Source organism: Billgrantia hypersalina (assembly GCF_052584175.1).
In genome coordinates this window covers 1-53704 of the sequence record NZ_JBMIQI010000008.1, presented here as the reverse complement: position 1 = coordinate 53704, position 53704 = coordinate 1, and the positions used below count along the sequence as shown (strand labels likewise).

The 53704-nt window shown below is 65.6% G+C and carries 55 protein-coding genes, 3 tRNA genes and 1 pseudogene (1 of these 59 cut by a window edge); 26 read left to right on the top strand and 33 right to left on the bottom strand.

Annotated elements, in window-relative coordinates; genetic code table 11:
- The 5 genes from glnE to trmB all read right to left on the bottom strand — a co-directional run.
- Positions 1 to 913, bottom strand: the 5' end (the start) of a protein-coding gene (gene glnE / locus ACOJCM_RS05605; protein ID WP_445211080.1) for a bifunctional [glutamate--ammonia ligase]-adenylyl-L-tyrosine phosphorylase/[glutamate--ammonia-ligase] adenylyltransferase. 2069 nt of this gene lie to the left of the window's left edge; only the first 913 of its 2982 coding nucleotides appear in the window; its start codon is at positions 911 to 913; its stop codon lies beyond the left edge, outside the window.
- 77 nt (positions 914 to 990) lie between these two features.
- Positions 991 to 1362 carry a diacylglycerol kinase gene (locus ACOJCM_RS05600; RefSeq protein ID WP_445211079.1) on the bottom strand — a complete coding sequence of 124 codons (372 nt, stop codon included), beginning with the start codon at positions 1360 to 1362 and terminating at the stop codon, positions 991 to 993.
- 52 nt (positions 1363 to 1414) lie between these two features.
- Positions 1415 to 2878, bottom strand: coding sequence for a D-alanyl-D-alanine carboxypeptidase/D-alanyl-D-alanine endopeptidase (gene dacB, locus ACOJCM_RS05595; protein ID WP_445211078.1), 1464 nt, complete (start codon positions 2876 to 2878; stop codon positions 1415 to 1417).
- Positions 2879 to 2914: 36 nt separating this feature from the next.
- Complete coding sequence (locus tag ACOJCM_RS05590; protein WP_445211077.1) at positions 2915 to 3244, bottom strand: DMT family transporter; 330 nt, start codon at positions 3242 to 3244, stop codon at positions 2915 to 2917.
- Complete coding sequence (trmB, locus tag ACOJCM_RS05585; RefSeq protein WP_445211076.1) at positions 3245 to 3958, bottom strand: tRNA (guanine(46)-N(7))-methyltransferase TrmB; 714 nt, start codon at positions 3956 to 3958, stop codon at positions 3245 to 3247.
- Between the two features lie 299 nt (positions 3959 to 4257).
- On the opposite strand from trmB, the gene ACOJCM_RS05580 reads away from it, so the two are divergent.
- From ACOJCM_RS05580 to ACOJCM_RS05570, 3 genes are all read left to right on the top strand, one after another.
- Positions 4258 to 6135: a beta-ketoacyl synthase gene (locus ACOJCM_RS05580; protein ID WP_445211211.1), complete on the top strand. Its 1878-nt coding sequence runs from the start codon at positions 4258 to 4260 to the stop codon at positions 6133 to 6135.
- 76 nt (positions 6136 to 6211) lie between these two features.
- Complete coding sequence (coaD, locus tag ACOJCM_RS05575) at positions 6212 to 6691, top strand: pantetheine-phosphate adenylyltransferase (protein ID WP_445211075.1); 480 nt, start codon at positions 6212 to 6214, stop codon at positions 6689 to 6691.
- Between the two features lie 81 nt (positions 6692 to 6772).
- Positions 6773 to 7021 (top strand): YfhL family 4Fe-4S dicluster ferredoxin, encoded by a 249-nt coding sequence (locus ACOJCM_RS05570; protein WP_445211074.1) that lies wholly within the window; start codon positions 6773 to 6775, stop codon positions 7019 to 7021.
- Between the two features lie 86 nt (positions 7022 to 7107).
- Here the strand turns inward: ACOJCM_RS05570 and ACOJCM_RS05565 are convergent, their stop codons facing one another.
- Entirely contained in the window at positions 7108 to 7428 is a 321-nt protein-coding gene (locus tag ACOJCM_RS05565; RefSeq protein ID WP_445211073.1) for a hypothetical protein, read from the bottom strand.
- Positions 7429 to 7567: 139 nt separating this feature from the next.
- On the opposite strand from ACOJCM_RS05565, the pseudogene ACOJCM_RS05560 reads away from it, so the two are divergent.
- From ACOJCM_RS05560 to ACOJCM_RS05545, 4 genes and pseudogenes are all read left to right on the top strand, one after another.
- Positions 7568 to 8909: pseudogene (locus tag ACOJCM_RS05560) on the top strand (MATE family efflux transporter).
- 93 nt (positions 8910 to 9002) lie between these two features.
- The gene (locus ACOJCM_RS05555) at positions 9003 to 10313 is read left to right on the top strand and encodes a short-chain fatty acid transporter (protein WP_445211072.1); all 1311 of its coding nucleotides are present in this window, start codon (positions 9003 to 9005) and stop codon (positions 10311 to 10313) included.
- An 80-nt stretch (positions 10314 to 10393) separates the two neighbouring features.
- Complete coding sequence (locus ACOJCM_RS05550) at positions 10394 to 10777, top strand: DUF1622 domain-containing protein (protein ID WP_445211071.1); 384 nt, start codon at positions 10394 to 10396, stop codon at positions 10775 to 10777.
- 13 nt (positions 10778 to 10790) lie between these two features.
- Positions 10791 to 11309: an acyl-CoA thioesterase gene (locus ACOJCM_RS05545; protein ID WP_445211070.1), complete on the top strand. Its 519-nt coding sequence runs from the start codon at positions 10791 to 10793 to the stop codon at positions 11307 to 11309.
- Positions 11310 to 11314: 5 nt separating this feature from the next.
- On the opposite strand, the gene ACOJCM_RS05540 is transcribed toward ACOJCM_RS05545, so the two are convergent.
- The 3 genes from ACOJCM_RS05540 to ACOJCM_RS05530 form a co-directional block, all read right to left on the bottom strand.
- Positions 11315 to 11581: an I78 family peptidase inhibitor gene (locus ACOJCM_RS05540; protein ID WP_445211069.1), complete on the bottom strand. Its 267-nt coding sequence runs from the start codon at positions 11579 to 11581 to the stop codon at positions 11315 to 11317.
- Between the two features lie 171 nt (positions 11582 to 11752).
- Complete coding sequence (locus ACOJCM_RS05535; protein ID WP_445211068.1) at positions 11753 to 11884, bottom strand: entericidin A/B family lipoprotein; 132 nt, start codon at positions 11882 to 11884, stop codon at positions 11753 to 11755.
- Positions 11885 to 11987: 103 nt separating this feature from the next.
- The gene (locus ACOJCM_RS05530; RefSeq protein WP_445211067.1) at positions 11988 to 12119 is read right to left on the bottom strand and encodes an entericidin A/B family lipoprotein; all 132 of its coding nucleotides are present in this window, start codon (positions 12117 to 12119) and stop codon (positions 11988 to 11990) included.
- A 127-nt stretch (positions 12120 to 12246) separates the two neighbouring features.
- Between ACOJCM_RS05530 and ACOJCM_RS05525 the strand changes: the two genes are divergently transcribed.
- Positions 12247 to 12669 (top strand): HIT domain-containing protein, encoded by a 423-nt coding sequence (locus tag ACOJCM_RS05525; protein WP_445211066.1) that lies wholly within the window; start codon positions 12247 to 12249, stop codon positions 12667 to 12669.
- A 7-nt stretch (positions 12670 to 12676) separates the two neighbouring features.
- On the opposite strand, the gene ACOJCM_RS05520 is transcribed toward ACOJCM_RS05525, so the two are convergent.
- From ACOJCM_RS05520 to ACOJCM_RS05505, 4 genes are read right to left on the bottom strand one after another with little or no spacing between them, the layout of a single operon-like run.
- A complete protein-coding gene (locus tag ACOJCM_RS05520) occupies positions 12677 to 13708 on the bottom strand; it encodes a nickel/cobalt transporter (RefSeq protein ID WP_445211065.1) in 1032 nt (343 codons plus the stop codon).
- Between the two features lie 11 nt (positions 13709 to 13719).
- Complete coding sequence (locus tag ACOJCM_RS05515) at positions 13720 to 14391, bottom strand: DUF1007 family protein (RefSeq protein WP_445211064.1); 672 nt, start codon at positions 14389 to 14391, stop codon at positions 13720 to 13722.
- 33 nt (positions 14392 to 14424) lie between these two features.
- On the bottom strand, positions 14425 to 14784 hold the full coding sequence (locus ACOJCM_RS05510) for a hypothetical protein (RefSeq protein WP_445211063.1): 360 nt from the start codon (positions 14782 to 14784) through the stop codon (positions 14425 to 14427).
- Entirely contained in the window at positions 14784 to 15335 is a 552-nt protein-coding gene (locus ACOJCM_RS05505; protein WP_445211062.1) for a hypothetical protein, read from the bottom strand. Before ACOJCM_RS05505 ends, ACOJCM_RS05510 begins: the two co-directional genes overlap by 1 nt.
- 272 nt (positions 15336 to 15607) lie before the next feature.
- Here ACOJCM_RS05505 and ACOJCM_RS05500 point away from each other — a divergent pair, with 272 nt between their 5' ends.
- Positions 15608 to 16081 (top strand): Dps family protein, encoded by a 474-nt coding sequence (locus ACOJCM_RS05500; RefSeq protein WP_445211061.1) that lies wholly within the window; start codon positions 15608 to 15610, stop codon positions 16079 to 16081.
- A 187-nt stretch (positions 16082 to 16268) separates the two neighbouring features.
- A complete protein-coding gene (locus ACOJCM_RS05495) occupies positions 16269 to 16832 on the top strand; it encodes a type 1 glutamine amidotransferase domain-containing protein (protein WP_445211060.1) in 564 nt (187 codons plus the stop codon).
- Between the two features lie 78 nt (positions 16833 to 16910).
- On the opposite strand, the gene ACOJCM_RS05490 is transcribed toward ACOJCM_RS05495, so the two are convergent.
- Together ACOJCM_RS05490 and ACOJCM_RS05485 are read right to left on the bottom strand one after the other, a co-directional pair.
- Positions 16911 to 18389 (bottom strand): aminoacyl-histidine dipeptidase, encoded by a 1479-nt coding sequence (locus ACOJCM_RS05490; RefSeq protein ID WP_445211059.1) that lies wholly within the window; start codon positions 18387 to 18389, stop codon positions 16911 to 16913.
- 63 nt (positions 18390 to 18452) lie between these two features.
- Entirely contained in the window at positions 18453 to 20558 is a 2106-nt protein-coding gene (locus ACOJCM_RS05485; protein WP_445211058.1) for a tRNA(Met) cytidine acetyltransferase TmcA, read from the bottom strand.
- Positions 20559 to 21045: 487 nt separating this feature from the next.
- On the opposite strand from ACOJCM_RS05485, the gene dctP reads away from it, so the two are divergent.
- From dctP to ACOJCM_RS05465, 4 genes are all read left to right on the top strand, one after another.
- Complete coding sequence (gene dctP / locus ACOJCM_RS05480) at positions 21046 to 22149, top strand: TRAP transporter substrate-binding protein DctP (protein WP_445211057.1); 1104 nt, start codon at positions 21046 to 21048, stop codon at positions 22147 to 22149.
- A 98-nt stretch (positions 22150 to 22247) separates the two neighbouring features.
- The gene (locus ACOJCM_RS05475; RefSeq protein ID WP_445211056.1) at positions 22248 to 22751 is read left to right on the top strand and encodes a TRAP transporter small permease subunit; all 504 of its coding nucleotides are present in this window, start codon (positions 22248 to 22250) and stop codon (positions 22749 to 22751) included.
- Positions 22748 to 24076, top strand: coding sequence for a TRAP transporter large permease (locus ACOJCM_RS05470; RefSeq protein WP_445211055.1), 1329 nt, complete (start codon positions 22748 to 22750; stop codon positions 24074 to 24076). The genes ACOJCM_RS05475 and ACOJCM_RS05470 overlap by 4 nt, the downstream gene beginning before the upstream one ends.
- A 190-nt stretch (positions 24077 to 24266) precedes the next feature.
- The gene (locus ACOJCM_RS05465; protein WP_445211210.1) at positions 24267 to 25910 is read left to right on the top strand and encodes an ABC transporter permease; all 1644 of its coding nucleotides are present in this window, start codon (positions 24267 to 24269) and stop codon (positions 25908 to 25910) included.
- Here ACOJCM_RS05465 and ACOJCM_RS05460 read toward each other — a convergent pair.
- Positions 25896 to 26993, bottom strand: a complete 1098-nt coding sequence (locus ACOJCM_RS05460) for an ABC transporter ATP-binding protein (RefSeq protein WP_445211054.1) — start codon at positions 26991 to 26993, stop codon at positions 25896 to 25898. The two genes, ACOJCM_RS05465 and ACOJCM_RS05460, sit on opposite strands and share 15 nt — an antisense overlap.
- Before the next feature lie 283 nt (positions 26994 to 27276).
- Between ACOJCM_RS05460 and ACOJCM_RS05455 the strand changes: the two genes are divergently transcribed.
- Positions 27277 to 28305, top strand: a complete 1029-nt coding sequence (locus ACOJCM_RS05455; protein ID WP_445211053.1) for a Fe(3+) ABC transporter substrate-binding protein — start codon at positions 27277 to 27279, stop codon at positions 28303 to 28305.
- Between the two features lie 105 nt (positions 28306 to 28410).
- On the opposite strand, the gene polA is transcribed toward ACOJCM_RS05455, so the two are convergent.
- On the bottom strand, positions 28411 to 31194 hold the full coding sequence (gene polA / locus ACOJCM_RS05450) for a DNA polymerase I (protein WP_445211052.1): 2784 nt from the start codon (positions 31192 to 31194) through the stop codon (positions 28411 to 28413).
- 166 nt (positions 31195 to 31360) lie between these two features.
- Here polA and ACOJCM_RS05445 point away from each other — a divergent pair, with 166 nt between their 5' ends.
- From ACOJCM_RS05445 to speA, 3 genes are all read left to right on the top strand, one after another.
- A complete protein-coding gene (locus ACOJCM_RS05445) occupies positions 31361 to 31648 on the top strand; it encodes a DUF2782 domain-containing protein (RefSeq protein WP_445211051.1) in 288 nt (95 codons plus the stop codon).
- 103 nt (positions 31649 to 31751) lie between these two features.
- Entirely contained in the window at positions 31752 to 32714 is a 963-nt protein-coding gene (locus ACOJCM_RS05440) for a homoserine kinase (protein ID WP_445211050.1), read from the top strand.
- A gap of 8 nt (positions 32715 to 32722) precedes the next feature.
- Positions 32723 to 34633, top strand: coding sequence for a biosynthetic arginine decarboxylase (speA, locus tag ACOJCM_RS05435; protein ID WP_445211049.1), 1911 nt, complete (start codon positions 32723 to 32725; stop codon positions 34631 to 34633).
- An 89-nt stretch (positions 34634 to 34722) separates the two neighbouring features.
- Here speA and ACOJCM_RS05430 read toward each other — a convergent pair whose 3' ends face one another.
- Complete coding sequence (locus tag ACOJCM_RS05430) at positions 34723 to 35388, bottom strand: fumarylacetoacetate hydrolase family protein (RefSeq protein ID WP_445211048.1); 666 nt, start codon at positions 35386 to 35388, stop codon at positions 34723 to 34725.
- Positions 35389 to 35500: 112 nt separating this feature from the next.
- Positions 35501 to 36493: an ectoine hydroxylase gene (gene thpD / locus ACOJCM_RS05425; RefSeq protein WP_445211047.1), complete on the bottom strand. Its 993-nt coding sequence runs from the start codon at positions 36491 to 36493 to the stop codon at positions 35501 to 35503.
- 235 nt (positions 36494 to 36728) lie between these two features.
- Here thpD and ACOJCM_RS05420 point away from each other — a divergent pair, with 235 nt between their 5' ends.
- Positions 36729 to 37274, top strand: a complete 546-nt coding sequence (locus ACOJCM_RS05420) for a YqhA family protein (protein WP_445211046.1) — start codon at positions 36729 to 36731, stop codon at positions 37272 to 37274.
- 183 nt (positions 37275 to 37457) lie between these two features.
- Here ACOJCM_RS05420 and ACOJCM_RS05415 read toward each other — a convergent pair.
- The 7 genes from ACOJCM_RS05415 to ACOJCM_RS05385 all read right to left on the bottom strand — a co-directional run bounded on the left by ACOJCM_RS05415 (position 37458) and on the right by ACOJCM_RS05385 (position 42096).
- A tRNA-Thr gene (locus tag ACOJCM_RS05415) sits at positions 37458 to 37533 on the bottom strand.
- A 45-nt stretch (positions 37534 to 37578) separates the two neighbouring features.
- Positions 37579 to 37653 (bottom strand) — tRNA-Gln (locus ACOJCM_RS05410).
- Between the two features lie 6 nt (positions 37654 to 37659).
- Positions 37660 to 37735: transfer RNA gene (locus tag ACOJCM_RS05405), tRNA-Phe, on the bottom strand.
- A 92-nt stretch (positions 37736 to 37827) separates the two neighbouring features.
- Complete coding sequence (locus tag ACOJCM_RS05400) at positions 37828 to 38100, bottom strand: oxidative damage protection protein (RefSeq protein WP_445211045.1); 273 nt, start codon at positions 38098 to 38100, stop codon at positions 37828 to 37830.
- Positions 38101 to 38131: 31 nt separating this feature from the next.
- Positions 38132 to 39223, bottom strand: coding sequence for an A/G-specific adenine glycosylase (gene mutY, locus ACOJCM_RS05395; RefSeq protein WP_445211044.1), 1092 nt, complete (start codon positions 39221 to 39223; stop codon positions 38132 to 38134).
- Positions 39224 to 39295: 72 nt separating this feature from the next.
- Positions 39296 to 41644: an AsmA family protein gene (locus tag ACOJCM_RS05390; RefSeq protein ID WP_445211043.1), complete on the bottom strand. Its 2349-nt coding sequence runs from the start codon at positions 41642 to 41644 to the stop codon at positions 39296 to 39298.
- Positions 41641 to 42096 (bottom strand): acetyl-CoA sensor PanZ family protein, encoded by a 456-nt coding sequence (locus ACOJCM_RS05385; protein WP_445211042.1) that lies wholly within the window; start codon positions 42094 to 42096, stop codon positions 41641 to 41643. The genes ACOJCM_RS05390 and ACOJCM_RS05385 overlap by 4 nt, the downstream gene beginning before the upstream one ends.
- A gap of 185 nt (positions 42097 to 42281) precedes the next feature.
- Here ACOJCM_RS05385 and hisB point away from each other — a divergent pair, with 185 nt between their 5' ends.
- The 4 genes from hisB (at position 42282) to hisF (ending at position 45143) form a co-directional block, all read left to right on the top strand.
- A complete protein-coding gene (gene hisB, locus ACOJCM_RS05380; protein WP_445211041.1) occupies positions 42282 to 42875 on the top strand; it encodes an imidazoleglycerol-phosphate dehydratase HisB in 594 nt (197 codons plus the stop codon).
- A 30-nt stretch (positions 42876 to 42905) separates the two neighbouring features.
- Entirely contained in the window at positions 42906 to 43547 is a 642-nt protein-coding gene (gene hisH / locus ACOJCM_RS05375) for an imidazole glycerol phosphate synthase subunit HisH (RefSeq protein ID WP_445211040.1), read from the top strand.
- Positions 43548 to 43615: 68 nt separating this feature from the next.
- A complete protein-coding gene (gene hisA, locus ACOJCM_RS05370; RefSeq protein ID WP_445211039.1) occupies positions 43616 to 44368 on the top strand; it encodes a 1-(5-phosphoribosyl)-5-[(5-phosphoribosylamino)methylideneamino]imidazole-4-carboxamide isomerase in 753 nt (250 codons plus the stop codon).
- 1 nt (position 44369) lies between these two features.
- Positions 44370 to 45143 (top strand): imidazole glycerol phosphate synthase subunit HisF, encoded by a 774-nt coding sequence (gene hisF / locus ACOJCM_RS05365; RefSeq protein ID WP_445211038.1) that lies wholly within the window; start codon positions 44370 to 44372, stop codon positions 45141 to 45143.
- A 10-nt stretch (positions 45144 to 45153) separates the two neighbouring features.
- Here the strand turns inward: hisF and ACOJCM_RS05360 are convergent, their stop codons facing one another.
- Positions 45154 to 45744, bottom strand: coding sequence for a YjaG family protein (locus ACOJCM_RS05360; protein ID WP_445211037.1), 591 nt, complete (start codon positions 45742 to 45744; stop codon positions 45154 to 45156).
- Positions 45745 to 45797: 53 nt separating this feature from the next.
- Complete coding sequence (locus tag ACOJCM_RS05355; protein ID WP_445211036.1) at positions 45798 to 46091, bottom strand: MGMT family protein; 294 nt, start codon at positions 46089 to 46091, stop codon at positions 45798 to 45800.
- Positions 46092 to 46139: 48 nt separating this feature from the next.
- Between ACOJCM_RS05355 and ACOJCM_RS05350 the strand changes: the two genes are divergently transcribed.
- On the top strand, positions 46140 to 46835 hold the full coding sequence (locus ACOJCM_RS05350) for a type 1 glutamine amidotransferase (RefSeq protein WP_445211035.1): 696 nt from the start codon (positions 46140 to 46142) through the stop codon (positions 46833 to 46835).
- Between the two features lie 9 nt (positions 46836 to 46844).
- Here the strand turns inward: ACOJCM_RS05350 and mnmH are convergent, their stop codons facing one another.
- The 5 genes from mnmH to ACOJCM_RS05325 all read right to left on the bottom strand — a co-directional run bounded on the left by mnmH (position 46845) and on the right by ACOJCM_RS05325 (position 51996).
- A complete protein-coding gene (gene mnmH / locus ACOJCM_RS05345; protein ID WP_445211034.1) occupies positions 46845 to 47963 on the bottom strand; it encodes a tRNA 2-selenouridine(34) synthase MnmH in 1119 nt (372 codons plus the stop codon).
- Positions 47960 to 48997, bottom strand: a complete 1038-nt coding sequence (gene selD / locus ACOJCM_RS05340; protein WP_445211033.1) for a selenide, water dikinase SelD — start codon at positions 48995 to 48997, stop codon at positions 47960 to 47962. Before selD ends, mnmH begins: the two co-directional genes overlap by 4 nt.
- A 54-nt stretch (positions 48998 to 49051) precedes the next feature.
- A complete protein-coding gene (gene radA / locus ACOJCM_RS05335; RefSeq protein ID WP_445211032.1) occupies positions 49052 to 50428 on the bottom strand; it encodes a DNA repair protein RadA in 1377 nt (458 codons plus the stop codon).
- Positions 50429 to 50533: 105 nt separating this feature from the next.
- Entirely contained in the window at positions 50534 to 50983 is a 450-nt protein-coding gene (locus ACOJCM_RS05330) for a copper resistance protein NlpE N-terminal domain-containing protein (RefSeq protein ID WP_445211031.1), read from the bottom strand.
- A 116-nt stretch (positions 50984 to 51099) separates the two neighbouring features.
- Positions 51100 to 51996 carry an AEC family transporter gene (locus ACOJCM_RS05325; protein ID WP_445211030.1) on the bottom strand — a complete coding sequence of 299 codons (897 nt, stop codon included), beginning with the start codon at positions 51994 to 51996 and terminating at the stop codon, positions 51100 to 51102.
- A 113-nt stretch (positions 51997 to 52109) separates the two neighbouring features.
- On the opposite strand from ACOJCM_RS05325, the gene hisC reads away from it, so the two are divergent.
- Together hisC and gloA2 are read left to right on the top strand one after the other, a co-directional pair.
- Positions 52110 to 53165, top strand: a complete 1056-nt coding sequence (hisC, locus tag ACOJCM_RS05320; RefSeq protein ID WP_445211029.1) for a histidinol-phosphate transaminase — start codon at positions 52110 to 52112, stop codon at positions 53163 to 53165.
- A gap of 49 nt (positions 53166 to 53214) precedes the next feature.
- Entirely contained in the window at positions 53215 to 53619 is a 405-nt protein-coding gene (gene gloA2, locus ACOJCM_RS05315; RefSeq protein ID WP_445211028.1) for an SMU1112c/YaeR family gloxylase I-like metalloprotein, read from the top strand.
- Positions 53620 to 53704: the final 85 nt, after the last annotated feature.

The window sequence follows — 53704 nt, the reverse complement described above, 5'->3', positions numbered from 1 at the left end:
CCTCCAGGTCGCCGGCCACCGGTCGCGCCTTGAGCATGGCGTAGCGTTCCCACTCCCGGCCCTGGTCCTGATAATAAGCGGCAAGCGATGCGAAGCTGCCGACAAGCGGGCCGCCATCGCCCAGCGGACGCAGGCGCATGTCGACGCGAAAGGCGAAACCGTCGGCGGTGACGGCATCCAGCGCGGCGATCAGCTTCTGCCCCAGCTTGGTGAAGTACTCCTGGTGTTCGAGCGCCTTGCGCCCGCCCTGGGTCTCGCCCTTCTCGGGGTAGGCGAATATCAGGTCGATATCCGAGGAGAGGTTGAGCTCGCCGGCCCCGAGCTTGCCCATGCCCAGCACTACCAGGCGCTGCTCGCTGCCGTCGGTCCGCGGCGCCGGGCGGCCCCAGCGCGGCTCGAAGTGTCGCTCGAGCCAGCCCAGCGCCCCTTCGAGACAGACTTCGGCCAGCCGCGACACCGACGCGGCCGTGGACCACATGTCGACGCCCGGCGGCCGGGTCAGGTCGCGCCACACAATCCCCAGCATGCGCGCCCGGCGGAAGCGACGCAGGGCGGCCTGCAGGCCCGCTTCGTCTTCGGCGCCCTCCAGCCGCTCGGCGAGCCAGGCGCCCTGAATGTCGGCCGTGGGGGCTTCATCCAGCTCGCCGCTCGCGTCGAGATGCTGTAGCCAGTCGGGGTGACGTACCAGCGTGTCGAGGACGAAATCGGAAATGGAAATGACACGGGCCAGCTGGCGCCGGCGCGCGGGAGCGAGCGCCAGCCAGTTCTCGGACGGCGCCTCCTGGTCGGTCATTCCCGCGATATTGTCGGCCTGGGCCAGGCTCTCGCTGAGCCGTTGCCACGCTTTCTCCAGGGCAGGCGCGAGCGCGGGGGAAAGCTCGTCGGCAGGCAGGAAATCATCGGGTAGGGGCATGGCAGCGCGCCTTGTTGCAGCTGGGTTGCCTCCAGCATAACGAAGGCGCTATCGCAGCGGCACCCCGTGCGAGGCGGTCAGCCCAAGAATTTCTGCCAGGCGAGCAGCCCCCAGGTCAGGCCGGCGGCCAGCAGGGCCAGCATCACCGCCGCCGAGCCGATGTCCTTGGCCCGCCCCGACAGCTCATGATGCTCGGTGCCGATGCGATCCACCACGCTCTCGATGGCACTATTGATCAGTTCCACGATGAGTACCAGCAGGCAACTGCCCAGCAGCAGGATCCACTCCACCGGCCCCGAGCCGATCCACCAGGCCAGCGGCAGCAGCACCACGCACAGGGCCAGTTCCTGGCGAAAGGCCGTCTCGTGGCGAAAGGCGAACTTGAGCCCCTTGAGCGAATAACCCGTGGCATCGATGAGATGGCGCCATCCGGTACGTGCTGGTTTCATCGTCTCGCTGTCCTTACCTGGATAGTAGGGGGCTTGCAGTCGGTGGCAGGGCTCAATGCGCCTCGATCATGCGCTCCAGATCCCGGGCGAGAGGATCCAGCACCTGCGCCCAGTTGAGCCAGGGGGTAGATGCCGTGCCGTTGACCATCACCGTGAACACGCCCCAGCGTCCCGAGCGGGTGCGCAGGTAACCGCTGACCGCGCGCACGGCATACGGCTGGTTGAGCGTACCGGTCTTGAGCATGACGTGATCCTGGACCAGCGACGAGCCGCGGCGGATGAAACGGGACACGCCATTCGAGGGCGACTGGAAGCTGGCAACGAAGCTGGGAAACAGTGACGAACGGTGGAACATGCTCTCCAGCAAGACATTGCTCCCCCGGGCCGAGGTGCGATTCTCGGTGGTCAAGCCGCTGCCGCTGAGCATGACCACCGGGCCGTGGTCGGGCAAGCCGATCACGTAATCCTGAATTGCCTCGCCCGCCTGCAGCAGGCTTGCCCGGGGCGTCTCGACCAGGTTGAGCGCCAGCACGTCGGCCATGAAGTTGTTGGAGTAGTTCATGACCTGCAGCAACAGCTCCTGCAGTGGCTTGCCCTCCACTTGCGCCAGGGTGCGGGCAGAGGCAGGCGGCGCCTCGATGCTGGTGGTATAGCCCTGCCCCACGGCGATACCCGCCTGCTCGAGCATGGCCATCAGCGTACGCGCGGTCTGGCGGGCAGGGTCGCCGCTGGCTCGGTAGACGTCGCGGGGTGAGGCATCGTGCGCTACCTGGCCGCGCAGCAGCATCGTGTCGCCCTCTTCGCGAGTGACGCGCTCGGCGCTGAACTCGGTGGCGCTACCGGACGGGCCCGTCTCGATCCGGTTGTCGATGTCCAGGATCAGGGACTGGCTATCACAGCTGGTGACCCGGGCCGGCTCACCGGCAGCGGCCCCCGGCGCCACGTTGACGCACCAGTTGCCGTGGTTGACGCCGGCCGACGAGAGCAGCGCACTGTAGCTATTGGCGGTGCGCGATTGCGCCTCGCAGCGGTCCGTGGTGATGCACTCCACCGGACCGAAGCGCCACTGGCTGACCACCAGGCGCCCTTCCACCGCGCGCACGCCGGCCTGGTGCAGTCGCTGCGCCAGCCGCCACAGGTCCTCGGTGGCCAGCGCCGGATCCCCGCCACCGTCGAGAATCAAATCGCCGCGCAGCATGCCGTCGGCATCCAGTTCGGCAGTGCTGGCCAGCTTCGTGGTGAAGCGATGCTGGGGCCCCCACCGATCGAGCGCCGCCGCCGCCAGATAGGCCTTGGACACCGAGGCCGGGGAGAGCTGGCGTTCCGGCTGGATGGCACCGAGCACCTCGCCGGGTCGACCGCCGTCCCCCAGCAGCCGGGCTTCGGCGCTGACACGAAAGCCTTTCTCGGTTATTTTCGCAAGCTCGGGGAAGCCATCTCCCGAGGCGACCAGCGGCAGCAACACGCCGCAAAAGAGAACCAGGCAGCGCAGCCTGGCAGTAACGCTTACCCTCATTTTGCTCGGATCCATGCAGAACTTGTGAAAGCCCACTCAGTGGGCGGAAATACGTGAGAAGAGTTGGATCACCACCACCCCGGCAACGATCAGGCCGATGCCCACTATCGCCGGCAGATCGGGACGCTGGCCATATACCAGCACGCCGACCAACGCCACCAGCACGATACCCAGTCCGGCCCAGATCGCATAGGCGATGCCGACAGGAATGGTGCGCAGCACCAGCGACAACATGAAGAAGGCGATCACATAGCCGGCCACGACGACCAGGCTGGGACCGAGGCGGGTGAAGCCATCGGTTGCCTTGAGCGCACTGGTGGCCACGACTTCCGCCACGATAGCCAACGCGAGATAGACGAATGCCATTCAGCGTTCCTCTTCCAGGGGGGCTGGGACGAGCCCCGGGGCATGCGGCAGGTCCGCCTGCAGGCGCCAGAGGGACTGACCGCTGGCGTGGTACTTTCGTTCAAAGGGAGTCAGGAACTGGCCATCTGGCTCGAAGGCCTCGACCGGGCTCCGCACGCCGGTGACCCGCTCCAGCGCCTGGGCGAACTCCTCCACGTAGAGGCGCCAGTTGGAGCGCAGCTCGAGCCGGCCGCCCAGGGCCAGGATCACGGGCAGCACCGGATGCCCATGCCAGCGCTGCTTGAGGTGCGCCGACTTGGGATAAGGGTTGGGATAGAGCAGGTAATGCCTCGCCGGCTGCCAGCCGGCTGCCAGCGCCAGGCGCCAGAAATCCACCAGATCGGCGCGCACCAGCAGGGCATTGCCGGCCAGCTCGCCATGCGCCCGCGCCAGCCGGTCGGCGCTGCGATCGACGCCAATGATCAGGTGATCGTCGAAGCGTGCGGCCAAGTGCCGGGTCGAGAGTCCCACGCCACAGCCGGCATCGAGAACCAGCGGCTGCGCCTCCAGGCCGCCATGCTTATCTATCCAGGCGCAGGCCTGCTCGAACGCCAGGCGCGTGTGCTCGGCAATGGGCTTGCGCAGCGGGAAACGCAGGGCGCGCTCGACGCGGTGCACCACGTCCCGGTGGGGACCGTCCTGGTTGGTGGCGATGGTGCGGGAGGTGGCATGCATGTCGGAGTCGGTTCAGTAGCAGACGAACTGGCCATTCTAGCAGCAGGCGAGGAGCGAAAAAAAAGGCGCACCCAATTCGGGAGCGCCCACATACCCACTCGTATGACTCAAACAGCCCCTACAGGATAGCGCTTCCGCGGCTTCAGCTCAAACGTTTGTTTTATCTTTGCTGGCCACAACTTGCGTCCCGTGCCCATGACGGCGTCCCAAGGCCGGTGCTATGATCGCCTTCCTATACTGACTCGCACGAACTGCACAACGAGGAAAGCGGCTTGTCACACTTACCGGTGATCGTCGGCATGGGCGGCGTCAACGCCGCCGGGCGAACCTCTGGCCATCAAGCGTTTCGTCGCACCGTGATCGACGCCCTTCCCGAAGCCGAGCAAGAAGCCCTGCTACTCGGCCTGGCGGCCCTGATGGGACAGGGCAGCTACCGGGATGGAAACTGGTACGACGCCGCCGGAAATCAGACCGACGCCAGCCGACTGGCCGAGAGTTGCCGCGGGCAAGTGCTCGACCATACCCTGATTCGACGCATCGACGACCCCCGCTTCCGCGATGAGGGGCTACCGGCCAATCGGCGCGCCAGCCTCGGCCTGGGGGCGGAACTGACCTTTCGCATTCGTCGGCGCCAGCTGCCCGAGCGGCTGCCCCCGACCTGGCAGGTACGCGAGCTGGACCGCCAGACCCTGGAGGTGACGGTACCTTCCGGCGAACTCGATGTACTGTTGCCGGAAACCCGGCCGGCCCAAGTGAGAGCCGCCGGCCAGCTACCCAGCGGCTTCGACCCCAGCCACTACTATCGCAGCGTGCACCATCCACGCGGCCTGTCGATGGCGATCTTCGCTGCCAGCGACTGCCTGGCCAGCAGCGGCCTGGAGTGGGAAGCAGTGCGCGATCGCCTCGACCCCGACGAAATCGCCGTCTATGCCGGCAACTCCATCGGTCAACTCGACGACGAGGGCTGGGGCGGCCTGCTCAAGAGCTTCGTCTCGGGGAACCGCGCCACCTCCAAGCAGATGCCGCTGGGCTATGGCCAGATGCCGGCCGATTTCCTGAACGCCTATGTGCTGGGTAGCGTCGGGGGTACCGGCGCGGCTCTGGGGGCCTGTGCCAGCTTCCTCTACAACTTGCGCCTGGGCGTCGAGGACATTCGCAGCGGCCAACGCCGGGCGGTGATGGTGGGTACCTCGGATGCCCCCGTGACCCCGGAGATCATCGAGGGCTTCCGGGCCATGGGCGCCCTGGCCGACGACGAGAGCCTCAAGGCGCTGGATGCCCTGGAGCTGCTCACCGACTCCGATTATCAGCGTGCCTGCCGGCCATTCGCCCGCAATTGCGGCTTCACCATCGCCGAATCCAGCCAGTTCATTCTCCTGCTTGACGACACGCTGGCGCTGGAACTCGGCGCCGAGATCCTGGGCAGCGTACCCGGCGTCTACGTCAATGCCGATGGCTGGAAGCGCTCCATTTCCGCCCCGGGTATCGGCAACTACATCACTTTGGGCAAGGCGGCCGCCCTGGTCAGCGACATGTTGGGCGATAGGGCCCTGCGCGAACGCACCTTCCTCCACGCCCATGGCACCAGTACGCCGAAGAACCGCGTCACCGAATCGCATGTCTTCGACTTGGTCGCCCGGGCTCACGGCATCGACAGCTGGCCTGTGGTGGCGGTGAAAGCCTTCGTGGGTCACTCCCAGGGCAGCGCCGCCGGCGATCAGCTGGCCAGCGCCCTGGGCAGCTTCGCCCATTCGTTGCTGCCGGGCATTCCCACCCTCGACGCCGTGGCGGACGACGTCCATGCCGAGCGGCTTCACTTCTCGCGCGAACCGCAGCCGTTCACGGCCGACGCCGCCTTCATCAATGCCAAGGGCTTCGGTGGCAATAACGCCACCGGCGTGGTGCTCTCGCCCAGCGTGACCGAGCGCCTGCTGGCACAGCGCCATGGCGAAGGGGTCCTCGAGGCCTGGCGCCAGCGCCGCGAGGCCGTTCGACAGGCCGGCCAGGCCTACCTGAGCGAGGCCGACCGTGGCTATTTCCGGGTGCGTTATCGCTTCGGCGAAGGCGTGTTGGAAGGACCGGAGCTCGAGGTCAATGCTCATTCCATCAGCATTCCCGGCTACGCTCGCCCGGTGTCGCTGACGGTGGACAACCCCTACGGCAAGCTCGACGATTGATCCGGCGCGGCATTGTCGGTTCGGTCGCGGGCAGTTACGCTGAGCCCTCCTGAGCTGTGCAATTGAGCGGAGCGCCATGAGAATCGCGGTCTACCCCGGTACTTTCGACCCCATTACCCACGGCCACTACGACCTGATCGAGCGCGCATCGCTTCTGTTCGACAAGGTCGTGGTGGCCATCTCGGCCAGCCCCGGCAAGAACCCCGCGCTTGATCTCGACACGCGCATCGCCCTGGCCCGGGAAATTTCGTCCGGGCTCGATAACGTCGAGGTGATCGGCTTTTCCGGGCTGCTTACCGACATGATGACCGAGCAAGGCGCGCGCATCATCCTGCGGGGGCTACGCGCAGTTTCGGATTTCGAGTACGAACTCCAACTCGCCAACATGTATCGTGCCCAGGCACCGGAGCTCGAGAGCGTATTCCTCACGCCGGCGGTAGAAAATTCCTATATCTCATCTACCATCGTGCGGGAGATCGCCAAGCTCGGCGGCGACATATCCCGGCTGGTGCACCCCAGGGTCGCCGAAACGCTGCGCAAGCATTACAATACCTGACCGTATTACTCGGCAATTTCCTTCCGAGTCGCTTTACCCGGGCGAGGCCGTGCGCGGCCTGCCCGATCGCGAGGTAGCCCCATGGCCCTGATGATCACCGACGAATGCATCAACTGCGACGTCTGCGAGCCCGAATGCCCCAATGACGCCATTTCGGCCGGCGAGGAGATCTACGTCATCGACCCCGGTCGCTGCACCGAGTGCGTCGGCCATTACGACGAGCCGCAGTGCCAGCAGGTTTGCCCGGTCGACTGCATTCCGCTCGACCCCGAGCGCCGCGAGACCCGCGACGAGCTAATGGCCAAGTACCAGTTGATCACCGCGGCCTAATGCCGAGGCGGCGCCGAAAAGACGTACTCGCTTCCCAAGCCCTGCTGCTGCGGGGCTTGGCGCACATCGAACCGGAGCAGACCCGCTCAGCGCTGCCCCTGCGACGGGCGTGGATTGATCGAGGTGCACCCCAGGCAGCGCCGGAACGTCGCCTCGGCCGGGGTCTTGACCAGAGTCTCGGCGGCCGCTTCGACGTTGCCTCCCATCGCCGAGAACGGCAGTGAGATGACGAACAGGGCAGTGCCGCCGATCGTCGCCACCGCCAGTAGCGGACGTGCAATCAGGGCATCGGCGATCATGGCCGCCCCACTGGGCCGCGCTTCCAGTCGCTGTTCCTGGGCCCCCGCCTGGAGGCTGGCGCACCACAGCGCTGCCGCCACCGCCAGGACCGTCGTCACTCTTCCCATGCGTCGCATCGTCTTTCCCCTCGTTTCGCCTGTTCGGCATCGCGTGCCGAGCGCCACCCACCGATACGCCAAGATCCCATAGCCGGCGCCCGGCATCCAGAGGCGACATGCCCGGTTGCGTTATGGCGTTTCACTCGCCATGCTGCTCGGTTCGTTATCACCGGGACACGACGTGACAGCCCAGCATCGAGAGACACCGGCCTCGGCCCGACGGCGCATCTGGACGCTCGCCTGGCCGATCATCCTTTCCAACATCACCGTACCGCTACTGGGGCTGGTGGATACCGCCGTGGTCGGCCACCTGCCCGATTCACGCTACCTCGCCGGCGTGACGCTGGGTGCTACCTTGTTCAGCTTTCTCTACTGGGGCTTCGGCTTCCTGCGCATGGGTACCACCGGCCTGACTGCCCAGGCGGTAGGACGCGAGAGCGACAGCGAGGTACGCAATCTGCTGGGCCAGGCGCTGCTGCTGGCCATGGCCATCGGGGCGCTGCTGATCCTCTTCTCGACCCCACTGATCACGTTCGGGCTCTGGCTACTCGACGGCAGCGAAGCCGCCACCCGGCTCGCCGCCGAGTACGCCAGCATCCGCATCCTGTCGGCCCCCGCAGTGCTGGCGAACTACGCCATTCTGGGCTGGTTCCTGGGCCAGCAGAACTCGCGGGTGACGCTGGCCATCCTGGTGTTGACCAACAGCGTCAATATCCTGCTCGACCTGCTGTTCGTGGTCGGGTTCGGCATGACCAGCAACGGTGTGGCCTGGGCCACGGTGATCGCCGACTACTCGGCGCTAGCCTTCGGCGTCTGGTGGGTAGCCCGGCAGCTGAAGCTGCTGCAGGGGCGCTTCCTGCGCGAGCGGCTGTTCCGCCTGGCGGCTTACGGCGAGCTGTTGCAGGTCAATGGCAATCTTTTCCTGCGCACCCTGGGGCTGCTGTTCGCCATGGCGTTCTTCACCTCGCGCGGCGCGGCTCAGGGCGATACCGTACTCGCCGCCAATGCCGTGCTGATGCAGTTCATCATGCTCACCAGCTACGCCCTGGACGGCTTCGCCCATGCCGCCGAGGCGATCGCCGGCCGCGCCGTGGGCCTTCGCCCTGGGCGGTCATTATCTCATCGCCCTGCTGACCGGCCTGCCCGAGGTGCGAACCGCCGCCGGGGAGTACCTGCCCTGGATGGTCGTCATGCCGCTGATCGCCGTCTGGAGCTATCTGTTCGACGGCGTTTTCATCGGCGCCACCGCGATCCGTGAGATGCGCAACAGCATCTTCTTCGGGCTGGTCCTCTACTTGCCTGTCTGGTGGGGGGCCCGGGCAATCGCCGCACCGGGTTACGAAAACCATGCGCTGTGGCTGGCCTTTCTCACTTTCAGTGTGGTGCGATCGGCGGTGCTGGTCGGCTACTATTGGCACCATCGGCGCACACGGTGGCGTCATGGTTCGTGCAGCGAAGCCGCCATCCGAACGAGCGACCGCCCCTCGTGAGTCTGCCGGCTCGCCTTTTCATTAGGGTAAGCTGTGACATTGCGCTATTTTTCACGAACGCACTCCGGATAACCAGAAGAAGCGAACACTGCCATGCTCAAATTTCTTTCAAGACCTGCCGTCAGGCTGGTCGACCGCTACCTGCCGGACCCCTTCATCTTCGTGCTGCTGCTGACGATCGTCGCCGCCGCCGCCGCCATCGGCGTAGAACGACAATCGCCGCTGGCCGTGATGCGCTTCTGGGGAGACGGGTTCTGGAACTTGCTGACGTTCTCCATGCAAATGCTCTTGATTCTGGTGACCGGCTTCATGCTGGCCAGCTCGCCACCGGTCAAGCGGCTGCTGCAACAGCTAGCCAGCCTGGCCCGGAACGCCGGGCATGCCATCCTGCTGGTAACGCTCGTCTCGCTGGTGGCCAGCTGGATCAATTGGGGCTTCGGCCTGGTGGTTGGGGCGCTTTTCGCCAAGGAGTTGGCGCGCCTGGTCCGGGTCGACTATCGCTTATTGGTGGCAAGCGCCTACACCGGCTTTGTGGTCTGGCACGGCGGGCTTGCCGGCTCCATTCCGCTGACCATTGCCACCGAGGACCACTTCACCGCCGAACAGATCGGCGTCATCGGCACCGGCTCGACCATTTTCGCCTTCTTCAACCTGGCTATCGTCGTCTGCCTGTTCATCGCCATTCCGCTGGTCAACCGGGCCATGCTCCCCGACGACAAGGACAGCGTCTACGTCGACCCCAAGCTGCTCGACGATGGCCCTGTCACGCGGGTGCGCGTCACGCGTCCCGCCGAGCGGCTGGAAAACAGCGTGACGCTTGCCTGGCTGGTCGGCATCCCCGGGGTGATCTTCCTTCTCGACCATTTCGTGCTGCGTGACGGTGGCCTGAACCTCAACATCGTCAACTTCATGTTCCTGTTCCTGGCCATCGTGTTGCATCGTACTCCCCGCAGCCTGCTGGAGAGCCTCAACGAGGCAATCAAGGGCGGCGCCGGGATCGTGATCCAGTTCCCCTTCTATGCCGGGATAATGGCAATCATGGTCCAGTCGGGGCTGGCCGAGACCATGTCCGAGGCGCTGATCTCCTTCGCCACGGAGACTTCGTTGCCGTTCTGGTCGTTCATCAGCGCCGGCATCGTCAATCTGTTCGTGCCCTCGGGCGGCGGCCAGTGGGCCGTTCAGGCCCCGGTCATGCTGCCGGCGGCCGAGGCGCTGGGCGTGGACATCCCCCGCGTGGCCATGGCGGTGGCCTGGGGCGACGCCTGGACCAATCTGCTGCAGCCGTTCTGGGCCTTGCCGGTGCTCGCCATCGCCGGCCTCAAGGCCAAGGACATCATGGGCTACTGCCTGATTCAGCTGGTGATCACCGGGGTAATCATCTCGGTGGGCCTGACCTGGTTCTGACGTCTACCCTTGTCGATGAGCGAGGTCTTCTGGCCCCGGCACTCGCCGGGGCCATTGCCATTCCAACCCTGAGGGTCTTCATGTCGCCTTTCATCGAAGGAATCGACTTAATCGCCCTGGTCATCGAAGTGCTGGGGGTGGCGATCATCGTGGGCGGCTTCGCCATCACCTCCTGGCGATTCCTGCACTACCGCATGTTTCACGAACAGCGGGCTTTCATGCACTACCGTCACGGTATCGCTCGCGCGCTCATTCTGGGGCTGGACTTCTTGATCGCCGGCGACATCATCAAGACGGTCATCATCGCCAACACCGGGCAACAGGTCGCCACCCTGGGTATCATCGTGCTGATACGCGCCTTCCTGGCTTTCACTCTGCACGTCGAAGTGGAAGGCCACTGGCCGTGGCAGGACAGCCGCTACAGGAAGGACAAAAGTGCCTCCCGGCGCGACACGAACGACTGACGAGGTATCGTACATGGCCGATTCCGGCAACCTGCCCCATGACTTTCCCGGCCAGCACGAACTGAGCATGACCGTGCTGATGACGCCCGACATGGCCAACTTCAGCGGCAAGGTGCACGGCGGCGCCATACTCAAGAAGCTCGACGAGGTGGCCTACGCCTGTGCCAGCCGCTATTCAGGCCACTACGTCGTGACCCTCTCCGTCGATCAGGTATTGTTCAAGCAGCCGATTCACGTCGGCGAGCTGGTGACCTTCCTGGCCAGCGTGAACCATGTGGGCCGCTCTTCGATGGAGATCGGCATCAAGGTGGTGGCCGAGAATATCCGCGACAAGGTGATTCGTCATACCAACAGTTGCTACCTGACCATGGTGGCGGTGGATGCCGATGGCCATCCGGCACCTGTCCCACCCTTGAAGCTGGAAACCCCACTGCAGAAACTGCGTTTCGAGAAGGCGGCGCTGCGCAAGGCCCTGCGCAAGCAGGCCGAAGAGGCCGAGCGTCGTACCCAGGCGGAACACGTGAGTGAATGATGGCGTCAGCCGCAGCCGATGTCGGTAATGGTGCCGCCCTCGTCGACATGGACGTTGATCCGGTCACCCTGATACTCCATCGTGTAGGCGTGGCCAGGGCGAATGACACGCAGGTCGGCAGCACCGCTGTCGCGGCGTATCGAATCGCCCAGCGCCTCGTCATAGCGACGACCGACCCGGTCCTGCACACGCCCTGCACCGCAGGCGTTCTCCCGCTCGCTAACCTGGGGCGGCTTGGGGGCGGGGTCACGCGGCGCGTCTGACTGCGACATCGGGGCACATCCTGCCAGGAACAACAGGCTGATAGAAGCCAGGCACAACCTCAGGGGGCTTACCATCGGCGGGTTTCTCTCTGTGAGAAGGGAAATCGGAGTGAAGCTGCACAGGCAGCACACGGGGAGACTGCCAGGTCGCCCGTGCACTGCCAGGCCGGACCGTGCGTGTTACTCGGCAGCGTCCTGCACGGCTTCACCGCCGCGCTCGACGTCTTCACCCGCACCTTGCATGGTGTTGCAACCCGCCAGGGCACCGGCGGTCATCAACAGGGCAAACCCTAGGGCAATCGCTCTCTTCATGGTCGTATCTCCTTGAAACGATGTTCGGAAACTCCATTCCTTACCTTGAAGCAATGGCTATTTAAGCGTAACAGCCCTTTGCCGCTTTGCATAATCGCTAATATTACGATGCCTCGCGCTGGATCGCCTCGCCGCCCTGTTCGATGTCTTCCCCCATGCCACGCATGGTGTTGCAGCCGCCGAGCAGCGACAGGCCGAGAAGCACAGCCAGCAGTAACGCTAGGGTAGGTTTCATGCTCCACCTCCGTGGTTGACCTGTTCTCAATCTAGTCGCTGCCGTGCCGCTTCGCCTCTCCGCGCGGCGGGCGCGGTGGGCCGCTCTGTGTCATCATGAAGCCGATGCCATGGATCGGGAGATGAGCATGCCGATAGAACTTGACGAGCGCCTGGTGCAGGACAGCTATCCGATCGCGGAGTTGCCGCTGTGCCAACTGCGGCTGATGGACGATACACGCTTCGCCTGGCTGCTCCTGATCCCCCGTCGTGCCAATGTCAGCGAAGTCTTCGACCTGGACGAGGCGGACCAGCGCCAGCTTTGGCATGAGGCCAGCGAGGTCGGCCGCATGCTCAAGACCCTGTGCCGGGCCGACAAGATCAACATTGCCAGCCTGGGTAACGTGGTGGCCCAGTTGCATGTGCACATCGTGGCCCGCCGGCACGACGACGAAGCCTGGCCGGGGCCGGTATGGGGCCAAGGGCAACCGCAGCCCTACGACCTTGACGCGCTGGCCGGCATGCGCGATCACGTGCTGGCCCAGCTGGACGGGCTCAAGCAGCGTCTCTGAGCGCGGTTCAGCCCCCGAAGGGGTGACGCGTGGGCGGCGAGTCCGAGGGAGCGCTCCTGGCCGGCGGCTCGCCCAGCAACGGCGCCGAAGCGGGCTGGTTCACGCCGGCGATGGTTAGCGAGATGCCCAGCAACATGATGGCAAGCCCGCCGCCCAAGGCGGCCCAGCTCAACAGCCGACCGGCTCGCTGCATGCCATCCTGTTTCGCGAGGCGCCGCTCGGCCCAGCCACGTGCGACGACGCTGGCGAGTGCCAGAGCGGACACGGTCAGCGCCGTTCCCAGGGCCATAACCATCACCGCAGCGACACCGACCGCGAACTGGCCCAGCAGAGTCGCTGCCCCCAGCAAGAGAACGCCGCCGCTGCAGGGGCGGATCCCGATAGAAACGACCGTGGCCAGCGCGGTACGCCAGTCGGCGGCCTGGTTCGGGTCGACGTGGTGATGACCGCCACAGCAGGCATGCGAGGGGTCGTGGTCATGCGGTGGGTGGCCATGCGCATGAGCCGCCGGATGCGCCTGGCCTGCGGCCGGCCGGCGCAATTGCCGAAGGGCCCTCAGGCAGAGCCAGCCACCCAGCAGCGTCACCATCAGGAAGCTGGCCTGTTCGACCCAGGCCACGCTACCCATGGCCTGGCGCGTCACCCAGCCCAGGCCGTGCACCAATACCACTACCAGGCCGATGGCCACCAGCCCCTGCAACAGCGAGGCGGCGAAGGAGAGCGCAAGGGCACGGCGTACGGCACCACCCTGCGAGAGCAGGTACGTTGCCAATACCGCCTTGCCATGCCCCGGGCCGGCGGCATGGAAGACGCCATAGCCGAAGCTGACCCCCAGCAGTGCCGTCCAGGCACCCGCCGAAGGTGTGCTCGAGAACTGAGTAATGGCCAGGGTCAGGGCGCGATGGAAGTCGCGCTGCCAGGACAGCAGCTGGAGACTCAACGACTGCAGCCCGCCCTGGCTGAGGAAAAGCAGCGCCAGTGCGGCAGCCGCCAGCAAGCCGAGCCCTAGCAGCCATGCCTTGGCGGGGGCTTCGGCCATGGCCCTTGTTATCACCCGCATTGCACCACCCCGGTTTCGGCAAAATGGCGCCCCAGGCCGGGCTCGGCTTCATCGTCCACGTCGAGCATGGAAGCCTCCATCACGCGTTCGGGATCGGGGTCGGCGGGCAGGATGCGTGTGGTGCAGGACAGCTCGCTACCGACGGTCAAGGCGTCCTCCTGGGGCGTGTCACCCTCAGCTTCATGGACGACCTCGAGATAGTAAGTGGGATCGAAGACCTGATACTGCAGCGTCTCCGCTTCCAGCGGCTGAGGCGTGGCGAGCGGCAGCACGAAGACGAACTCGACACGGTCATTGCGCTCCATCACGGTATATTCGCTCACCTCGCCGAGATCCAGCTTGTCGTCGCTTAAACGCACTTCGGTAAAGTAGTCGAACGGTGCCAGATTGCCGCGTATTTCGCTGCCCAACTGGTCGAGCCCCGCTTCCAGCCCGCCTTCGGCCCGACTCAGCTCCTCGATGAGCACCAGGCTGTAGAAAGGGTCCATTCGCCAGGCCTGATGCAGCGCCTCGAGTCGCCCTTCGTCATCGACGATCAGGCGCACACGGATATCGATCCAGCCATGGGGATGAGCCTGGGCCAGGCCGGGCAGCAGGACGAGCATACCCGCCAGCCAGGCTCGTTTCGCCCAGGCGATGAAGCGTTGAGGCAAAGGAGTCATAGGGTACTTGGGCTCATGCTAACGGGGTGGGAATCATCGCGGCGCCAGCCCCAGCCGACGCTGCAGCTCGGCCAGCAACGGGTCGAGCAGGTGCGGCGGCAGCGGCCTGCCATCTCGGGTTGCCGTCAACGAAGCTCGGGCGCCCCCGCCCTCTTCTGCGACCGCCGCCCGGACCCGGTAGCCCGGCCAACGCGCGAGCACCGCCTCGACACGCCCTAGATCCGCATCGGCATGGCGAATCACGTAGCCCTCGTCGACCAGCAGGCCGACGATTTCCTGGAGGGTCGTTTCGGGGGAGGCCGCAAGCGACAGTTCACGCGGCTCCGGCGCCGGCGCGGTGGTCGCACAGCCCGACAACAAGACAAGCATCAGCGCAATGACGAGACCTCGCATCAGCGCGCCTCCCTCGGATTCGCCGCCTGGATGGCCTGGCGCAGCGACGAGCAGAAGGCGGTGTCGCTGCCGCTTCGCGTTTCACGCAGTTCGCCCCGCCAATCGATCACCTGGATATCGCGGCTGACCCGCACCCAGCCGTCATCGGCGACCACCGAGACTCGCTCGAGCTGAGTGGCATCCTGCGTGATACTGCCGCCGGCACCGCCGAAGCCGATCATCACACCGGTAGAGACGCCGCGACCGCCCCCCAGGCCAACGCCACCGAAGAAGCCGGTCCGCTCCCAGCTGTCGTAGCGGTCGCCGTAGCCCGGGATGGTCCTGGTCCGCTCGGCGCTGATCACTCCCAGCGCCAGCTCGGTATCGCGCACCACGAAATCGTCCGCCTCCAGCGCGTCGAGAGCTCGGCGCACCCACTCGCGGGACTCGATACCTTCGGCTTCCCAACGGCACTCGGCTGCGGGCCGAGGCTCTGCTGCAGGCAGGTCCGTCGGCGTCGTCTGGCATCCCGCCAGCAAGGCCAGACCGGGCATCATCCACCACTGGCGCATGGAGGTTCTCCTGTTTGTCATTGGCCGCAGTCTACGCAGCCCGGCTCAGCGTGCAACCGCCTCTGACGCATGAGAGTCTCGCCAGGCCCAAGGGTTCCCGAGCGGCGGCGGCGCGAAGCGCGACATGGGCGCGCAGCGCCTTGACAGCAGCGACCTGGACCGGACCATCATGCAGGCAGTCTATCGCAACCATGGTCATATATGGCTTAAGCATCGTCCGTAGACGCCCTAGAATGGGCGGCAACATATTCGCAAGCGAAAGGAGTACGCACATGAGCGACACCAATGCCATCGGCCTGCATCAGGACAGCGCCAATCAGCTCGCAGAGAAACTCAACAACCTGCTGGCGAACTATCAAGTTTTCTACATGAACGTGCGCGGCTACCACTGGAACGTGAAGGGTCCGCAGTTCTTCGAACTCCATAACAAATTCGAGGAGTTCTACACCGATCTGCTGACCAAGATCGACGAAGTGGCCGAGCGCATCCTGACCCTGGGGCACAAGCCGGTACACGCCTACAGCGACTACGTTTCGATGGCCCAGATCGGCGAGGACAAGGACGTGCATGACGGCGAGGCCTGCGTGCGCGGCGTGCTCAAGGGGTACCAGACCCTGATAGAGCTGCAGCGCGACCTGCTGGCCGTGGCGTCGGATGCCGACGACGAGGGCACCGCTGCCCAGGCCGGCGACTATATCCGCGAGCAGGAAAAGACCGTCTGGATGCTCAACGCCTACCTGGGCTGAGCATCGTGCCGGGAGGCCGGGCCTCCGGCTCCCGGCAATAGACAATGGCGTTGCGCACGCTGACGTTTTGGAACATTCCCGCCCTTGTCGTCGGGCTCATTCGCCACAACGCTTGGAGGAGCACGCAAGAGCCACTCGCCACCATTGCCGGCCAAGCCGGCAGTCATAGCTTGCAAGGAGGTAGCTCATGAGCGAGAAGCTGAAAGGAAAGACCGTTGCCATCCTGGCCACCGACGGCTTCGAGGAGTCGGAGCTCAGCGAGCCCAAGGCCGCGCTCGAACGTGAGGGCGCCACGGTACACGTGATCGCGCCGGACAAGGACAGCATCCGCGCGTGGGCCGGTACCGACTGGGGTCCGTCGTATGACGTCGACCGCCGCCTGGAACAGGCGAATGCCGACGACTACGATGCGCTGGAGCTCCCCGGCGGCCTGTTCAATCCCGACGCCCTGCGCCAGAACCCACAGGCGCTCGCCTTTACCCGGCGCTTCTTCGAGAGCCACAAGCCGGTGGGCGCGATCTGCCATGGCCCTTGGGTGCTGATCAATGCCGGCGTCGCCAAGGGCCGTCGCATGACGTCCTATCCTTCGGTGGAGCAGGACCTGCGCAACGCCGGCGCCGAATGGGTCGACCAGGAGGTCGTCGTCGATAGCGGCCTGGTCACCAGCCGCAAGCCCGAGGATCTCGAGGCGTTCTGCAGCAAGCTCATCGAAGAGATCGCCGAAGGCAAGCATAGCCGTCAGCACGCCTGAGACGGCGTGGTCCGGCCCCCTGCCGCTCGCCTGGCCGGCGAGCGGCAGGCCTGTCCTCCCCCACCTACTGCGCTGGCCTTACCGCTCCTGCCCCGATGGCGACTGGGCCAGCTCTTCGATCAGCGTTCGCAGCAGCAGCCAGAACTCCTCTACCGAACTCAGCTCGACCCGCTCGTCAGGCGAATGGGCGCCACGTATCGACGGGCCGAACGAGATCATGTCGAGGCGGGGATACTTGCCGACCAGGATGCCGCACTCAAGCCCTGCATGGATAACCTTGACCGCGGGATCGCTGCCCACCAGTTGACGATGCAGTTGCCGAAAGCGCGCCAGCAGGGCGCTGTGCGGCGCGGGAGTCCAGCCGGGATAGGCATTCTCGACCCGGGTGCGGGCCCCGATGAGATCGAACAATCCGCGAAAGCGGTCGGCCATGGCCGCCACCGCGCTGTCCCGGAGCGAGCGCACCAGGGCGCAGAGGTGAAAACGCCCTTCGTCGAGGTTGACCACGCCCAGGTTGTTTGAGGTTTCCACCACGCCCGGCACCTCGCTGCTCATGCGCTCCACGCCGTAGGGCGCCACGTTGAGCGCCGCCAGCAGCATGTGGCTGGCGTGGGCATTGAGCGCCCGGGCAGGTGCTACCGCCAGCGGCGCGACGGCCAGCGTCAGCCCCTCGTCGACGCCGGCCAGCTCGGCGCGCAGTTCCTGCTCCAGCGCAGCCACCCGGCGCTTGGTCGCGACAACATCGTCGGCGGGCAGCACCAGCGTGGCGAAGGCCTCCCGCGGGATGGCATTGCGCAGGGTTCCGCCCCGGTAACTGACCAGGCGGATGTCGTAGTCCTCCAGCGCCCTCAGCACCCGGACCAGCAGACGGTTGGCATTGCCACGCCCGCGGTGGATGTCGATGCCGGAGTGGCCGCCCACCAAGCCGGTGAGTGAAAGCTCGAGTGCCACTTCGTCGGGTCCCGGCTCGGCCGTGGGAAGCTGCGCTTCGACGACGATGTCGGCACCGCCGGCACAGCCGATGAAGACCTCACCACGATCCTCCGAGTCCAGGTTGAGCAGCACGCTCCCTTCCAGCCAGTTTTCCGCCAGCTGCAACGCACCGCCCATGGAACTCTCCTCCTCGAGGGTAAACAGCACCTCGAGCGGGCCGTGAACCAGCGAATCGTCCTCCAGGAGCGCCAACGCCGCCGCCACGCCCAGGCCATTGTCTGCGCCCAGCGTGGTGTGCCTGGCGTGCAGCCAGCCCGCGTCCACGTAGGTCTCGATCGGGTCTCGGGTGAAGTCATGGGGATGGTCGGCGTTGGCCTGGGCCACCATGTCGAGATGCCCCTGCAGGATGACCCCGGGGGCGTCTTCATGGCCCGGCGTGGCAGGCTTGCGTAGGCGAAGGTTGCCGAAGTCGTCACGATCGTGGGCCAACCCCTGCTGCTCGGCCCAGCGCTCGAGAATGGCCACCAGCCTGGCCTCGTGCCCTGACGGCCTGGGCGTACTACACAGGGTCCGGAAGTGACGCCACAGCGGCTGCGGCGCGAGTTGCTCGAGATGTTCGTTCATGGTCTATCTACATGAGGATAACCGAGCTACCTTACCGGGCCGACGCCGCCGGGAAAAGCCCGATCAGTGCCCGGCCGCCAGCAGCTCCGCCACCACATCGCGCAGCCGGCCAACGACCTGACGCCGCCCGTCGATACCGGCCCGGGCGGCCAACCAACCGGCATCGCGCCCCTGAAAGGCCCAAGCCGCCAACCAGGCCAGCTCGGGGCGGCAGTCGTCTGCGGCTGCCGCACGCCGCACCAGGGCCTGTAGCGCCGGGCGCGCCAGAGCCGGCTCGCGATGGCCATGGGCCACGTCGAATACGTCCCTGCGCTCGGCGCCGTCCAGCGTCGGGGCAACACCCTCCGCCAGCAGCGCCAGGGCGACCGCGGGATCGAGCGTCGCCAGTTCGAAGGCCAGCAGCGCGGGCAGAAGCCGCTGGAAGCGCTGCGTCAGCGCTTCGGCCAGCCGCTCCCCCTCAGGGCTGAGGGGGGCGACGACCATCACGGCATGCTCCCCCGTCGAGGTCTCCCTCGACAGCCCCAGCCGCACCGTGCGAAAGCCCGAGGCCTGCCAGAAGGCCAGCAGTCCCGATTCGGCGCCGAAGCTGGCCCCCAGCAAGTCCATTCCGGCCTCCCGGGCAGCCTCTCGTTCATGCTCCAGCAGCCGCCGCCCCAGCCCTTCGCGGCGACGCAGCGGATGCACAGCAAGGCGCTGCACGCGACGCAGGCGCGCCGTCAGCGCCTCGCGGCAGCCCCCATGGGCGGCCAGCGACTGCGCCAGCAGGTGCCCCGGCAGGCGGCGCTCGCCCCGAGCCACGCGCTCTGCCAACGCCGGGGCGAAACCGCCTTCATCGGCACATACCACCACGGCCTGGGTCCGCTCATGTGCCGTCAGGGTGGTGATGCGTAACCCCGGTTCGTCGAGCAGGCGCTGCAGGTCGGCGGGGGTGGTGCGATAGTGGGCCTGGACCAAGAGGCCGAAGATGTCGCGCAGGGTGCGCTCGTCTTCGGCGAGCACCGCCCGCTGCCAGCACGTCGGGGTGGGCGTCGCCAGGGGCACGTCCGCCGATGGCTCGGCATCGAGCAACAGCAGGTCGTTGACCAGACGCTCGAGCGGGTCGCCCTCGGCCCAGCGAACCGGCGCCGCGAGCTGGAACTCGCGCCAGTCGGGCGCCTGCCGCGCGAGCCGTTCACGGAAACGCAGGGCGAAGCCGCGCCCGGAGCCCTCGTAGCCATGCACGGTGGTGGCGAAGGCGATGCGCGGGAAGACCTCGAGCCAGTGTCCCAGCATGGCCGCAGGGATGGCGGCGGCTTCATCCACCAGCAGCCAGCTGCCCTTGCCGCCGGCTTCGCCACGCTCGGCCCTGGCGCTCAGCGCATCGGGCGCGATGAACTCGACCCACCCGCCCTCCTCGGCCCAGAAGCGATTGCCATGCCGCCTCCCCCCCGGACATAGCGCCTCCAGGCGCTCGAACAGCGCCGCCACTGCTTCGGGACGCGGTGCCGTCACCCAGACCTCTTGCTGGCCCGCCTGCATCAGGCGGGCACAGGCAATGCCGAGCGCCGCGGTCTTGCCGCGACCACGGTCGGCGGTAAGGACCAGCGGGCGTCGCCGCCGCAGGCCGACCAGTCGTCGGACCGCCTCTGCCTGATCGCGGGTCAGGCAGGCCGGATCACCCCCCACCTGGTCGAAACGGGGTCGAGGTTCGCCTGGCTCGGGCAGTACGAAAGGCGCACCAGGCTCCCAGCGCACCACGCCATCCGCCTGGGACATCCGCCCCACCAGGCGAGCCATATAGCGGCTCTGGGGGGCGTCATTGCCGGCTTCGGGAGGCGGAGGCGTCATCAGCAACAGCAGACCTCCGGCACGCAAGGTCCCGCTCAGGGCACCGAAGGCATCCGGATCGAAGGCGGCCTCAGGAGAGGCGGCATCGAGAACGATCAGATCATGTTCGCCGCCCAGGCGCGTCCGGGCCTGGGCGGGCGGCAGCCAGGCAGCATCGCATGGCGCACCGGGCGGCATCGGCGATACCCAGCAGGGAGCTAGCCAGCCATGGGCCTGCCATAACGCGACAGCGCGCTGACGCGCCGGCCCGGAAGCCGCCGCCAGCCACACCAGACCACGCCAGCCTCGCCGACGCAGCTGCTGGGACCAGTGCAGGATCTCTCGCTCCCCATACGTGTTCATTTCCAGCCCGCTCCTCGTCGTATGGAACACTCGCCCTTGCCCGCCCCTTGTCTTGTTGCGAAACACGGCGCCATCCCGCCTTTGTCCGACAAGCGGTTGTCGTCTACTGCGCGGTTTAGCGCCACCTTTCGTGGCGCTGCAGCAAAAGAAATCGACATCCAGCGTCAGACTTTGGTCTATGGATCTTTGGCAGCAGTTTCTCCCGCACCTTGCCAGGCTCTCGCTATTTTGCCTTGAAATACAGGCACATCTATTTCCCGCATTTCTTAATTAAACGTAACTTATGACCGACGTGAGCCCACCCGGGGCGCTACGTTCGCCATGGCAAGCTATCGATTCCGATCATGCCACCATGCTAGCTTGTCGATGTTTGCCGAGCGGCCGGACCGGCAAGCCGCGGGCGCCTCCGGCACGCTGCTTCGGCATGGCTCTTCTCTACTTTGCGTTTTGCGGTAACACAATAAAACACCGAAGGGAGCACGACACGATGAACAAGAAATTCGCATTGACCGGTCTCGCTGCAGGCGTCGCCCTGGCAGCCTTCACCACCACCGCTCAGGCCCAGGAACAGTGGACCATGACCACGACCTGGCCGGACAACCTGGCACTGATCGAGATCGATCGCCACTGGGCGGAGCTGGTCAACAAGCTGGCCGGTGACGAGCTGCAGATCGAGTTCCGTGCCGGCGGTACGCTGATGCCCGGCACCGAGGTATTCGACGCCACCGAAACCGGCAGCATAGAGGCCGCCGGCGACTGGCCCGGCTACTGGGCCGGCCGTTCCCCCGCCTTCTCGCCGCTGGCCACCACCACCAGCCTGTTCAACGGTGTCGATTACCTGAACTGGATCAACCAGTGGGGCGGCTGGGACCTCTACCAGGAGGTCTACGGCGAGTACAACATGGTCTACCTGCCCTACGGTATCACCAACAATGAGTCCGGCTTCATGGGCCGCACCCCGATCGAGAGCCTGGCCGACCTGGACGGCAAGCGCCTGCGCCTCTCAGGCCGCGACCAGGGCCGCGTGCTCGAAGAGCTCGGGGGCTCCCAGGTGACGCTGGCCGGCGGCGAAGTCTATCAGGCCATCGAGCGCGGCGTGATCGATGCCGGCGAATTCTCTACCCCGGGCGTCGACTTCCAGGCCGGCTTCGCCGAGGTGGCGGACCACTGGTCAGTGCCGGGCTGGCACCAGTCCGCCAGCGTCTTCGGCGTGATGATCAACAAGGATGCCTGGGACGCCCTCTCCGAGGAGACCCAGGAGAAGCTGAAGATCGCCGCCGAGGCCACCATGGCCTGGTCGCTGGCCTGGTCCGAGCGCGGCTCCACTGAAGGCACCGAGTCCTTCATGGAAGCTGGCGTCGAGATCCACCAGCTCTCCGACGAGGACCTGGAGCGCATCCAGGAGATCACCAACGAGGTGATCCTGCGCGGTGCCTGCGAGGATCCGATGCACGCCAAGATCTACCACTCCATGGTCAGCTACCTGGAGCACTACGCCACGTGGCGCGACATTTCCGCTCCCTTCAACATGAGCCGCACCATGGACAACCTGCCGTCCCTGGATGAGCTCGAGTCCTGCATGAACCAGTAAGCGGCACCGGACGGGCCCCGAGGGGCCCGTCCCCCCAGAGCGACGGCGCCCCGTGCGCCGGTCGTCGTTCTATACCGCTAGATTCCGAGATCCTTGCCATGAATGCCATTGCCAGGGCCATCGATGCCCTCAACGAAGGGTTCGGACGCCTGATCGCCCCACTGCTCGCCGTGATCACACTGATCGTGATCTATGACGTGGGCATGCGCTTTTTCGCCGGACGCCCCAGCGACTGGGCCTTCGACGTCACCAAGATGCTGTTCGGTGCCCATTTCATGCTGATGGCCGCCTACGGCCTGCGCCATCACGCCCACGTCGAGGTCGACGTGCTCAAGCGGGTGCTCTCGCGCCGCCGCCAGGCCATGGTCGACATCGTCGGCTACCTGATCTTCTTCGTGCCCTTCATCTGGATGCTGCTCACCTATGGCTGGAGCTTCTTCTCGCGCTCCTTCAGCCGCGGCGAGACCACCTACGGCATGGTGTCGATTCCCGTCTACCCGGTGAAGGGGGTCATCGTGGTCGCCGCCGCGCTGCTGCTGCTGCAAGCCGTTGCCATCGTGATCCGCGCGGTGCAGGCACAGAACGAGAAGGAGGTCGCATGAGCCCCGAATTGCTCACCCTGTTCATGTTCGGCGGCCTGCTCGTCGGCCTGTTCATGGGCCATCCGCTGGCCTTCGTGCTGGGCGGCGTCGCCGTGATGGGCGCCCTGCTCGGCCCCGGGATCAAGGTGCTCGGCACCCTGATCAACAACATCTACGGCAACTCCATGGACAACTACGTCCTGGTGGCCATCCCGCTGTTCGTGCTGATGGCACGCTTCCTCAACGACTCGGGCGTCACCGAGAAGATGTTCGAGTCGATGCGCCTGCTGCTGGCCAACCTGCGCGGCGGCCTGGCCCTGACCGTGGTCATCGTCTCGGTGCTGCTCGCCGCCACCACCGGCATCGTCGGCGCCTCCATCGCGGTGATGGGCATGATCGCGCTGGTGCCGATGCTCAAGTACTCCTACAACAAGGAGCTGAGCACCGGGGTGATCATGGCCAGCGGCTGCCTGGGCATCCTGATCCCGCCCAGCATCATGCTGATCCTGATGGCGAGCTACTCGCCGGTCTCGGTGGGGGCGCTGTTCGCCGGCGCGCTGGTGCCCGGCGTGATGCTTGGCGTGATGTATGCCCTCTACGTGCTGGTGATCTGCTACCTCAAGCCGAGCTACGGCCCGCCGGTGCCGGCCGCGGAGCGGGCCGACGTCTCCACCGGCGAGCTCGTGGCCATGCTGCTGAAGTACGTGCTGCCGCCCATGGCGCTGATCCTCGGCGTGCTGGGGTCGCTGTTCGCGGGTATCGCCACCGCCACCGAAGCCTCGGCCATCGGCGTGTTCATCGCCTTCGTGCTGTTCTTGATCTTCGGCGACCGCAAGCTCACCACCTGCTTCCGCACGCTGGTCGATGCCAGCAAGACCACCACCATGGTGATGCTGGTGCTGGTGGGCGCCACGGCCTTCACCGGCGTGTTCTCGCGCGGCGGCGGCATGGACGTGATCCGGGAAGTGGTCATGGCCATGCCCGGCGGCACGACCGGGGCGCTGATCCTGATGCTGTTCCTGGTCTTCATCCTGGGCATGTTCCTCGACTGGACCGGCATCGTGCTGCTGAGCTTCCCGATCATGCTGCCGATCGTCGCCGACATGGGCGTCGACGTGCTGTGGTTCGTGGTGATGGTGGCCGTGGTGCTGCAGACCTCCTTCCTGACGCCGCCCTTCGGCTATGCGCTGTTCTATCTCAAGGGGGTCGCGCCACCGGGGGTCGAGACGCTCGACCTGTACAAGGCCGTGATTCCCTTCTGCGCGCTGATCGTGCTGGCCTGCGTGCTGATGGCCCTGTTCCCCGCGCTGGTGACGGGCCTGCCGTCGTTGATGCTCGGCTACTGAGTCGCCGCCTTACTTGGCCAGAGCGCCCGCAGCGTAAGCTGCGGGCGCTTTTCTTGATGTCGGTCAGCTGCCGTCACCATCAACAAACTGGTATCATTTTCGCCCGTTATCGCCTCGCATTATTGCGCTGCCGAGCCAGCCGGCACAGGAGTCCCGCTTGTTCCGATTCCCCGCTTCCGCACTCTCCTCCATGACACGCCAACTGAGCCCCTGGACCCTGCTGATGTTGGCCGTGGCCCTCGTGGTGGCTCTGCCGGTCGTCGTGGTGCTGGCGCATATCCTGATGCCTACCCAAGGCATCTGGCAGCATCTGGCCAGCACGGTGCTGGGGCGCTATCTGAGCAATACTTTCATTCTCGCCGTTACGGTGGGCCTCGGCACCATGGTGATCGGCACCGGTACCGCCTGGCTGGTGGTGATGTGCCGTTTCCCCGGCCGACGGGTTTTCGAGTGGGCCTTGCTGCTGCCGCTCGCCGTGCCTACTTACGTGATCGCCTATGCCTACACCGATTTCCTGCAATACGCCGGCCCCTTGCAGAGCTGGCTGCGAGAGATATTCGGCTGGGGCCGTGGCGATTACTTTTTCCCCAATATTCGCTCGCTGGGCGGGGCCGCCACGCTGATCACCCTGGTGCTGTATCCCTACGTCTACCTGCTGGCCCGGGCCGCCTTCCTCGAGCAGTCGGTCTGCGTGCTCGACGTCGGGCGCACCCTGGGTCGGGGCCCGTGGAACCTCTTCGCCACCGTCGCCGTGCCCCTGGCGCGCCCCGCCATCGTCGGCGGCGTCTCTCTGGTCCTGATGGAAACCCTCAACGAGTTCGGCGCGGTGCAGTTCTTTGGCGTCGATACCTTTACCACGGGGATCTATCGCACCTGGTTCGGCCTCGGCGAACAGGTCGCGGCGGCCCAGCTCGCGGCTTGCCTGCTGCTCTTCGTCATCGTGCTGGTGCTGCTCGAACGTGGGTCGCGCGGCAAGCGCCAGTATTTCCACACCACCAACCGCTACCAGCAGCTACCCGAGTTCCGGCTCAGCGGCTGGCGAGCGCCGGCAGCCTCCGCCGCCTGCGCCTTGCCGGTGCTGATCGGATTTCTGGTGCCCTGCGGCCTGCTGCTGCAGATGGCGATTGCCAAGGGCGATACCCTGTTCGGCACGCGCTTTCTCGATTTCGCCTGGAACAGCCTGGCACTGGCCATGCTCGCTTCGGTCATCGCGGTGGGGCTGGCGGTCGTCCTCAGCTATGGTGTGCGCCTGCATGACAGCCCGCTGACGCGCATCGCCGCTCGAATCGCTTCGATGGGCTACGCCATACCCGGCTCGGTGATCGCAGTGGGCATCCTGATTCCCTTCGCCTGGCTGGACAACACGCTCAATAGCTGGCTGCACGCCCACTACGGCAAGATCGTCGGGCTGGTCTTCAGCGGTTCGGCATTCATCCTGGTGTATGCCTACGTGGTGCGCTTCCTGGCGGTGTCGTTCAATACCGTGGAGGCAAGCCTCGGCAAGGTGACGCCCAGCATGGACGCCGCCTCACGTACCTTGGGCCAGACCCCGGCCGGCACGCTCAAGCGCGTGCACACGCCGATCATGCGGGGCAGCCTGATCGCCGCCGGCATTCTGGTTTTCGTCGATGTCATGAAGGAGTTGCCGGCCACCATCATCCTGCGGCCCTTCAATTTCGACACCCTGGCGGTCAGGGCCTATAGCCTGGCCTCGGACGAGCGTCTCGCCGAGGCCTCGACGGCATCGCTGGCCATCGTGGTGGTGGGTATCGTGCCGGTGGTCCTGCTGAGCATGGCCATGCGTCGCTCGCGCCCCGGCTCAGAGGGCCGCTGAAGGGAAGACGAAGACCTGGGAGAGGTCGAGATGGATGTCCACCCGCTGCCCTTCGGCGGGCAGGAACACGCCGGGCACGCGGGCGTGGAGGTGGGCTTCGCTGCCATTCTCGCCATGGGCGCAGATGTGCAGCAGGCTGCTGCGCCCCAGCAGCTTGGCCATGATCACGTGGCTGTAGCGATGCTCCGGCGCCGGCTCGAAGTGCTCGGTGATACGCAGGGCCTCGGGGCGGATCATGACCTGCGCCCGGCTTCCTTCGGGCAGCCAGCCGGCCTCCACCGGGCCGACGGGCGTCTGCACGCGGCCATTGCGTACCTCGCCCTGCAGCTCGTTCACCTCGCCGAAGAAGGCGACGACGAAAGGATCGCAGGGGGCGCAGTAGAGCTCCCGCGGCGTACCCACCTGCACGATGCGTCCGTCGCGCATCAGTGCGATGCGATCGGCCATGAACATGGCTTCTTCGGGGTCATGGGTGACCAGCAGGGTCGCCGCGCCCACCTTCTTGAGCACGTGCAGGGTATCATCGCGAATGCGGTCACGCAGGCGAGCGTCGAGGCTGGAGAAGGGCTCGTCGAGCAGCATCAGCTGGGGCGCCGGTGCCAGGGCGCGGGCCAGCGCCACGCGCTGCTGCTGCCCACCGGAGAGCATGTGCGGGTAGGCGTCGGCATAGGCCGCCATGCCCAGCTGCTCGAGCAGGGCCTGGGCGCGTTCGCGACGCTGCCGCGGGCGCTCCCCCTTCAGCCCGAAGGTGACATTCTCCAGGACGGTGAGGTGCGGAAACAGCGCCGAATCCTGAAAGGCCAGCCCGACGTTGCGCTTCTCCGGCGGCACGTGACGCCCCTTGGGCACGGCGATCTCGCCGCCGTTGAGCGTTACCCTTCCCTGTTGAAGCACCTCCAACCCGGCCGCGATGCGCAGCAGCGTGGTCTTGCCACAGCCCGAAGGCCCCAGCAGGCAGACGACCTCGCCGGGCGCCACGTCCAGGTCGACGCCACGCACGGCGGCGAGACTGCCGAAAGTGTGGTGTACGCCCTCCATGGTCAGCGCGGCGGCCTGGCGGTAGGGAGCGTGTTCGACGTCCATTGGCTTCGATTGGCTAGTCATAGGTACGGCGACTTGGTCCAGGGAAATGAGCAACTCCATCCTACCTGAAATGTCCAGCAAATACGTTTGAAATCGACTCGCATTTGCCAGCTTTTCCAGGTCGCCTTGTCCCCGGTCAGATTCACGACGCGCTGCGAGTGGTCACCCCACGCGGCAGGCTTGACGACTCATTCGCAAAACGCTTCAATAGCGTTCCACGTAATGCAACGTATTATCATTAATCTTGCAACCTACCCACTCAGGCCCGCGAGGTATAAGTACCATGGTACAACGCAACCGTCTTGTCGCTCCGCTCGCCGCCATGCTGGCCGGCTCGGCCCTTGCCACTACGGTATCCGCCGATGAGGTCAACCTCTACTCGGCCCGTCACTATGACTCCGACGAGAAGCTCTACCAGGCTTTTACCGAGCAGACCGGCATCAAGGTCAACCTGCTGGAGGGTGACTCCGACCAGCTGATCGAGCGCATTCAGCGCGAAGGCGTGGCCAGCCCCGCCGACGTGATGATCACCGTCGATGCCGGCCGCCTGTGGCGTGCCGAGCAGGATGGCATTTTCCAGAGCGTCGAGTCTGACGTGCTTGCCGAGCGCCTGCCGGAGGCCATGCATCACCCCGAGGGTAAGTGGTTCGGTTTCAGCCAGCGCGTGCGGGCGATCTTCTATAACCCGGAGAACGTCGATCCCAGCGAGATCGGCTCCTACGAGGACCTGACCGATCCGCGCTGGGAGGGCGAGGTGTGTATCCGCTCCTCCAATAACATTTATAACCAGTCCCTGCTGGCCTCGATGATCGAACACCACGGCGAAGAAGGTGCGGAGGAGTGGGCCCAGGGCATCGTCAACAACATGGCCCGCGATCCCGAGGGCGGCGACACCGACCAGATCAAGGCGGTGGCTGCCGGTGAGTGCGACCTGGCCGTGGCCAACCACTACTACTACGTACGCCTGCTCGAATCCGACGAGGCGGCCGATCGCGAAGTGGCCGAGAAGGTGGGCATCATCTTCCCCAACCAGGACGACCGCGGCATTCACGTCAACGTGGGCGGCGCTGGCGTGGTCGAGGGCGCACCCAACCGCGAGAATGCCGTTCGCTTCCTCGAGTTCCTGGCTTCCGACGAGGCCCAGGAGATCTTCGCCGCCGGCAACTATGAGTTCCCCGTGGTCGAAGGCGTGAAGATGAGCGAGACCCTGGAGTCCTGGGGCGAGTTCAAGAAGGATGACCTCAACGTCAACATCCTGGGCGAGAACAACCCAGAAGCGATTCGGATCTTCGATCGCGTCGGCTGGCGCTAAGCCCCGGCCTCAAGCCCGAACTGAAAACGCCACCGCAGCCGCGGTGGCGTTTTTATTGGACTCGCCAGGGGGAGGCTAGAGCTGCGTCGCGAGCGCGGAGGGAGGTTAGTGGGCTTCGTCCCAGTTCACCCCACTCTCGGCCTCGACGATCAGCGGTACGCTAAGCTCGGCGGCGGCCTGCATGCGCGTCTTCACCTCGTCGAGGAACGCCTCGACCTGGCTCTCGGCCACCTCGAATACCAGTTCGTCGTGGACCTGCATCACCATGCAGGCATCGAAGTCGTCTCCCTGTAGCCAGCCGTCGACCTCGATCATGGCACGCTTGATGATATCCGCCGCCGTGCCCTGCATCGGCGCATTGATCGCGGTGCGCTCGGCGGCCTGGCGCCGGGCGTGGTTCTGGGCACGGATTTCGGGCAGATAGAGCCGACGCCCGAACACGGTCTCGACGAAGCCGTCCTCGGCGGCCTGGGCGCGTATGCGATCCATGTAGCGGGCCACCCCGGGATAGCGGTCGAAATAGCGGTCGATGTAGGTCTGGGCCTGGCTGCGCTCGATGCGCAGCTGCTTGGAGAGCCCCCAGGCGCTCATGCCGTAGATCAGCCCGAAGTTGATCGCCTTGGCGCTGCGCCGCTGCTCGCCCGAGACCTGCTCCAGCGCTACGCCGAACACCTCGGCGGCGGTGGCGGTGTGGATGTCGCGCCCCTCGTCGAAGGCATCGAGCAGCCCCTTGTCCCCGGAGAGATGCGCCATGATGCGCAGCTCGATCTGTGAATAATCGGCGGCGACGATGCGGTAGCCGGGCCGGGCGATGAAGGCCTGGCGGATCTTGCGTCCCTCCTCGGTGCGGATGGGGATGTTCTGCAGGTTGGGGTCGCTCGAGGAGAGCCGGCCGGTGGCGGCGACCGCCTGGTGATAGCTGGTGTGAAGCCGGCCGGTGCGCTTGTTGACCAGCCGTGGCAGCTTGTCGGTATAGGTCGACTTGAGCTTGGCCAGCCCGCGGTGCTCCATGATCACCTTGGGCAGCGGGTAGTCCAGCGCCAGCTCCTCGAGCACGGCCTCGGCGGTGGAAGGCGCCCCCTTGGGCGTCTTCTTGATCACCGGGATCTTCTGCTCCTCGAACAGGATCTGCCCCAGCTGCTTGGGCGAGCCGAGGTTGAACTCGCGCCCGGCCAGCTCGAAGGCCCGCGTTTCGAGTGCCTGGATCCGCGCCTCGAGCTCCTGGCTCTGGGCGTGCAGGCGCGCGGCGTCGATCGCCACCCCGGTTCGCTCCATGCGCGACAGCACCGGAATCAGCGGCCGCTCGATGCCGTCGAGCACTTCGGCCAGGCGGCCCTCCGCCTCGATGCGCGGCCGCAGCGCGCAGTGCAGACGCAGGGTCACGTCGACGTCCTCACAGGCGTAGGGCACGGCCTTGTCGAGGTCAATCTGATTGAAAGTGAGCTGCTTGGCGCCCTTGCCGGCGATCTCCTCGAAGCTCACCGTCTTCTGGCCCAGGTATTTCAACGCCAGTGAATCCATGTCGTGGCGGGTCGCGGTGGAGTTGAGCACGTAGGACTCGAGCATGGTGTCGGTCAGCGGCCCGCGCACATGGATGTCGTAGTTCGCCAACACCGAGATGTCGTACTTGAGGTTCTGTCCGATCTTGGCGCGACAGGGGTCCTCCAGCAGCGGCTTGAGCGACGCCAGCACGCCGGCACGGTCGAGCTGGTCAGGCACCTCGAGGTAGTCGTGGGCGAGCGGCACGTAGGCGGCTTCGCCAGGCTCCAGTGCCAGCCCCACGCCGACGATCTCGGCGTCCATGTAGTTGAGGCTGTTGGTTTCGAGGTCGAAGCAGAAGGCCTCGCAGGCATCGAGCCGGGCCAGCCAGTCGTCAAGCTCCGCCTGGGTCAGGATCAGGTGGTTCTGGCACGCCGCCACGCTGGCCGGCGGCGCCTCGGGGTCGAGGTTACCCGCAGCAGCCGTACCCGCGACCCCAGCGCCGCGTTCGACGTCGTCGACGCCCTCGTCCTTACCCGCCAGCAGTTCGGAGAGCCAGGCCTTGAACTCGAGCTCGGTATAGAGGCGCTTGAGTGCCTCGCGGTCGGGGTGGGCGATATCGAGGTCGTCGAGCCCCACCGGCAGCTCGCAGTCGGTCTTGATGGTGGCCAACCGGTACGAGAGATAGGCCATGTCGCGGTGCTCCTCGAGCTTCTTGGGCAGCGACTTGGCGCCGCGGAAGTCGAGGGTGGCGACGCGATCGAGATCGGCATAGATGGTGTCCAGCCCCCCACCCATGCCCTGCAGCAGTCCCAGTGCGGTTTTCTCGCCCACTCCCGGCACCCCGGGAATGTTGTCCACCTTGTCGCCCATCAGTGCCAGAAAGTCGATGATCAGCTCCGGCGGCAGGCCGAACTTGGCCTTGACCCCCTCCACGTCGAGGGTTTCGTCCTTCATGGTATTGACCAGGGTGATATGGCCGTTGACGAGCTGCGCCATGTCCTTGTCGCCGGTGGAAATCACCGCGTCGCGGCCGGCCTCGGTCGCAAGCCGGGCGAGCGTGCCGATGACGTCGTCCGCTTCGACGCCCTCGACACACAGCAGCGGCAGCCCCAGGGCACGCACGCAGGCGTAGAGCGGCTCCACCTGGCTGCGCAGGTCATCGGGCATCGGCGGACGCTGGGCCTTGTACGCCTCGAACAGCTCATCGCGGAAGGTCTTGCCCTTGGCGTCGAAGACCACCGCCATGGGGCTGTCGGGGTAATCCTTGATCAGCCGCTTGAGCATGTTGAGCACGCCCTTGATGGCCCCGGTGGGCTGGCCGCTGGAGGTGGTGAGCGGCGGCAGGGCGTGGAAGGCACGGTAGAGATAGGACGAACCGTCGACGAGAACGATGGGCGTGTCGGCCATGTATCGGCATCCGTTGGGTCTGTGCAAGAAACGTGATCCTGATCAGCCATGATACGCATTGCGCGCCGCTTTTGCCGACATCGTTGGGATCGCGCTGTCCAAGGCCTTACACTGAAGCCAGCCACTCGCTGGCAGTGTTTGTCGCAAGCCGTCTTCGGAGGCCTACATGTACGATTCCCGCCGTTTCCTGACGGCTGTCCTGCTCGCCCTCGGCCTGGCGATGGCGGTGCCGGCACTGGCCCAGTCCGCTGCCGATGCGAAACCCGACATTACCGTTCGCCAGGAGCAGGATCGGACCATCCGCGAATATCGCATCGATGGCCAGCTCTATGCCATCGAGATCCGCCCGCGCCAGGGCGCCGGCTACTTCCTGGTCGACCACGACGGCGACGGCAACTTCGAGCGCCAGGAGGGCGACAGGGTCACTATCCCCCGATGGGTGTTGGCCGACTGAGCGTAACGGTCGTCAGGCGTGAATACCCGAACGGACCCGGCAGGCGTGCATCGAAGTGCCAAGACGCTACAATAGACGGCTTGGCAACCTGGGCGGGAGACACATGGCCGTATTCACCCCATTGAGCGACGCACAGGTCGCAGAATTTCTCAGGCGCTTCGACGTGGGTCACCTGGTGTCCCTTGAGGGGGTCGCCGGCGGCACCGAGAACACGACCTTCTTCGTGACCACGGACCGCCGCGAACTGGTGCTGACCCTGTTCGAACAGGGCGAGCACGAGGAGCTGCCCTTCTTCGTCGACTTGCTCGACTATCTGGACGAGCATCGCCTGCCGGTACCCGGCACGGTGCACGACCGGGAGGGCATCGCCCTGCACAGCCTGGCCGGCAAGCCCTCGCTGCTCTTCCCGCGGCTGCCCGGGCGTCACCCCACCTCGCCCAATCTGGCCCAGTGCCAGGCCCTCGGCGAGGCGCTGGGGCGCATGCACGCGGTATCCCAGCATTTCCCCGGCCATCGCCCCAATCCACGCGACCTGAACTGGCTGACCGCCATGCATCACAAGGTCCTGGTCTATCTTTCCCCCGAGGACCAGGCGCTGATGAAGGACGAGGTGGAGATCTATCAGGACGTGTTCAGTGCTGCACCCGAGCTACCGCAGGGCGCGCTGCACGGCGACCTGTTCCGCGACAACACCCTGTTCGAGGGCGACCGTCTCGGCGGTATCATCGATTTCTACAATGGCTGCACCGGCGATCTGCTGTTCGACCTGGCCATCGTGATCAACGATTGGGCCTCCGCGCCTGACGGGCGCCTGGACCGCGAGCGCCATGATGCGATCTTCGGCGCCTACCAGGCGAGGCGACCGCTGACCCCGGCCGAGCGAGAGGTATGGCCGACAATGCTGCGCATGACCGCCCTGCGCTATTGGCTGTCACGACTACTGGTCGTCTACGTGGATCCGCCGGCCCATGACCTGACGCCGCACGACCCGGCACAGTTTCACACCATTCTCACGGCACGCCTTGAACATGGCGCCCTGCCCCTGCCAGAAGCGAGCAACACATGAGCCTATCCATGGGAGCTGCCTCAGGTCCTGCCCAACGTGCACGACGCACCTGGAACATCGACCAGTGGGGCAGCGGCTACTTCGACGTCGACGACAATGGCCACGCCCTGGTGCGTCCTCTCGGCAGCGAGGCCGAGGGTCCGGCGCTGCCGCTGGCACCGCTGGTCGATCAGTTGCGCGATGCCGGCCTGCGCCTGCCGGTGCTGGTACGCTTCAGCGACATCCTGCACGACCGCGTCGAGCAGTTGTGCGAAGCCTTCGACCTGGCCATGAACGAGGAGGAGTATGTCGGCGGCTATACCGCCGTCTATCCGATCAAGGTCAACCAGCAGCGCCGCGTGGTCGAGGAGATCCTGGCCACCCGCGAGCGCGGCCATGGGCGTGTCGGTCTCGAGGCCGGCAGCAAGCCGGAGCTGCTGGCAGTGCTGGCGCTCTCGGCGGACGGTCCTTCGCTGATCGTATGCAACGGCTACAAGGATCGCGAATACATTCGCCTGGCGCTGATGGGGGAGAAGCTCGGCCACCGGGTCTACCTGGTGGTGGAGAAGTTCTCGGAGCTACCGCTGATCCTGGAGGAGGCCGAAAACCTCGGCGTCACCCCGCGCATCGGCCTTCGTGCACGCCTGGCCTCGGTGGGCATGGGCAAGTGGCAGGACACCGGCGGCGAGAAGTCCAAGTTCGGCCTCACCGCGGCGCAGATGCTGGCGGTAGTGGAGCGCCTGCGCGAGGCCGACTCGCTGGCCAGCCTGCAGCTGGTGCACTTCCACCTGGGCTCGCAGATCGCCAATATCCGCGACATCCAGGTCGGCCTGCGCGAATGCGCTCGCTTCTACCAGAGCCTGCTGGCGCTGGGTGCGCCGATCGACACCGTCGATGTCGGCGGCGGGCTGGGCATCGACTACGAGGGTACCCGTTCGCGCAGCTTCTGCTCGATCAACTACTCCATGCGCGAGTATGCCCGTAACGTAGTCAGCGCCTTTGCCCAGGCCTGCAACGAGGCGGAGATCCCCCACCCGCACCTGATCAGCGAATCGGGCCGCGCCCTCACCGCGCACCACGCCGTTCTGATCGCCAATGTGATCGGCGAGGAACGGGTCAACGATAGTGCGCCCCAACGCCTCGCCGAGGACGACCCCCAGCTCGACGAACTGTGGCGCGTACACGACCTGCTCGAGGGCCAGGTGGAACCCCGCGAGCTGGTGGAGGCGTGGCACGACCTGCTGCAGGCGATGAGCGAGATGCACGACCGCTTTCTGATGGGGCTGGCCGACATCACCGTCCGTGCCGAGGCCGAGGGTGTCTACTTTGCCGCCTGTGCGCGGCTGCGCGAGCGCCTCGATAGCCGCAACCGCGCCCACCGCGAGATCATCGACGAACTCGCCGAGAAGCTCGCCGACAAGCTGTTCGTCAATTTCTCGCTGTTCCAGTCGGTACCCGATGTCTGGGGCATCGACCAGATTTTCCCGGTACTGCCGCTGACCGGGCTCAACCGTGAGCCCACCCGCCGCGGGGTGATCCAGGACATCACTTGCGACAGCGACGGGCGCATCGACGGTTACGTCGACGGCCAAGGCGTCGAAACCACCCTGCCGCTGCCGGAGTGGCGCGAGGACGAGGAGCGCCTGCTGGGGTTCTTCCTGGTCGGCGCCTATCAGGAAATTCTTGGTGACCTGCACAATCTCTTTGGCGATACCGACTCCGTCGACGCCGCCTTGGACGGCAACGGCGACTGGACGCTCAGCCACGCCCAGCAGGGCGACCGGGTCTCCGACGTGTTGGCCTACGTCAACTTCGACGCCAAGGTGCTGCGCGACCGGCTCGCCGGCCAGCTGCAGGAGAGCGGACTCTCCGCCGAGGAGCAGGAGCACTTCCTGGATGACCTCTCCGCGGGGCTACAGGGTTACACCTACCTGGAGTGACCGGCTGCGCCGCTATCGCATCAAGCCTTGACGCCCCTTCTGCCATGCCGAAGGGGCGTTTTCGCAAGGCCTGAGCGTCGTACGGCGTGTTACTCCGCCACCCTGCCCTCGGCCTCCAGGCCTCCGGTGAGCGTCAAGTGCAGGGTCGCGCCCCGCGGCAGCTCGCCGACACCCGAGGGCGTGCCGGTGAGCACCACATCGCCGGGCTCGAGGGTGAAGTGACGACTCATCTCGGCCACCAGGGTGGGAATGGGGAACAGCATGTCGGCCCCTTCGCCGTGCTGACGAAGCTCGCCGTTGATCTGGAGCTCGAAGGTCAGGGCATTCCAGTTCGGCACACGGCTCAGCGGCAGGAAATCGGTCAGCGGGCAGGCACCGTCGAAGGCCTTGGCCACTTCCCATGGATGCCCCTTCTCCTTCAAGCGTGTCTGCAAGTCGCGCAGGGTCAGATCGAGGGCCAGGCCGATGCCGGCGATGGCACGCTCGGCCTCGTCAGCCGTGGCATGGGTCAGGCGTTCTCCGATCAACAGCGCCAGCTCGGCCTCGTAGTGCACTTCACCACGGGCGAAAGGCGGGTCGAGGGTTTCATCCAGCCGTACCGCACTGGTGGCCGGTTTGATGAACAACAACGGCTCACTGGGTACCGGGTTGTTGAGTTCCTTGGCATGATCGGCATAGTTGCGGCCGACGCAAACGATCTTGCCGAGCGGGTGGGGAAACGCCTGGCCATCGGTGAAATGGGGGACAAAGCGCATGGCGGGTCTACTCCTTATTATGTTGCGTGCCGCTTATCGACGACAAGCGTAACAGTCTACCGCACCATGCGCCCTGTTCCATCCGCTCCGTGGGCTCAGGGCTCCTCCGGCATCAGCCTTCCGGTGTCCACGGTGCGTCCGGCGAATGCGCCAGGAAGCTCGGGCGCCGGCGACGTGCCGCAAAGGGCTCGACGCAGGCATTGTCGCGCCGGTTGTAGACGAAGAAGACATTGCTGCGCGGGTCCGGCGACATGTTGGCGTTGGAGCCATGCAGCGTGTTGCAGTCGAACAGCAGCAGCCCGCCTGCCGCACCTTTCGGTGCCTCGATGCCGTGGCGGCCAACCAGTTCGCGCAGCGCCTCGCGACCCGGCACGCCGAACTCCTGGCGCTTGAGTGACTGGCGATGGTGATCGTCAGGCGTCTCGCCCAGGCACAGCACGAAGACCTTGTGCGAGCCGGGAATCAGCATCAGCGGGCCGTTGAACTCATGGTTGTCGGTCAGCACGATCGAGGCGCTGACGGCGTGCATGGCCGGCATACCGTCTTCGGCGTGCCAGGTTTCGAAATCGGAGTGCCAGCTGAAGCCCTTGCCTTCGAAACCCGGCTTGTAGTTGATGCGCGACTGATGCACGTAGGCATCGCCGCCGAGGATCTGGCGCACGCGACCCACCAGGCGCTCATCGCGCGCAAGGCTGGCGAAGCGCTCCGACAAATAGTGAACCGCGAACAGCGAGCGGATCTCCTGGCTGTCGGGTTCGGTGATGCTGAAGTCGCGATCGCGGAAATCGTCGCGATTGAGCAGTTCGCTCAGCTCCCGACGCAGCTCGTCGAGTTCCTCACCGCTGATGAAGCCGGGCTCGAACAGGAAGCCCTTGCGGTCGAACTCGTCGAGTTGCGCCTGGCTCAGCGGCCCCTCGTCGGCCTGGCCACGCACCACGCCTTCCTGGCGTTCCAGCCACAGGGTGTCGAGCGGCCTGGCCAGCCGGGTGGGGTAGCGATCGCGCACGCGATCGAGTGTCATGTCGACCTGGGCGGTCATGGTGTCGGCAACCGCATAATCGGTTGCCTGTTTCAGCTTACGGTTGGACGAAGTCTGCACTGCCATCCAATCACCTCCTGTGTTTCCGTGATCAGTTTCAGTCCCAACTCGCGCAACGGCGTACAGCCGTGAGAGGAAGTCCCAACAGGACCTTGCCGCAGAGATCTGGGGACGATGCACTTCGCTTTCAAGAGCACTCGGCTTCTCGTCATGGCATCGGCCTGGCTCGCCTTGCTACATTAGCGGCCTCCATGGACCCGTTTCGCCATGCATCCACTTGCCACACCGCCAGGAGACTGCCATGCCGCAGACACCCGAACCGCCGTCACCACCTCAAGGCCGCTGGGAGCGGCGATTCGAGCGCTGGCTATGGAGCAGTCGTTTTCTCGTGCTGCTGGCTGTCATTCCCAGCCTGGCGGCCGCTCTGGCACTCTTCATCATCGGCACCATGGACATCCTCAAGCTGGTCCTCGCCACTGCCGGGTACTATCTCGTCGGGGGTGGGCCAGACATTCATGACACCGTCGTACCGAGCGTGGTCATGGCCGTGGATATCTACCTGGTGGCGATCGTGCTGTTGATTTTCGGCCTCGGGGTCTACCGGCTTTTCGTCTCGCCCATCGAGCAGGCCGAGGAGCACGCCACGAGGCACCCCTTCAATGTCGAGTCCTTCGACCAGCTCAAGGACAAGATTGCCCGTGTGGTCATCCTCGCGGTCATCATCGAATTCTTTCGCGCCGTCGTGGACATTCGCTTCCAGACGCCTCTGGAGGCCATCTATCTGGCGCTGTCGGTACTGGCGTTGGCCGGCGCCCTCTACCTGATGAGCCTGGCACAGAAACACTGAGGGCCTGTCGCGCTCTGCTGGCCGGTGATGCACCCGCATGGCCGCCACCCACTGGCGGCGAGCCGTGCGGCTTCAAGCGCCTGGGTCATTTGAAATGGCGACAATAGCAGCCCAATGAACGCAAAAAACCGCCTTCGAGGGCGGTTTTGGAATCTGCAAATGCTGCCAGTCCCGAAGTTTTGATGGTGCCGGCACCAGGAGTCGAACCCGGGACCTACTGATTACAAGTCAGTTGCTCTACCAACTGAGCTATGCCGGCTCGGGACCGATCCAAGCGAAGTGCAGATCGGATAGAGGGTTGGCGTGGCTGGGGTACCAGGATTCGAACCTGGGAATGCCGATACCAAAAACCGGTGCCTTACCACTTGGCGATACCCCAGCATTGTGGTGGCCAGAGACGGAATCGAACCGCCGACACGGGGATTTTCAATCCCCTGCTCTACCGACTGAGCTATCTGGCCGCTGCCAACGGTGCGTATTAAACAAGATCAGGCTGACAGCGTCAAGCCTTTCGTTTCATGCAGATGCCGGAGTCGAACCGGCGCCGGCCGGGCTAGCGTTCGGGGGGTACATAGCCTTCCGCCTGGTCGGTTTCGCGGTTGTCGAGAAAGCGCTCCATCTGCTCGTTGAGGTAGGCACGGGCCTCGGGGTCGAGCATGTTGAGGTGTTTCTCGTTGATCAGCCGAGTCTGCAGTGCCTGCCACTTTTCCCAGGCCCGCTTCGACACGCTGGCCTGGATCTCCTGCCCCTTCTTGCCCGGCAGCGGCGGGAACGGCAGCGCCTCGAGTTCTTGCTGATACTTGCGACAGAAGACAGTCTGGCTCATGGCGTACTCCTCATGTTTGAAATGCCGGTTCTCAGGGCCCCTCCGGCGCAACCAGGGCGAACGGAGCGAGCGAGGCCAGCAGTGACTTCACCGGGGCTGCCAGGCCGATGCGCCCGGGGTTGCCTGGATCGTACCAGCATTGCGCCTCACCAACCGAATCCAGCCTGGCGATCCGCGCCGGCTGCGGCGTGATGTCAAGGCGAAAATGGCTGAACGTATGGCTGAAGGACGGCCAGGCCTGATCGAGCGCGGCAGCGGGCGCATGAACGTCGAGCCAGGCACGCAGTGCCGGCAGATCGTCGAACTGGGGCAGTCCCCATAAGCCTCCCCACAGGCCGCTGGCAGGCCGCTGCTCGAGCAGGACCCGACCGCTGGCGTCACGTAGCACCAGCATCAGCGTGGTCCGCGTGGGCAACGCCTTGCTGGGCTTCGACTCGGGGAAGCGGCGCTGCTCGCCTCGGGCGCGAGCGATGCAGACGTCGGCGAACGGACAGCGCTCGCATTCGGGCATGCCGCGACGACACAGGGTCGCGCCGAGGTCCATGATCGCCTGGGTGTAGTCAGCGACGCGACGCTCCGGCGTGTAGTGCTCGGCCAGCGCCCAGAGCCTGCGTTCCACCGCAGGCCGCCCCGGCCAGCCCTCTACCGCATGCAGGCGTGACAGGCTGCGCTTGACGTTGCCGTCGAGAATCACCGCACGCTGCCCGGTGCTCTGGGCAATGATGGCCCCGGCGGTGGAACGGCCGATGCCGGGCAGGCCGGACAGCGCCTCGAGGCTTGTCACCGGCAGCTCGCCACCGTAATCGGCCATGACCTGTCGAGCCGCCTTGTGCAGGTTGCGGCCCCGGGCGTAGTAGCCAAGCCCGGTCCATAAATGCAGCACTTCGTCCTGAGGGGCCACCGCCAGCTCGGCCAGGGTGGGAAAGCGTGCCATGAAACGCTCGAAATAGGGAATCACGGTGGCAACCTGGGTCTGCTGCAACATGATCTCCGACACCCACACCCGGTAGGGCGTGCGCTCACGCTGCCAGGGCAGGTCGTGACGGCCGGCACGGTCGAACCACTCCAGCAGGCGCTGCTGGAACGCCACGGGCTCGAGAACAGGCGTGGGCATTTCGCTCATGAACCTACCTCGACGTTGACCTGACGAAAAAAAGCGCCGACTGAGGGAGTCGGCGCAGGGACTGGCTTAGGGTCAATTCAACAGACCGCGCAGAGCGTCGCGAAGTTCCCGACCGGCATTCTCGCCCAGACGCTCCTCGAGGCGCTCGAGCGGCCGTTCCAGCCGGCGCTCCAGCTCGTCCCCGGCACGCCGGGAAACTTCCTCGCGCAGCAGTTCGGCCAGGTTGGCCTGGAACGCCTCGCGATCGAAGCGGCACCACTCGCCGCTGTCGGCGGATAGCTCGCCACTGCAGCGCACCGGCAGCGGGACACGCTCCAGGCGAGGATTGACAGAACAGGCGGCATCCGCACCATCGACGAAGCGGGCAGCAGCACGCAGGTCGAAGCGTTCGCTGCCCAGGTCCAGCTCACCGACACCGCCCATTTCGATACCGGGAAGCGTGACCAGAATGTCTTCGCTGCGGGCGACGCCGTCGGAGATGCGCAGGCTGGCTTCGGCGCGATCGAAGCGAGTGTCGGCGCTCCAGTCCCGGCTCGTCTCGTCCCCCTCGACCAGGGCGGCAAGCGAACACAGCTCCTGCGACACATTGACCTGGAGCACGGCACCTTCGTCGATATGCCCTGCCATGCGCCCATTGAGATTGCGCTTGATGGCAGGCCACGTGTTGGCGCGCGTCTCGAGTTCGCCGCCAAGCGTCAGCCGTCCACGCAGCGGCGCCGGGCTGTCGTCCTTCGCCAGGGCTTGGAGCAGCGGCTCCAGGCGCACCCGTGACAGAGAGGGGCGGGCCTGCCAGTGAATCGGTTCGCGTGTCAGGTCGAGAGCGCCGCTGGCGCTCAACTCGCCGTCGTAGAAGACCGAGCTGAAGCGCTCGAGCCGCTGCTGGCCATCGCGGCCGGACACAACCAGCGCCACATCGGTGAAATCGAGCCCCGACAGACGCAACTGCGCCAGATCGAGCGCCCCGTTAAGCGTCAACTTGGCCAGCCACTCGGCGGGAACCAGAGTTGCCGAATCGTCGGCAACGGCCTCGCCGATGCCTGGCAGACCGCTGCTGGCCGTGCTCTGCTCGGCGGCCTCGTCCGGGGGCAGGTAGCGGTCCAGGTCGAGACGGTCGCCCTGAAGTTCGAAGTCGAGCAGCTCACCGCCGAAACCCGCGGTCAGTCTCCCGGTGTAGGTGCTGCCGTCCAGGACCAGGGTCAGGCCGGCCAGTTCGAAGCGCTTGAGGTCGCCTCGCACGGGACTGGTCAGGGCCACGTCGGAGAGCGACTGTTGCCCCGCCATCCGGGGCAATTTATCCATGCGCTCGAGCCACGGCCGCAGGGAGAAAGGCGCGAGGCTGACCTGGCCGCTGTAGCTCGGCGACTGATCGAGGCCGGCCAGATTGAGGTGTCCGCTCAAGCGCAGGTTATCCGGCCCGGTCAGCTGCACATCGCGCAGTTGTGCCGTGCTCTCCGCCAGATCGGCATCCAGGGCCATGGTCAATGCCAGGGGTAGGGAGCCTTCGCCCAGGGCAGGGTGCTGCAACCCGGCCTCAGCCCGGCCCTCCTGAAGCTGTAGGCGTTGCTGTGACTGGTCCAGAATCAGCTGCTGCCCGCTCAGATTGAGCTGCTGAGGATGCTGGATACCAGCCAGCCGGCTCATGGTACTGAGCCTTGGACTCTCCATCACGTAGCGGCGCTCGGCCAGGGCTAGCCGCATGCGCCCTTCGAGCGTGACATCGCTCGCCAGCGTCGGGTTGCGTTCGAGCTCACGCCAGTCGAGCGTGGGATACGATCTCAGTCGGAAGGAGGTCTTGAACGGAAAGGCGCGCTGCGGATTGACGTTGGTGCCCGAAAGATTGATCTCCTGGAAAACCCACTCCTCCCCCGCCGCCAGGTCGCGGTAGGTCGCCGCGCCATTGCGCACCTGGACGCTGGCGATATTGAGCGCCACGGCCAGGTTGCTACCCTCCAGGCTGGGACCGGCACTGGCAGGCGCCAGCGCCGACTCGGCCCCCTCGCGGCGCTCGTCGAGGCGCTGCAGCAAGGATTCCCAGTTGCCACGCCCCTCCTCGTCACGTGCCAGACGCAGCTGCATGCCTTCTAGCGTCAGGCCTTCGATGGCGATCTCGCCTCGCAGCAGCGGGGCGAAGGCCAGGCTGACTTCCGCATGGGCGAAAGCCAGGAAAGGCCGTTCATCCTCGCTCTGCTCCGGCAACCGGCCTTCAGCCCGCTCCACGCTCACGCCGAGGCGTGGGTAGAACGACCATGAAAGCGGGCCGTCCAGGGTCAGCTCGAGCCCGCTATGCTCACGGACCACCTCGACCAGACGAGGCTTGAAATCCTCCGGGTCGAGAAAGGTCGTGACATAGACGACGGCGGCCACGACCACGACACCGAGCACCCCGATGGCGGCCAACAGCATTTGTAACAATCGCTTCATGTATTACCGCCTCCTTGCAGCGGTGGAGCCAGCACGAAATAGTCACCCGTGGCATGCAGACGATAGCCCAGGCGGGACAGCAACAGCTGGTCGGCGAGAGGAAGCTGAGAAGAGGGTGCCCGCAGTTCGCAGCCGCCAGCTCGTGCCGTCTCGCTCACCAGCGCCAGCAACCGCGAGCCGACACCGCGCCGCCGAGTGGCCTTGCGAACGCATAGCTCCGATAACCACCAGGCCTGGTCGTCGGCACACACGGTCACCGCCCCGAGCAGGCGTTCATTGAAGCGCGCACAGCCAAAGAAGTGGCCGGCCTCGAAATGCCGGCGAATGAAGTCCTCCACGGGCAGGTCCAGGCGGTCGGCCGGTGCGTCCGCATAGATCCGCTGCAGGTCGTGTCGCACCTGTGGATCGTTCGCCCAGGTGTTCCTGTCGACGAGATGAAGCGTTACCGGCATGACGGTCTCCTGGCTGCGGCTCGGGCCGCCGCCGCTGTGTTGGGCGCATTGTAGCGGATGGGGGGTACGATTCTCTATAATGGATGGCCCATGATGGCAAGCAACGCGACTTGCCCGCCCGGAGGCCGCCTGCGGCATACCGGGCCCACACCATGCGACGCGCCTGAGCGCGAAGAGAGCCCGACATGTCCGAGCGAATTGCCACGGTAACCCGTGACACCAAGGAGACGCAGATCACGGTCACCGTGAACCTCGATGGCGAGGGGCGGCTGAGCTGTGAAACCGGCGTTCCCTTCCTCGATCACATGCTGGACCAGGTGGCTCGTCACGGCCTGATCGACCTGGAGATCAAGGCCGTGGGCGACCTGCATATCGACGACCATCATACCGTCGAGGATCTCGGCATCACGCTCGGCCAGGCCTTCCACCAGGCCATCGGCGACAAGCGCGGCATTTTCCGCTATGGCCACGCCTATGTGCCGCTGGATGAAGCGTTGTCACGGGTGGTGGTGGATTTCTCCGGTCGCCCGGGACTGTTCATGGACGTCGAGTTCACTCGCGCCAGCATCGGCCGACTCGACACCCAGCTGTTCTGGGAGTTCTTCCAGGGGTTCGTCAACCATGCCCGCGTCACGCTGCACATCGACAATCTGAAGGGCTTCAACGCCCACCATCAGGCGGAAACCATCTTCAAGGCCTTTGGCCGCGCGCTGCGCATGGCCGTGGAGCCTGACCCACGGATGGCCGGCCAGATGCCGTCCACCAAGGGCTGCCTGTAGCGCAGACGTCCGAACCTGAGAGGAGCCTCCATGACCATTGCCGTCATCGACTACGGGATGGGCAACCTGCATTCGGTTGCCAAGGCCCTGGAACATGTGACCCACGAGCACGTCGTGATCACTCGCGACCCGCGGCGCATCCAGGGCGCCACCCGCCTGGTGCTGCCCGGCCAGGGTGCGATCCGCGACTGCATGGGTGAGCTCGAGAAGACGGAGCTGCGCGGCCTGGTGGAGGAGCTGCTGGCCAACCAGAGCAAACCGCTGCTGGGCATCTGCGTCGGCCAGCAGATGCTGCTCGACCACAGCGAGGAGAGCGGCGGCATTCCCTGCCTGGGCTTTCTGGCCGGCGAGGTGAAGCGCTTCCCCACCGATATGGTCGACGACCGCGGGCAGCGCCTGAAAGTGCCGCACATGGGCTGGAACCTGGTGCGCCAATACCACCCGCACCCGCTGTGGGAAGGTATCGATCAGGATGAGCACTTCTACTTCGTCCACAGCTACTACGTGGCGGCAACCGACGACGCCTGCGTCTTCGGCACCACGCGCTACGGGCGGATCGCTGCCCATGTAGCCGTTGGCCGTGACGCCACCTTTGCCGTGCAGTTCCATCCCGAAAAGAGTTCCCGGGCCGGACTCAAGCTGCTGGAAAATTTCGTCAACTGGGCGCCCTGACCCGCGCCCGGTCAACTGGGCACCGCGCCTGGCCCGGCTGGGCCCGTGCGCACCCTAGAGGACACGACATGCTGGTAATTCCCGCCATCGATCTCAAGGACGGCAAGTGCGTCCGCCTCAAGCAGGGCCGGATGGACGACGCCACCACTTACGGCGACGATCCGGTGGCCATGGCCGCACGCTGGGTCGAGGCCGGTGCCCGCCGCTTGCACCTGGTGGATCTCAACGGTGCCTTCGAGGGCAAGCCGGTCAATGGCGAGGCGGTCACCGCCATCGCCCGGCGCTGGCCTGACCTACCCATCCAGATCGGCGGCGGCATTCGCTCCGCCGAAACCATCGAGCACTACCTGGCTGCGGGCGTCTCCTACGTGATCATCGGTACCAAGGCGGTCAAGGAGCCCGACTTCGTGGGCGAAATGTGCCGGGCCTTTCCCGGCCACGTGATCGTCGGTCTCGACGCCCGAGATGGCTTCGTCGCCACCGACGGCTGGGCCGAGGTCTCAAAGGTGAGAGCGGTGGATCTGGCCAGGCGCTTCGCCGACGACGGCGTCTCCAGCATCGTCTATACCGATATTGCCCGCGACGGCATGATGAACGGGGTCAACGTCGACGCTACGGCCGCCCTCGCCCGCGAAGGCGGCCTGCCGGTCATTGCCTCCGGCGGCGTGACCGACCTCGGCGACCTGCGTGCGCTGGTGGCGGCCGGCGAGCCCGGCATCCTTGGCGCCATCACCGGCCGGGCCATCTACGAGGGCACCCTGGACGTCGCCGAAGGGCAGCGGCTGTGCGACGAACTTACCGGCAACCAAGCGGGAGACTGACATGGGCCTGGCCAAGCGCATCATTCCCTGCCTCGACGTCGACGCCGGCCGCGTGGTCAAGGGCGTCAACTTCATCGGCATCCGCGACGCCGGCGACCCGGTGGAGATCGCCCAGCGCTACAATCTGCAAGGCGCCGACGAGATCACCTTCCTCGATATCACCGCCAGTCACGAGGATCGCGACACCACGGTGGAGATGGTCGAGCGTATCGCCGGCGAGGTCTTCATTCCGCTGACCGTGGGTGGCGGCATCCGCACCTGCGACGATATCCGCACCATGCTCAACGCTGGCGCCGACAAGGTTTCGATCAATACCGCCGCGGTGACCAACCCCGACTTCGTGCGCGAAGCGGCAGACCGCTTCGGCAGCCAGTGCATCGTGGTGGCCATCGACGCCAAGCGCGTCTCGGCGGAAGGTGAACCGCCGCGCTGGGAGATCTTCACTCATGGCGGGCGCCGCCCCACCGGGCTCGACGCCGTGGAATGGGCAATGAAAATGGTCGAGTTCGGTGCCGGCGAACTGCTTTTGACCAGCATGGACCGTGACGGCACCAAGGCTGGCTTCGACCTGGGCGTCACCCGCGCCATCAGCGATGCCGTGACAGTGCCGGTGATCGCCTCCGGGGGGGTCGGCAATCTCGACCACCTGGTCGATGGCGTGCACGAGGGCGGTGCCGATGCGGTGCTCGCCGCCAGCATCTTCCACTTCGGCGAGTACACCATCCCCGAGGCCAAGCGCTACATGGCCGAGCGCGGCATCGAAATGCGCTTGTGACACTGCCTCCCTAGCCCACCTCGAGGCCGAGATTGCTCACGCCGTCGTTGCGCCCCAGCTGGCGCAGCGCTTTCAGCGCTTCGCGGTCCAGGCGGCCTTCCGCCGCTTCGAGCACGGCATCCTGGAAGTCGTCCTCGTCTGCCATGAGAGGATGCTCGCGCACCAGCTTCGCCAGCTTACCGGCATCCTCTTCACCCTCAGTCATCTCGATGTAGGCGCGGACCCCACCCTTGGAGATGCGGCTGACCTCGACGACGGCATCCGATGATTCACCGCGCAGCGTATCGAGCAGCGAGGTCATTGCGACAACCACCTCCACCGCACGTCGAGCACCGAAGCTGTCGTCGTCCGCCGATGGCTCGAGTTCGGCAAGCTTCTCGGCCTGGCGCTCGAAGTCGATGCGCGCCTCGCGCACGCTGAGCTGCTCCCACACCAGATCGAGAATCGCACGCAGCCCCGACGGGTTGCCGTCTCCCGTCATCTGCGCGTAGAGCACGTAGTTGGGCAGCAACCGTTCACAAAGCGCCGCCATGAAAGCTTGCTGCTGCCGGAGCGAGAGCCCCTGAAGCCGCTCGTGGAAGCCGCCTTTTGGCTGGTTCATGGATTCTCCTGGTGAAATGACGGTCATAACAGGGTAACGGAGATATCACCGGCTCATGGCCACAGCGCTTCGGGAGCCGCTCGCCCCCTCGCATCGAACCACACACCCTCGGCCAGGAGCCGTTGACGCTGCTCGATGGCGCCGGGATGATCGGCCAGCCGGCGCGAGGCGGTGATCACGCGAAACCACGGCAACCCGTGGTCGTCGGGCAATTCCCGCAGCGCCCGGGCCACCAGGCGGGGCGTGGCACCTTCGGTCATGGCAGCGATACGGCCGTAGGTGGTCACCCGCCCCGGCGGTATGGCTGCCAGGATGGTCAGGATCTGCTCACGCAACGCCGGTTTCATATTCGCTGCCGCTCCCCGTACCGTGTCACCCCTAATGGCGAGGTTTCCATGCATCTTCATCTTCTACAACACAGCCCGCATCATGGCCCGGGACGAATCGCCGACTGGCTGAACAGCATGGGACACAGTCATACCGTTTTCCATCTCCACGCCGGGGAGGCGCCCCCTAGCTTGGCCGATGCCGATGCATTGATCCTGCTCGATGGCCCCATGGACATTCTCGAGGACGAGCGCCACCCTTGGCTCAAGCGCGAGCGCAAGCTGATCGCCAGGGCACTGGACGGCAACAAGCCGCTGCTCGGCATCGGCATGGGCGCCCGAATGATCGCAGCCGAACTTGGCGCCACGGTGGGCCGCGGCACCTTCGCCGAGGTTGGCTGGCACGAGGTGACCCTGGCCCCGGAGAGCCCCTTCGACCTGCCGGAGCGGTTTACCGCCTTCATGTGGCACCGCGATGTGTTCGCGCTGCCCGACGATGCCCTGCCACTGGGCGGGAGCCCCGGCAGTCCTGTGCAGGGCTTTGCCTGGGATGCGGGACGCGCTCTCGGTCTGCTGTGCCATCTCGAAGTCACGCGAGCCGGCGTCAACGCATTGCTGACGAGCAGCGAAAGGCCCGAAGGCAGCGAGGCCAGCCCCCACGTGCAGCCCGCCGAGAGCATCCTGGCCGATACCAGGCGTTTCGATCGTCTGGCGCCGCTGCTCGACCGCCTGCTCAGCCAATGGATTCGCAGCGCCGCGGCCTGAAGCCACGCGTCAGGCCGGCTGGAGCTGCCCCATCGGCTGTCGTGCCGCCTCGCTCGACCATTCTCGCGCCGCCTCCCGGCAACTTTCCCAGTCGCCGACATGGAGGAAGCGCCCTGGGTCGCGCTTCTCCAGCTGGTAGCGGTACATGGGGTCGTAATACTCGGTGAGCAGCGGCGCCAGCCAGGCCTCGTGGGCCTGGCGATTGCCATGCTCGTGTTCGCGGAAGGCGAGCTGCTGAAGCCGCTGGAGGCGCGCCAGGCGCGCATGGCCCAACCGCTTCTTCAAGCGCGCCAGTGCGCTGGAAAGCTGCTTGCGCATCAGTGTCCAGCCCAGCCACTCGCCGAACTGCTGCCGATAGATCGTCCACAGGTCGTCGATGTAATCCTTGTGGATCTGCGCCAGGCGCCAGTCGAGCGGCATCTCCACCCGAATTCGGGGGGCACGCTCCATCGCCCGCCAGAAGGCGAGCGGCACGTTGGCCGCGCCGATATGCCGCGACTCGTCCTCCACCACCAATGGGCCGGCAAGCGCAAGCAGGCGCAGCCCCATGGCATGCTCGAAATCGATCTGGCTTGGGGCCGGCAGGGGATGCCTGCCGAAGGCCGAGCCCTTGTGCCGGGCACAGCCTTCCAGATCCAGACCATTGGGCAGGGCCTGGATCAGCGCCGTCTTGGCACAGCCGGTAAGCCCGCCGACCACGAGCAGGTGTTGTTGGGCGGCTGCATCGATGCGCTGGCACAGCGCTTGGCGCATCGCCTTCCAGCCACCGCGGATGCGTGGCCGCGCAACGCCGCTCTCGGCCAGCCACTGCTGCGCGATCTGCGAGCGCAGCCCTCCCCGATAGCAATAGATCACTGCATCGGGATTCGCCTCGACCATGCGCCGCCAGGCATCGATGCGTGCCTGCCGGATACCGCCACTGACCAACCGCTGGCCCAGCGCAATGGCAGCCTGCTGTCCGTGGTCCTTGTACGCGATACCCACCAGGCGACGCTCCTCGTCGTCCATCAGCGGCAGGTTGACCGCTCCGGGCAGGCTGCCCTGGGCGAACTCCACCGGCGCCCGAACGTCGATCAGCGGACGTCCCTGCCGCAGCAGGGCGAGGTCTGGCTCGATCAACTGGCTCACCCACGCACCTCGATCAGGGCCTGGCCCTCGGCCTTGACCACCTCGCCGAACGGCACCAGTTCGATACCGTGTTCGCGTCCGATGCGCTCGACATCGTCCTCCCACGAGGGATGTACCGAGAGCAACAGCCCACCGGAGGTCTGCGGGTCGCAAAGCCACTGCCAGTGCGGCTCGTCCATGTCCTTCAGCGCCGTACCCAGGGCGTTGCGGTTGCGATGGGTACCGCCGGGCACCGCGCCACGACGGCGGTACGCCTCGGCCTCGGCGAGCCGTGGCAGACGGCGAAAATCGATGCGTGCCGCCACGCCGCTGGCTTGGCACACCTCGGTGAGATGGCCCGCCAGACCGAAGCCGGTAACGTCGGTCATGGCGTGCACCCCGGACACCCGGGCCAGGGCCATGCCGATCTGGTTGGGCTGCAGCATGGTCTCGCGGGCCAGGTTCTGATGGCCTGACTCCAGGAGGCCCTGCTTTTCGGCGGTGGTCAGGAAACCGACGCCCAGCGGCTTGGTCAGGAACAGCAGGTCACCCACCTGGGCGCCCTTGTTGAGCTTGAGGTGTTCCAGGTCGACCAGACCATTGACCGCCAGGCCAAAGATCGGCTCCGGCGCGTCGATGGAGTGGCCGCCGGCCAGCGCCAGGCCCAGCTCGCGGCACACGCCCTGGGCACCCGCCACCACGTCGCCGGCGATCTCCGGCCCCAGCTTGTCCAGTGGCCAGCCGAGAATGCCAAGCGCCAGGACCGGCCTCCCGCCCATGGCGTAGACGTCGCTGATGGCATTGGTCGCGGCAATGCGGCCGAAGTCGAAGGGATCGTCCACGATGGGCATGAAGAAATCGGTGGTGGCAATCATGCCGCGGCCATCACCCAAGTCATAAACGGCCGCATCCTCACGGCCCTGGTTGCCCACGATCAGACGCGAATGGGTTGCCCCGGGCCCGGCCTTGGCCAGGATACTGTCGAGTACGTCCGGGGCAATCTTGCAGCCACAGCCAGCGCCGTGGCTGTATTGGGTCAGGCGAATCGCGCTCATCTCGTTCTCCTTGGCAGTTCACTCATCATTCTACCGCAGTGGGACCTCCTTGCCTTACAGCGCCTCGAGGGCGTCGGCCAGCTTGTCCACGGCCACGACCTCCATGCCCTCCGGAGCTCGCTTCGGCGCATTGGCCCGGGGCACGATGGCTCTCGTAAAACCATGCTTGGCCGCCTCGACGATTCGCTCCTGCCCACTGGGCACGGGGCGGATCTCACCGGATAGCCCTACCTCGCCGAAGGCGACCAGCTCGCGCGGCAAGGGACGGTTCTGCAGGCTGGAAACCACGGCGAGCAGCACGGCCAGGTCGGCGCTGGTCTCCAGCACCTTGACCCCGCCGACGACATTGAGGAAGACGTCCTGGTCGCCGGTGAAAAGCCCGCCATGGCGATGCAGTACCGCCAGCAGCATGGCCAGGCGGTTCTGATCGAGCCCCACGGCAACCCGCCGAGGATTACCCAGCGCCGACTCGTCGAGCAGCGCCTGTACCTCGACGAGGAGCGGACGCGTCCCCTCCCACACCACCATCACCAGGCTGCCCGGCGCCTGCTCCTCGCCGCGTGAAAGAAAGATGGCACTGGGATTCTTCACTTCCTTCAGGCCATGCTCGAGCATGGCGAACACGCCCAGCTCGTTGACTGCGCCGAAACGGTTCTTCTGCCCGCGCAGGGTACGAAAGCGCGAGTCGGCACCGCCTTCGAGCAGCAGCGAGGCGTCGATCATGTGCTCCAGCACCTTCGGCCCGGCCAGGGTGCCGTCCTTGGTCACGTGCCCGACCAACAACAGCACGGTATCGGACTGCTTGGCGAAGCGCGTCAGCACTGCGGCCGATTCCCGCACCTGGGCCACGCCACCGGGTGCCGAGGCGATGTCTTCCAGGTGCATGGTCTGGATCGAGTCGATGACGAGTATTTCGGGGCGCTCGCGTTCGGCCACGGCCAGCACGGTCTCGACGCTGGTCTCGGCCAGCATTTTCAGCCCCTGCGTAGGCAACTGCAGTCGATGCGCTCGCATCGCCACCTGGGAGAGCGACTCCTCGCCAGTGACGTACAGCACCTTGCGAGCCTGGGCCAACTTGCAGGCGGTCTGCAGCAGCAGGGTCGACTTGCCGGCGCCGGGGTGGCCGCCCAGCAGCACTGCCGAGCCCGGTACCAGCCCGCCACCCAATACGCGATCGAACTCACCGAACGTGGAGGAGAGCCGCGGCACCTCGGTGAGATCCACGCTGCCCAGGTCGACGACTTCTTTCGACAGGCTGCCGGCGTAGCCTGACCGCCCGGTCCCGGCCGAGGTCGCCGCTCCCGGGCGGGGTGCGCTCAGGCGCACCTCGCTCAAGGTATTCCACTCCAGGCAGCTTGAGCACTGCCCTTGCCACTTCCGATATTCCGCCCCGCACTCGGTGCAAACGAAGGCGCTCTTCGCTTTGGCCATGCTGGCCTCTCTTCGGTTTCCGTGTCGGCCATTCTAACAGGATGTCGTCTTGCCAAACGCAAGAAGGCGGCCCTAAGGCCGCCTTCGCTACTGCCCGAGTCAGACTTACTGACGCTGCAGCTGAAGAGCTTCGTTGTTCTGGAACCGACGACGCTGAGGGTCGATCAACTCCAGGGTCTGCTCGTCGACGCGCAGGAAGTAGTAGATCTGCCCCTCGCCATCCGGTGTCAGCTCGTAGACAGTGGCATCGGGGTCGACTGCGGTACCGCTGAGCACCTCCCAATTGCCCGAGTACTCTTCATCGGGCGGATCTTGGGGATGCTCCTGGTAGCTGGCGCGCAGATCGAAGGTCCGCTCCTCGGCAGAAGCCTGTTCGTCGCCTCGCATCCTCACGTTGAGATCGATACCCGCACAATTTCGGCAGGGCAGGGTACCTTGGTATACGACTTCGGCATCGTCCATTGCCATGTCGGCACGGTCTTCAGCCGGGCCGGCCGCACAACCGGCCAGGAAGGCCAGCATGGCCGAGCCAGCCAGCAGGGTCCTTACTTGCATTTGCTCACTCCTAACCTATGGGTTTGTCGCCATGTACCGTGTGTCAGCGTATGTCACAGCATAACCCCTTAGGACGCTGGCAGACAGTCTCGATGGTTTATGTCTGTCATACCGCCTTAGGATGCCCCCGGATGGACATGCAAGAATACCAGTGCCAGCACGATGGGCATCACGATCAGGCTGCCTAGATTGCCGATCAGCACCAGCGAGGCCACCTTGTGCGGCTCCTGCCGGTACTGCTCCGCTACAAGATAGTTGAGCACGGCGGGAGGCAGCGCGGCAAATACCCATAGCGCCGCCGCCTGCATCCCCGTCAGTTCCAGCCACAGAATCATCGGTACGGCCAGGACCAGGCCGGAGAGCGGGCAAAGCACCGCGCCCAGGAGGCCGGTCTTCCAATCTGCGAAGTCGATATCGAGCATGCGCACGCCGAGCGCGAACAGCATCAGCGGTATGCATACCCCTCCCAGCATGTGCAGCGCCTCGAGAAGCCAACCAGGCAACGGCACGCCGCCCAAGTTGACGCCCAGGCCTGCCAGGCTGGCAAGCACGATGGGCATGCGCAATAGCCGCCATAGCGGCGTCCGGGGACTCAACATGTAGAGCCCCACCGAGAAGTGCAGCAGCATCTCGACAATGAACACCACGACCGCTGCGGGCAGGGCCGCCTCACCGAAGGCCAGCACCAGCAGCGGTATGCCCATGTTGCCCGAGTTGTTGAACATCATGGGCGGCAGGAAGGTCTTGGGTTCGAGCTTGAGCAGCCTGACCAATGGCCACAGCACCACGCCGGAGCCCAGCACCACGACGGCGGCCCCCAGTGCCAGGCCGGCGTATTCCGCCAGCGGCGCCTGCCGATCCGCCAGCACGGCGAACACCAGCATGGGCACGAAGATCTCCATGTTGAGGGTGTTCAGGCTGCGTATATCGGGCGTGCGAAAACGGCCATAGAGGGTACCGCAGCCGGCGATGAGGAAAACCGGCAGCAGGGTGGCAATGATCTGGGCGGTCATGTACGGGTCCCGGGTTCACGCGAAAGCGCCTAGGCTAGCACGCCACCGGCTTGCGCGGTCACGCCGCACCGGTCAACATGACCTAAAGTCTTTCCTGCGAGAAACGAGACCTCATGAGCCAGTTCTGGAGCCCCGCCGTACGCGAGCTGACACCCTATGTACCGGGAGAGCAACCGCGCGAGAAGTTGATCAAGCTAAATACCAACGAGAACCCCTACCCGCCGGCGCCCGGCGTGGCGGCAGTGCTGCGAGACTTTCCTGTCGACCATCTGCGGCTCTATCCCGATCCGCAATCCCTGGCGTTGCGTAAGGCGCTCGCTCGGGAGCATGGTGTCGAGGTGGAGCAGGTCTTCGTCGGCAACGGCTCCGACGAGGTGCTGGCGTTGGCCTTCCAGGCTTTCTTCCACCAAGATCGGCCGCTCGAGATGCCGGAGATCACCTACAGCTTCTACCCGGTCTACTGCAAGCTGTACGATGTCGAGCGGCGCGCTCTGCCATTGGACCCGCAGTGGCGAGTCGATCTCGATGCCTTCACGACCGACAGCGGCGGGGCCATTTTCGCCAACCCCAATGCGCCTACCGCACACGGGCATCCCCGCGAGGCCATTTCCGCACTGCTCGAGCGACTGACGAAGCAAGTCGTGTTGGTCGATGAAGCCTATGTCGACTTTGGCGGAGAAAGCGCCGTGCCGCTGGTAGAGCGCTTCGCCAACCTGCTGGTAACCGGCACCTTTTCCAAATCGCGCAGCCTGGCCGGCCTACGGCTGGGCTACGCCATCGGTTCGCGCGATCTGATCGAAGGCCTGGAGCGGGTCAAGGACTCCTTCAACTCCTACCCCATCGACAGCCTGGCCAGTGCACTCGGCATCGCTTCACTGGAGGATCGTGAGCATTTCGACGCCTGTCGAGAACGCGTGATGACCACGCGTGAGCGAACCGTTCAACGGCTCGCGAAACTGGGCTTCGACGTGCTGCCCTCGCAGTCCAATTTCCTGCTGGCCCGTCACCCCGAGCACGATGCCGCGCAGCTCTTCGTCGGCCTACGGGAGCGAGGTATCCTGGTGCGCCATTTCAATACCGAAGCGCTGCGCGACTTTTTACGCATTTCCATCGGCACCGATGACGAGATGGACAGTCTGGTCGAGGTCTTCGAACTGCTCTGCCGTTGAAACTCAGCCGACAGGCGCCGGCAGCGCCCGTCCTGGCCCAAGGTACCGTATGTCCACGATTCCTCTCCCCCTCGCGGGCGTTCACCACATCGCCCTGATCACTGCCGACTATCCTCGCGCCAAGCGTTTCTATACCGAGGTGCTCGGCGCGGAGGTCCTCAACGAGACCTACCGGGAAGAACGCGACAGCCACAAGCTGGACCTGAGTCTCCCCGGCGGCATTCGACTCGAGCTCTTCTCCTTCCCCTCGCCGCCGCCGCGCCCCAGCTACCCTGAGGCCTGTGGGCTGCGCCACCTCGCCCTGGCCACGCCGGACCTCGACGCCTGCGTGAGCCTGCTCAGGGCGCGCGGTGTCGAGCCCGAGCCAATACGGACCGACGCTCTGACCGGTTCGCGCTTTACCTTTCTCAGCGACCCCGACGGCACACCCATCGAGCTGTACGAGCAAGAATGACAAACGAGAAAACCCCGCGTTCTTTCGAACGCGGGGTTTGGGAAGAGATGCCTGACGATGTTCGGGCCGGCCATCCGGCGGGCGG

What these genes read in the sequence shown, in the direction of transcription:
- ACOJCM_RS05600 (WP_445211079.1), bottom strand. Translation starts at nt 1,362, where the DNA reads ATGAAACCAGCACGTACCGGATGGCGCCATCTCATCGATGCCACGGGT.
- dacB (WP_445211078.1), bottom strand. Translation starts at nt 2,878, where the DNA reads ATGAGGGTAAGCGTTACTGCCAGGCTGCGCTGCCTGGTTCTCTTTTGC.
- ACOJCM_RS05590 (WP_445211077.1), bottom strand. Translation starts at nt 3,244, where the DNA reads ATGGCATTCGTCTATCTCGCGTTGGCTATCGTGGCGGAAGTCGTGGCC.
- trmB (WP_445211076.1), bottom strand. Translation starts at nt 3,958, where the DNA reads ATGCATGCCACCTCCCGCACCATCGCCACCAACCAGGACGGTCCCCAC.
- ACOJCM_RS05580 (WP_445211211.1), top strand. Translation starts at nt 4,258, where the DNA reads ATGGGCGGCGTCAACGCCGCCGGGCGAACCTCTGGCCATCAAGCGTTT.
- coaD (WP_445211075.1), top strand. Translation starts at nt 6,212, where the DNA reads ATGAGAATCGCGGTCTACCCCGGTACTTTCGACCCCATTACCCACGGC.
- ACOJCM_RS05570 (WP_445211074.1), top strand. Translation starts at nt 6,773, where the DNA reads ATGGCCCTGATGATCACCGACGAATGCATCAACTGCGACGTCTGCGAG.
- ACOJCM_RS05565 (WP_445211073.1), bottom strand. Translation starts at nt 7,428, where the DNA reads ATGGGAAGAGTGACGACGGTCCTGGCGGTGGCGGCAGCGCTGTGGTGC.
- ACOJCM_RS05555 (WP_445211072.1), top strand. Translation starts at nt 9,003, where the DNA reads ATGCTCAAATTTCTTTCAAGACCTGCCGTCAGGCTGGTCGACCGCTAC.
- ACOJCM_RS05550 (WP_445211071.1), top strand. Translation starts at nt 10,394, where the DNA reads ATGTCGCCTTTCATCGAAGGAATCGACTTAATCGCCCTGGTCATCGAA.
- ACOJCM_RS05545 (WP_445211070.1), top strand. Translation starts at nt 10,791, where the DNA reads ATGGCCGATTCCGGCAACCTGCCCCATGACTTTCCCGGCCAGCACGAA.
- ACOJCM_RS05540 (WP_445211069.1), bottom strand. Translation starts at nt 11,581, where the DNA reads ATGTCGCAGTCAGACGCGCCGCGTGACCCCGCCCCCAAGCCGCCCCAG.
- ACOJCM_RS05535 (WP_445211068.1), bottom strand. Translation starts at nt 11,884, where the DNA reads ATGAAGAGAGCGATTGCCCTAGGGTTTGCCCTGTTGATGACCGCCGGT.
- ACOJCM_RS05530 (WP_445211067.1), bottom strand. Translation starts at nt 12,119, where the DNA reads ATGAAACCTACCCTAGCGTTACTGCTGGCTGTGCTTCTCGGCCTGTCG.
- ACOJCM_RS05525 (WP_445211066.1), top strand. Translation starts at nt 12,247, where the DNA reads ATGCCGATAGAACTTGACGAGCGCCTGGTGCAGGACAGCTATCCGATC.
- ACOJCM_RS05520 (WP_445211065.1), bottom strand. Translation starts at nt 13,708, where the DNA reads ATGGCCGAAGCCCCCGCCAAGGCATGGCTGCTAGGGCTCGGCTTGCTG.
- ACOJCM_RS05515 (WP_445211064.1), bottom strand. Translation starts at nt 14,391, where the DNA reads ATGACTCCTTTGCCTCAACGCTTCATCGCCTGGGCGAAACGAGCCTGG.
- ACOJCM_RS05510 (WP_445211063.1), bottom strand. Translation starts at nt 14,784, where the DNA reads ATGCGAGGTCTCGTCATTGCGCTGATGCTTGTCTTGTTGTCGGGCTGT.
- ACOJCM_RS05505 (WP_445211062.1), bottom strand. Translation starts at nt 15,335, where the DNA reads ATGCGCCAGTGGTGGATGATGCCCGGTCTGGCCTTGCTGGCGGGATGC.
- ACOJCM_RS05500 (WP_445211061.1), top strand. Translation starts at nt 15,608, where the DNA reads ATGAGCGACACCAATGCCATCGGCCTGCATCAGGACAGCGCCAATCAG.
- ACOJCM_RS05495 (WP_445211060.1), top strand. Translation starts at nt 16,269, where the DNA reads ATGAGCGAGAAGCTGAAAGGAAAGACCGTTGCCATCCTGGCCACCGAC.
- ACOJCM_RS05490 (WP_445211059.1), bottom strand. Translation starts at nt 18,389, where the DNA reads ATGAACGAACATCTCGAGCAACTCGCGCCGCAGCCGCTGTGGCGTCAC.
- ACOJCM_RS05485 (WP_445211058.1), bottom strand. Translation starts at nt 20,558, where the DNA reads ATGAACACGTATGGGGAGCGAGAGATCCTGCACTGGTCCCAGCAGCTG.
- dctP (WP_445211057.1), top strand. Translation starts at nt 21,046, where the DNA reads ATGAACAAGAAATTCGCATTGACCGGTCTCGCTGCAGGCGTCGCCCTG.
- ACOJCM_RS05475 (WP_445211056.1), top strand. Translation starts at nt 22,248, where the DNA reads ATGAATGCCATTGCCAGGGCCATCGATGCCCTCAACGAAGGGTTCGGA.
- ACOJCM_RS05470 (WP_445211055.1), top strand. Translation starts at nt 22,748, where the DNA reads ATGAGCCCCGAATTGCTCACCCTGTTCATGTTCGGCGGCCTGCTCGTC.
- ACOJCM_RS05465 (WP_445211210.1), top strand. Translation starts at nt 24,267, where the DNA reads ATGACACGCCAACTGAGCCCCTGGACCCTGCTGATGTTGGCCGTGGCC.
- ACOJCM_RS05460 (WP_445211054.1), bottom strand. Translation starts at nt 26,993, where the DNA reads ATGGACGTCGAACACGCTCCCTACCGCCAGGCCGCCGCGCTGACCATG.
- ACOJCM_RS05455 (WP_445211053.1), top strand. Translation starts at nt 27,277, where the DNA reads ATGGTACAACGCAACCGTCTTGTCGCTCCGCTCGCCGCCATGCTGGCC.
- polA (WP_445211052.1), bottom strand. Translation starts at nt 31,194, where the DNA reads ATGGCCGACACGCCCATCGTTCTCGTCGACGGTTCGTCCTATCTCTAC.
- ACOJCM_RS05445 (WP_445211051.1), top strand. Translation starts at nt 31,361, where the DNA reads ATGTACGATTCCCGCCGTTTCCTGACGGCTGTCCTGCTCGCCCTCGGC.
- ACOJCM_RS05440 (WP_445211050.1), top strand. Translation starts at nt 31,752, where the DNA reads ATGGCCGTATTCACCCCATTGAGCGACGCACAGGTCGCAGAATTTCTC.
- speA (WP_445211049.1), top strand. Translation starts at nt 32,723, where the DNA reads ATGGGAGCTGCCTCAGGTCCTGCCCAACGTGCACGACGCACCTGGAAC.
- ACOJCM_RS05430 (WP_445211048.1), bottom strand. Translation starts at nt 35,388, where the DNA reads ATGCGCTTTGTCCCCCATTTCACCGATGGCCAGGCGTTTCCCCACCCG.
- thpD (WP_445211047.1), bottom strand. Translation starts at nt 36,493, where the DNA reads ATGGCAGTGCAGACTTCGTCCAACCGTAAGCTGAAACAGGCAACCGAT.
- ACOJCM_RS05420 (WP_445211046.1), top strand. Translation starts at nt 36,729, where the DNA reads ATGCCGCAGACACCCGAACCGCCGTCACCACCTCAAGGCCGCTGGGAG.
- ACOJCM_RS05400 (WP_445211045.1), bottom strand. Translation starts at nt 38,100, where the DNA reads ATGAGCCAGACTGTCTTCTGTCGCAAGTATCAGCAAGAACTCGAGGCG.
- mutY (WP_445211044.1), bottom strand. Translation starts at nt 39,223, where the DNA reads ATGAGCGAAATGCCCACGCCTGTTCTCGAGCCCGTGGCGTTCCAGCAG.
- ACOJCM_RS05390 (WP_445211043.1), bottom strand. Translation starts at nt 41,644, where the DNA reads ATGAAGCGATTGTTACAAATGCTGTTGGCCGCCATCGGGGTGCTCGGT.
- ACOJCM_RS05385 (WP_445211042.1), bottom strand. Translation starts at nt 42,096, where the DNA reads ATGCCGGTAACGCTTCATCTCGTCGACAGGAACACCTGGGCGAACGAT.
- hisB (WP_445211041.1), top strand. Translation starts at nt 42,282, where the DNA reads ATGTCCGAGCGAATTGCCACGGTAACCCGTGACACCAAGGAGACGCAG.
- hisH (WP_445211040.1), top strand. Translation starts at nt 42,906, where the DNA reads ATGACCATTGCCGTCATCGACTACGGGATGGGCAACCTGCATTCGGTT.
- hisA (WP_445211039.1), top strand. Translation starts at nt 43,616, where the DNA reads ATGCTGGTAATTCCCGCCATCGATCTCAAGGACGGCAAGTGCGTCCGC.
- hisF (WP_445211038.1), top strand. Translation starts at nt 44,370, where the DNA reads ATGGGCCTGGCCAAGCGCATCATTCCCTGCCTCGACGTCGACGCCGGC.
- ACOJCM_RS05360 (WP_445211037.1), bottom strand. Translation starts at nt 45,744, where the DNA reads ATGAACCAGCCAAAAGGCGGCTTCCACGAGCGGCTTCAGGGGCTCTCG.
- ACOJCM_RS05355 (WP_445211036.1), bottom strand. Translation starts at nt 46,091, where the DNA reads ATGAAACCGGCGTTGCGTGAGCAGATCCTGACCATCCTGGCAGCCATA.
- ACOJCM_RS05350 (WP_445211035.1), top strand. Translation starts at nt 46,140, where the DNA reads ATGCATCTTCATCTTCTACAACACAGCCCGCATCATGGCCCGGGACGA.
- selD (WP_445211033.1), bottom strand. Translation starts at nt 48,997, where the DNA reads ATGAGCGCGATTCGCCTGACCCAATACAGCCACGGCGCTGGCTGTGGC.
- radA (WP_445211032.1), bottom strand. Translation starts at nt 50,428, where the DNA reads ATGGCCAAAGCGAAGAGCGCCTTCGTTTGCACCGAGTGCGGGGCGGAA.
- ACOJCM_RS05330 (WP_445211031.1), bottom strand. Translation starts at nt 50,983, where the DNA reads ATGCAAGTAAGGACCCTGCTGGCTGGCTCGGCCATGCTGGCCTTCCTG.
- ACOJCM_RS05325 (WP_445211030.1), bottom strand. Translation starts at nt 51,996, where the DNA reads ATGACCGCCCAGATCATTGCCACCCTGCTGCCGGTTTTCCTCATCGCC.
- hisC (WP_445211029.1), top strand. Translation starts at nt 52,110, where the DNA reads ATGAGCCAGTTCTGGAGCCCCGCCGTACGCGAGCTGACACCCTATGTA.
- gloA2 (WP_445211028.1), top strand. Translation starts at nt 53,215, where the DNA reads ATGTCCACGATTCCTCTCCCCCTCGCGGGCGTTCACCACATCGCCCTG.